Origin of the sequence: Flavobacterium sp. 316 (genome assembly GCF_000967805.1) — a bacterium.
In the GTDB taxonomy this organism is placed as follows: Bacteria; Bacteroidota; Bacteroidia; order Flavobacteriales; family Flavobacteriaceae; genus Flavobacterium; species Flavobacterium sediminilitoris.
The window spans coordinates 732,474-787,447 of sequence record NZ_JYGZ01000001.1; the positions used below are offsets into that span (position 1 = coordinate 732,474).

Here is a 54,974-nt window from a genome sequence, read left to right on the forward strand (position 1 = left end):
ATAGATGGAGAAACAGCAAATATTTGTTTTAGTAATGAATATACATATACTACTGAACCCAATATGACTAATTATCAATGGTCTGTTACAGGAGGTTTAATTACTTCTGGAGGTGACTCTTCATCAAATTTTGTTACCATAGAGTGGAATGAAGTAACAACAGGAAATATTAATGTAACATATTCAGGGGCTACTCTTTGTAGTGCTACAGCTTCTGCTTCATTAGATATTCCAATTACTGTTTGTTCAGACCTTACAATTACAAAAGTTGCAAATGTTTCGCAAATTGCAGTTGGAGAAACTATTGTCTTCACAATTACTGTTTCAAATAATGGAACATCAGACATCCAAAATATTGAAGTACTTGAAGATTTGCCATCAGGATATAACTATGTTTCTAATACGACTACTATAGGAACTTATGATTCATCAACAAATCTTTGGTTAATTAGTCAATTATTAGCAGGGCAAAGTGCCACTTTACAAATTACTGTAACGATAAATGCTTCAGGAAACTTTACAAATACAGCTACAATATTAAACTCTGATCCAGTAGATAGTAATCCTGATAATAATGTAGCTATCGCAGAAGTAATGGTTATTTGCTTAACGGTTTATAATGAATTTTCACCAAATAATGATGGAGAGAACGAATTTTTCATAATTGATTGTATTGAAAATTACCCAAATAACAAATTAGAAATATTCAATAGATATGGAAATATGGTTTATGAAACAAAATCATATCAGAACACATGGAATGGAATATCAAATGTTAATGGTGTAATAAAACAAGGCGAATCAGTACCAGTTGGAACTTATTTTTATTCATTAAAAGTTGATGAATTAAATATATCAAAATCTGGATGGATATACGTTGCTAAATAATTCAAAGTAAACTATTTTAAGTATGAAAAAAACAAACAATATATTAAGAAAATTTCTTCTCGTAATTTTAATAACATTTTGTACAAATAGTCTACTTGGTCAACAACAACCACAGTATACACAGTATATGTACAATACTATGAGTATTAATCCAGGTTATACAGGTACAAACGGAAGACTTGAAGCAATTTTACTTCATCGATCGCAATGGATTGGAATCGATGGAGCTCCAGTAACTCAATCTTTAGGCGTTCATGGTAAATTAGGTGAATACACAGGTCTAGGATTAAGTGTTATCAATGATAAAATTGGACCACAAAGTCAACAATATTTTAATGGGAATTTTGCATATCATATAAAAATGAGTGAAAAAACAATTTTATCACTTGGTATTAATGCAGGTTTCAATTTATTAAATATTGATTGGTCTAAAGGAACTTATAGAAGTCAAACAGACAATGCTTTTAATGAAAATTTAAACAATAATACAAGATTAATAATAGGCACAGGAGGATTTTTATATGGTGAAAATTGGTATCTAGGTTTATCAATTCCAAATTTTATAATCACAGAATCGTATGATGATATAAAAGAATCTATAATTAGGAGAAAAACACATTATTACTTACAAGGAGGCTATGTTTTTGATCTTTCCCCTAGTTTAAAATTTAAACCTACTTTCTTAGCAAAACTAGTTGAAGGAGCACCTGTTACCTATGATGCATCTGCAAACTTTATGATAAACGAAAAATTTGTAATAGGTGCTGGATATCGATTTACAGATGCGTTTTCTGCTCTGGCAGGATTTCAAATAACAAATTCAATATTTGTAGGATATGCGTACGATCATTCTATTACTGATTTACAAAAATATAATGATGGTTCACATGAAATCATTTTAAAATTTAATTTAAATGACAAAGCAAAACTAGCTCGTTCACCTAGATTCTTTTAATCCTTTATTACTATGAAAAAAATTATACAAACAGCAATATTTCTATTTAGTATTAGCCTATTTTCACAATCCAGTTTAGATAAAGCAACTAAATATTATAAGACAATGCAATATAAAAAAGCAGTTGAAATGTATGAAAAAGCCATTGAAGATAAAGGTGCAAATAGTCAGGAAACCGTTTTTAGAATTGCTAATAGTTACTTTTATATAAATGATTATATAAATGCGAAAAAATGGTTTGATAAAGTCTATGAAGCAGAACAAGGCAGTATGGCTGAAGTAAACTTTATTAAATACATTGAATCTTTAAAATCAAACAGAGACTATGATACTGCTAATAATTTATTAAAGGAGTACTACAAAAATAATCCTGCCAAACTAAAGATGTTGGCATATCAAAAGAAAGAATTAGATAGTTTAAATAAAAAGAAAACGTTATATACAATTACAAATCTTTCTATTAACACACCAATGTCCGATTTTGGAGCTGTAAAATATGGTCCTAATAAAATAATATTTTATTCATCAAGAGATACTTCTAAATTTAATAATAAAATATACTCTTGGAATGAACAACCTTATTTAAACACATATATAGCCGAAAAAAATATTGGTACAGGAAATGTAGATAATGTAAAACTGTTTTTAAATAATTTGAACTCTGATTATCATGATGCAACTGTTGCTTTTTCAAACGATTTAGAAAAAGTATATTTTACTTCTAATTACTTAAAAAGACGTAAAATAAAAACAAACAAAAGCGGTTTATCTAATATGGAAATTTTAAGAGGATCAATTGTAGATAACAAAATAGTTGATATTGAAACTCTAAAATTTAATGATGAAAACTATTCTTGTGCTCATCCTTCGCTATGTGATAAAGGAAAATATTTATTCTTTGTTTCAGACATGCCTGGTGGTTATGGTTGTACTGATATTTATTATGCTGAAATATTTGAAGATGGGTCTATAAACACACCTATTAATGCAGGACCTTCTGTTAATACTGCTGGAAGAGAAATGTTTCCCTATTTTGTAAATAATACATTATATTTCTCATCAGATGGACATTATGGAATTGGTGGATTAGATATTTTTGAATCAAAACTTGAAAGTAAAAACTCATTTTCAACTCCTACAAATCTAGGGTCTCCTATTAATAGTAATATGGATGATTTCTCATTTACATACTACAAAGAAACTGGCGATGGTTATTTTTCATCAAATAGAACAATGGGAAAAGGAGATGATGATATCTATTCTTTCGTAAAAACAAAAGAAGTTATCTTTCAAAATTATTCTGGAAATGTTTTAGATGAAGCAACTAAAAAACCTATTCCTTATGCTAATATTAAAGTTATAGATAATTTTGGAGATACTGTTCAAAACGTAAAATCGGATAGTTTAGGATATTATAATGTGCAATTACCCTGTAATAGTGAGCATAATTTAAATTTTTCTAAACCTAATTATAGTTCTAAAAATGTTCAGGTAAAAACAGATGACGGAGCGAAAGATATTAAAAACAATATCGTTTATTTAAATAGCTTTGAAAGTTTAGTCGTTAAAGAAGATAATGTTGAAAAAATAAAAGTAAACCCTATTTATTTTGATTTAGACAAATTTGCAATAACTCCTCAAGCAGAAAGTGAACTAGAAAAAGTATATTATGTTATGACTGAGTTCCCTAAAGTAGTTATAAAAATAGAATCACACACCGATTCTAGAGGTTCAGATTCACATAATTTAAAACTTTCTGATAATAGAGCAAAAGCTACTCAAACTTATTTAATAGCAAGAGGAATAAGTCCTGAACGTATTGAAAGTGCTATTGGTTATGGAGAAACTAGACTAAAAGAAAATTGTCCAAATGGTGTAAAATGCACAGAAGAACGACATTCAATTAATAGGCGTTCCGATTTTATTATAGTCAGTAAATAAAACATTAAAAGAGAGAGACTTAAAACCTCTCTCTTTTAGTATTAATTAAATATGTTAATCAACATTTCTTTTAATAAATCGTGTTGCGAAATATTTGCTCCTACACCTTTACTTTTAACATCAATTCCTCTTAAAGTAGAAACAATTGCACTTACTTTTTTCATTGGATAATTTCGAATAGCAACATCATAATCAGATACAAAATAAGGATTCACTTTTAAAACTTTAGCCACATTTGCTTTAGATTTATCTTTTAAACCATGATATTGAAGTAATTGAGAGAAAAAACCAAAAACAAGTCCAGTAGTTACAACAATAGGATTATCTTTTGGGTTTTGCGCAAAATAATTAATTATTTTATATGCTTTCAATTGATCCTTCTCTCCTATTGCTTTACGCAGTTCAAAATTATTATAATCTTTACTTATTCCTATATTTTCTTCAACATCTTTTGCCGAAATTGTATGTCCTTTTGGTAATATAATTTTCAATTTGTCTAATTCATTACTTATTTTAGACAAATCTGTTCCTAAAAACTCTACTAACATTGCAGCAGCTTTTGGTTCAATATTATAATTTTGACCTGATAAAACACGTCTTATCCAATCGCCAACCTGGTTTTCATATAATTTTTTACTTTCATATAAAATACCTGACTTTCCTAATAATTTAGTTACCTTTTTTCTTTTATCTAACGTTTTATATTTATATGCAAAAACAAGGATTGTTGTAGGTTGAGGATTTTCAATATAAGATTCTAATTTATCAATAGTTCTAGATAATTCTTGCGCTTCTTTTACTATAACAACTTGTCTTTCGGCCATCATAGGATATCGCTTTGCATTTGAAACAATATCTTCAATTGTAGTATCTCTACCATATAAAACAACTTGATTAAATCCTTTTTCCTCTTCGCTCAGAACATTTTTCTCAATATATTCAGTAAGTTTATCAATATAATAAGATTCCTCACCCATAAAAAAATAAATAGGTTTAAAATTTCCTGCTTTGATATCTTTAGTAATTTGAATGACTTCGTCCAAAATATGTGGATTTGTTAATTTGTATATTCGTAAAATTGATTATAGATTTGCTCTATGCAAAAATTGAATTTTCCAACGTATTCGTTTCGGTTCAAAAATAGTGAAAATAAACCCTATATTTTTGATGAAATAAGAAAAAAATTTATTGTTCTTACTCCAGAAGAATGGGTTCGTCAACACACTATTCAATATTTAATTCAAGAAAAGAAATATCCTAAATCTTATATAAACGTTGAAAAATTAGTTAAAGTAAATGATATAAATAAGCGCTATGATATTGTTGTTTTTAATTCTAGTGGCAGCATTAATCTTTTAATAGAATGCAAAGCACCAGAAGTGACCATAAAACAGCAAACATTTGATCAAATTGCACAATATAATTTAGTATTAAAAGCAGAGTATTTAATGGTTACTAACGGACTTAATCACTACTTTTGTATAATGGATTTTGAAAATGAAAAATATACTTTTTTAAAAGAATTACCCGATTTTAAAAAAACTGAAAAAAATTGAAAAAAATAGCTGTTGTCATACTAAATTGGAATGGAGTTTCATTATTAAAACAATTCCTTCCATCAGTAATTCAATATTCAGATGAAGCTTCAATATATGTTATTGATAATAATTCAACTGATGATTCAATAAATACTTTAAAAGAAGATTTTCCTTCTGTTAACATAATAGAAAATTCAGGCAATTTTGGATTTGCAAAAGGATATAATGAAGGTTTAAAGACAATAAAAGAGCCTTATCTTGCGTTAGTAAATAGTGACATTGAAGTTACTGAAAACTGGTTACAACCTATAATTGATATTTTTGATGCTGAACCGAAGACTGCTATAATTCAACCAAAAATCTTAGATTTTAAAAATAAAACCCATTTTGAATACGCTGGAGCTGCTGGTGGTTTTATTGATAAATATGGTTTTCCTTTTTGTAGAGGACGAATTTTTGAAACCTTAGAGAAAGATAATAATCAATATAATGATGTTATAAATATTTTTTGGGCTTCAGGTGCTTGTTTCTTTATTAAAAATGACATTTATAAAGAACTAAATGGTTTTGATGAAGACTTCTTTGCACATCAGGAAGAAATTGATTTATGTTGGAGAGCTTTAAATAATAATCATATTATCAAATATTGCGGTTTATCAACTGTTTATCATGTAGGTGGAGCCACATTAAGCATCCAAAATCCTAAAAAAACATATTTAAATTTTAGAAATTCATTATGTATGCTAACAAAAAATTTGCCTAAAAATAAGTTATTCATTATCTTGTTCATAAGACTAATTCTTGATGGAATTGCAGGAATACGTTTTTTATTACAAGGAAAGTTTACTCACGTTTTAGCAATAATAAAAGCACACTTCTCTTTCTATAGAATGCTTCCTAAATATATTAAAAAGAGAAGATCAATAAAGAATAAAGAATATTATATAACGAACTCAATTATATATCAATACTTTATTTTAAAGAAGCATTTCTTTAAAGAAATTTTTAATAATAATTAACTTTATTTTAGAACTAAGGTTGATTATACTATTATGATTTCAACTACATTTGTATAACTAAAAAAAATGAAAAAAAATGAAAAAAATCGTTCTGTCATTATCCGTGTTGGCTTTATTGATGACGTCTTGTGTTTCTAAAAAGAAATTCACTGAGTTGGAAGCGAAAAATAAAGAAATACAAGATTTACTAAATTCAGCAACTGTTAAATTAAATAATTGTTTAACCGAAAAATCAGCAATAACAAGTCAATTAGAATATCTTAAAAAGAATAATTCTGATTTAATAAATAGCTCAAAAGAACTAACTGTTTTAACTACTAAAGGAGCTGAGAATTTAGAAAAATCTTTAGAGAGTTTAAAAGAAAAGGATCTGAAAATTTCAAGATTACAAGATGCTTTAACTAAAAAAGATAGTGTAACACTTGCTTTAGTTACTAGCTTGAAAAAAGAAGTTGGTTTAAATGATCCAGATATTAATATAAACGTTGAAAAAGGAGTAGTATTTATTTCTATTGCTGATAATTTATTATTCAAATCGGGAAGTTATGAAGTAAGTAATGGAGCAAAAGATGTTTTAGCTAAAGTGGCTAAAGTTATCAATAGCAAACCTGATTTTGAATGTATGGTAGAAGGACATACTGATAATGTGCCAATTAAAAACAATGTACTATTAGACAATTGGGATTTATCTGTTAAAAGAGCTACTTCAATAGTAAGAGTATTACAAAACCAATTAGGAGTTGATCCAAAACAATTAATTCCAGCAGGTAGAAGTTCATATATTCCATTAGTAGAAAATGATACACCAGCAAATAGAGCAAAAAATAGAAGAACAAAAATTATCATTTTACCTAAAATTGATCAATTCTATGATATGATTGAAAAGGAAATGAAAACATTAAGTGAAAAGAAATAATCCTAATTAAATTTAGTCTTTATAGAACTTATATCCATATAAAATTGGAATTTGGCTTTAAGAAATACTGTTAGATAAAACTTTAAAGCCACGACTTTTAGGAGGATAATATTGAAACACTTTAAAAACTAAAAAAACACTTCAATTACTTGAGGTGTTTTTTTTTTATAAAATTTAACAAGAATATTAAACTGAAACACAACTTATTTTTGTTAAAAAAAGAATTATTCTTTAATAATACATCAAAATTAAGGTATTTTTTTTGTTAAATATTTTTTTTTACTACCTTTAAATCCAATTTTTAATAAAATATGAAAAAAACACTTTTACTAACTGCACTATTTATTTCTTCAATACTTTTTTCACAGTCACATGTTGAAATAGACGGAATTAAAATTGAAAAATCAATTAAAGTTAAAGACGGAAATGACAAAACAAAATTGTCATTGAATGGATACGGAATTAGAGATAAAATGTGGATTAATTTATATGTACAAGCTCTTTACTTAGAAAAAAAGACTGATAATGCAGATGAAATTTTAAACTCTAAAAATACCATTGCAACTCGTTTATACATTACTTCAACTTTAGTTACTAGACAAAAACTAATAAAAGCGATTGAAGAAGGAATGGAAAAATCATATAAAGGTGATTTAGATCCTTTAAGAGATCGATTAAACAAGTTTATGTCCTTTTTTGAAAATGAATTAAAAGCTGAAGGATATGTAGAATTTGTCTATTCTCAGAATGATGAAAAAACCTATGTTTTTCTTAACGATGATATAATAGGAGAAATTGAAGGTTTAGACTTTAGAAAAGCATTATTTGGAATTTGGCTTGAAGAAAGAGCTGTAGATAAAACTTTAAAAAGAAGACTTCTAGGAAAATAAAATAAACAACAAAAAACACTTCAATTTCTTGAAGTGTTTTTTGTTATAAACCATAATTTGATGGTAATAAATCGCCTACTTTTCTTTTAGTAATATCTCCAGAAAAATAAATTTTATCATAGTCTGTAAATAATCCAAATATATCGATAGAAAATTTAGACGTATAAAAAAATATTTTCGATTGTTCTTTTTGATCATATAAAATACTAAATTCAGCAATAAATCCTTTTTTACGCAATGATCTGTCTTGTTTTTCCACAAAAACTTCACTCATGTTTTTACTACTATCTTTTTCTATTTTAAAATGCTCTTTAGAATTTACCATAAAAGAACCTTCAAATAATAAAAATTCATCTTTTGACCATTTTTCTTGAGCTAAATTTCTAAACAAATGTAAAAAAGAACCTTTATATGCTTTCTCTCTTCTCTTTGATATTTTACTAGATAATTCTGTTTCTTTAAAAACCGAATACCCTCCAAATGAACTGCTTATTGCATCATTTATATTTATACTTGATTTATAAAATGTAGTACTAAATTCTAAAAGTGTATATTCAATTTTATATCCTAAATATGGATTATCAATAAGTAATGGTTTGTCTGAAAATGCAGTTAATACAAAATTATCATTATTATAATCAAAATAAATTTCATCTTCATTTGTAATTATAGCATTTTTACCTGCTTTTGTAGTACCTAAAAAGTTCTTTCTAAAAATATCGAGCATTTGTTTTCTCGAAAATTTATTTTGACTCAATACAACCTCTTTTAACTCAGTAACATTTTGTTTTAGAACAATATTTAATTTAAAACTATTTTTTTGAATTACTGAATAAGTTGTTTTATACCCAATATAACTGGTAATTATTTCTGTATTTAATTCACTAGGAATATGCAATATAAAATCACCTTTTGAATCGGTCATAGTTCCTATAGTTGTTCCATTTACATAAACAGAAGCACCATATATTGGCATATTATCTTCGTCTGTAACTTTTCCTTCAACAACTATTTGTGCGATAATTGGACTATTAAAAAGAATAAAAAAAAATAAAAATATCTTCATGATTCTAAAAGCCTTAAAGAATATCTAAACTTCCTTTTCCTTCTCTTATTACCTCTGGTTCATAACCTGATAAATCAATTATCGTTGATGCAATATTATCGCCATAACCACCATCAATAACTAAATCTACTTTATTTTGCCATTTTTCAAAGATTAATTCTGGATCTGTAGAATATTCTATAACTTCATCTTCATCATGAATAGATGTAGAAACAATGGGGTTTCCTAACATTTGAACTATTTGTAATGCAATATTATTATTTGGAACACGAATACCTACTGTTTTCTTTTTTCTAAATTCTTTTGGTAAATCATTATTTCCAGGTAAAATAAAAGTATAAGGTCCTGGTAAAGCGCGTTTTAATATTTTAAACGTTGACGTATCAATTTGTTTTATATAATCTGATATATTACTTAAATCACTACATATAAAAGAGAAATTAGCCTTTTCAAGCTTAATTCCTTTAATTTTTGCAATGCGTTCTAACGCCTTTGTGTTTGTAATATCGCACCCAAGACCATAAACTGTATCAGTTGGATAAATAATTAAACCCCCATTACGTAAAACATTTACTACTTTTTTAATAGCTGCTTCACTTGGTTTGTCTTCGTATATTTTTATGAATTCTGCCATTTCTATGGAATTTTCCTCAAATTACGAAAATTCCACAGAAATAAAGAAGTCTTTTACTTCTTATTTTAAATATAAAAATGGATCTATTAACTGATATTTTGGACTTCTCTTCATAAAATTATTAAAATAAGCCGTATGTGTTGCTCCCATCAATATAAAAACTCGGTCACCAGGCTTGAAATCAATCTGATTTAAATTAGAATACATTCTGATATTTCTATGATAGAATTTTGCAGCTTCATCCGCTCCTTCAAATTTATCTTTAGTAGAAACATGAGTCAAAATATCAGCATTAATGTTAATTAAAAAATCTAAATATTGTGGATTATTATCTATTTTTAACTTTTCTAATAATGAAAGATTATCATAATTCAATTTTTTTTCTTCTTTATTTATTAATTGAAAATACCTTTCGTAGGTTTGATCATTTACTTTATTCGGAATATAATTTGGAATATTATAATTATACCCCATATGATGATCAATTCCATAAATACGAGTTGCACTACTCAAACGACCTACTTCATAAGCTAAAAGTTCAATTTCAGAAGGATTTTTAAATTTCATTTTGGGATTTTTGAGATATTCAGCATATTCTTTCTGTAATGTTTCATTAAAATCGGGTGTAGTTTCTACAATGATGATAGTAGGTTTAAATTCTGCAATCATTTTTGCTATTTTATGCACTTCTTTTTGATTTTTTTTATCGTTTTCATCAAAATCTACAGAATTAGCGTCAGAAGTGAATCCCATATGAAATGTTCCGAAATTCAATACTGGAATAGCATCATCAAATTTATCTTTAAAGATATTTTGCTGTGCTTTAACATTTGAAATTACTAAAAATGTGATAAAGAAAATGACTTTGTTCATGATATTATTTTTTAATGTTTAAATCAAAGTTGAAGATTATTTAAACCCTATACTTCATTTTTTCGATGAACACCTTATTTTATTCTGTCAACACTTTTTTATTTAAAAAAAGCTCCTGTACTTTTACAAAGTAAAATGTAAAAATAAAATGAAACTCTTTTCAAAACAAAAAGAAATTATAATTCACTCCATATATTGGTTGGTTTTTCTATCTAGCTACCTTGTCAAATTAAAGCCAGAGAATGAATTTATCTTTAGTCTTAACGAAATTACCTATTTTGAATTAACTTATCTCTTTATTACTATTTCTACTTTTTATCTAAATTATCTTTTCATCTTAAAAAAATTTTTTGACATTAAGATGACAGTCAAATTTTTAGTAGGATTGATTCTAATTTTTGCTTATTTTATAATTGTTCGTTATATCATAGAAGAAATTATTTCTCCTCATGTCATTGGAACTGGAAATTATTTTGAAGGAACTCATTTTACTTATTATATTTTTGACAATTTACATTGGGCATCAAAGCCTATTATTACAAGTACTATTATTTGGCTAGTGATTAATTTCATAAGAACTTTACAGAATGAAGTACAACTGAACGAAGAAAAGAAAAAAGCGGAAATTCAGTTTTTAAAATCACAAATTAATCCACATTTTATTTTTAATACACTGAATAATATCTATTCAATGGTTTTTACAAAATCTGAGCAAGCCTTACCAGCTATAGAAAAACTGAGTGAGATTATGCGATTTACTACTTATGAAACTCAAAAAGAAAAAATTCCTATAGAAAGTGAATTGAAATATATTGAGAGCTATATTGAATTGGAAAAAATTAGAAATACTAAAACCATTTATATTAAACTAGATTTAGTAGAAGTCAAAAACAAAAATCAGATCATTCCTCCTTATTTATTACTTCCGTTTATTGAAAATTGTGTAAAACATGGTGTTTTAGATGATGTAAAAAATCCAGTTCTTTTTTCTATTAAATCTAATAGTAAAAAACTCATTATTGAAACTGAAAATCATATAAATAACAAACTTAAAGATGTACATTCTGGCATCGGGATTTCTAATCTGAAAAAACGTTTGAAATATTATTATCCCAATAAGCATATATTTAAGGTAAAAAATGATGGAATTATATTTAAAAGTTATCTTGAAATACAATTATAATCATGAAAAAAATTAAGTGCATCATCTTAGACGACGAACCATTAGCAGTGGATCTCTTAAAAAATTATGCCGATAAGCAATTACAACTGGAAGTTGTTTTAGCAACAACTGATGTTTTTGAAGTAATCGAACAACTTCAAAAACAAACTGTTGATTTAATTTTTATTGACATTCAAATGCCTGAACTATCCGGAATTCAACTAATGCAAATGTTCAATAAAGATAATTACTTTATAATTACGACTGCTTATGCAGATTATGCCTTAGAAAGTTATGATTATCGTGTAATTGATTATTTACTAAAACCTATCAGTTTTGATAAATTTCATAAATCAATACAAAAATTTACCAATTTTGTGATTTTAGAAACTATGAAAAACAATCATTTATTTGTAAAAGTAGACGGACGGCAAATAAAAATCAATCCAAAAGAGATTATTTTAATAGAAGGTTTAAGTGATTATATTCGAATACATCTGTTAAATGAGCGTTTGATAGTTTTAGATAATTTAAAAGATTTTATCCATAAACTTCCACTAAATGAGTTTATGAGGGTTCATAAATCTTATATTATTCAACTTGATAAAATAAAATCAATTGATGGAAATATGATCTATCATGATCTTGGCACTACTCCTATTGGTGAAACTTATAAGCATAAGATAAAAAAATGGATTGGCAATAAAGAATGAATTTTAAAATGTATTAAAGCTTAAATCTTCTATAAAACCAAACAATCTAAATAGTCAAAAATAAAAATTTATCTTATCTGAAAATGATAAATTACTTTTTATCCTATTACTTCCAGTTTTGCAAATTTTAATAAAAGTTTTTTCAATCCTCCTACATCAAATCTAATTTCTGCTTTTCTATCTGCTCCTACTCCTTCTATGCTTATGATTTCTCCTTTTCCAAAACGCTCATGCATTACAATATTTCCAGCAACTAATTTACTATCAAACAAATTAGGAGCACTTTGCGTTTTTATTCCAGAGACAGGTTTTAGTTTACGAATATTAAGTTTATTATTTTCTTCTGTTTTTAAATAAGCAGGTGGTTTACTCGCAATAGGTTTTGCTAATCGCAATTTAGATTTATCTATATCGCCAAAAACATCAATATCCATTAAAGGTTTATAGCGATAATTTCCGTTATCTACTGGATTTAAATATTCTAAATAATTATCATCTATTTCTTCAATAAAACGAGATGGCTCGCTATCTACTAATTTTCCCCATCGATATCTAGATTGCGCATAAGTTAAATAAGCTTGATGTTCAGCTCTTGTTAAAGCTACATAAAATAAACGTCGTTCTTCTTCTAATTCACTTCTTGTATTCATACTCATTCCACTTGGAAATAAGTCTTCTTCTAAACCTACAATAAAGACATGCTGAAACTCTAATCCTTTGGCTAAGTGAATAGTCATAAGCGCTACTCTATCATCGTCGCCTGTATCTTTATCTAAATCAGTTGCTAAAGCAACATCTTCTAAGAATTCGGCTAATGCTCCACGAGCTCCATCAATTTCTTTCTGTCCTTCAGTAAAGTCTTTTATACCATTTAATAATTCTTCAATATTTTCAATACGAGTAATACCTTCTGGTGTTCCGTCTTTTTTTAGCTCTTGAACTAAACCTGTTTTTTTTGTAACATGTTCTGTTAAGTAAAAAGCATCTTGGTTTTCATTGATAATTTGAAAACTCTTAATCATGGTTACAAAATCTTGCAATTTTGTTTTAGTTCCTGAGTTTAGTTTTAAATCAATTTTATCAATATGTTCCATTACTTCAAAAATGGAACGTTTATAATGATTAGCAGCAACAGTTAATTTTTCAATAGTTGTATTTCCTATTCCACGAGCAGGATAATTTATTACTCTTATTAATGCTTCTTCATCTTTAGGATTTATAACTAATCGAAGATATGCTAATACATCTTTTATTTCTTTACGTTGATAGAAAGATAAACCACCATAAATTCTATATGGAATATCACGTTTACGCAAAGCATCCTCTATAGAACGTGACTGAGCATTTGTACGATATAAAACAGCAAAACTTCCATTTGGTAATTGATTTTGCATTTTTTGTTCAAAAATAGTAGAGGCTACAAATCGACCTTCTTCTCCATCTGTTAAACTTCTATGTACTTTTATTTTTGGTCCATCGTCATTTGCTGTCCAAACTACTTTATCTAGTTTTGTTTTATTTTTATCAATTACATTATTTGCTGCTTCTACAATGTTTTTTGACGAACGATAATTTTGTTCCAAACGATACATTTTAACATTATCGTAATCTTTCTGGAAATTCAAAATATTATTAATGTTTGCTCCACGAAAAGCGTAAATACTTTGTGCATCATCTCCTACTACACAAATATTCTGAAATCTATCTGATAACGCACGAACAATTAAATATTGCGAGTGATTTGTATCTTGATACTCATCTACCAATATGTAACGAAAACGATCTTGATATTTTGCCAATACATCTGGAAAGCGATTTAATAATTCATTTGTTTTTAATAATAAATCATCAAAATCCATTGCTCCTGATTTAAAGCAACGTTCTACATATTGTTGATAAATTTCCCCCATTCGAGGTTTTTTACTCATAGCATCTGCTTCTTGTAAATCTTGATTATTAAAATAAGCCTTTACTGTAATCAATGAATTTTTATAAGATGATATTCTGCCTAATACTTGTTTTGGCTTATATACATCTTTATCTAATTGCATTTCTTTTATAATAGAACCTATTAATCTCACAGAATCTTGAGTGTCATAAATAGAAAAATTTGTAGGATAACCTAATTTTTCAGCTTCAATACGCAAAATTTTAGCAAATACTGAGTGAAATGTTCCCATCCAAAGATTTTTAGCTTCATTATTTCCTACAATATCTGCAATACGTTTTTTCATTTCACGTGCTGCTTTGTTTGTAAATGTTAAAGCTAGTATATTAAAAGCATCTACACCTTGACTCATAAGGTTAGCAATTCGCACAGTTAGCACTCTTGTTTTACCAGAACCTGCACCTGCAATTACAATCATAGGACCGTCTTTTTGTATTACTGGTGCTTGTTGTGCCTCGTTAAGTTGGGAAATTATATGTTGCATTTTAATTTTATGACAAATGAGTAAACTAATCTACAAAAATACACTTCTGTATTTGTTATTACAAATGAAGTTATTAACCATTTTTTTGTAATGATTTAAATCCTAAATCTAAACTGATATTTGGAAATTGTTAAAGTTTAGTTTTACTTTGCGATTATTAACATAGCCCTGATAGAGCTGATATCCTTTTTTGTAGTGATAGCGAAAAAAAGATAAAGGCGAAAGCAGGAAAAAGCTTCTAAAAACAATTATGGACGGTACAAAAATTATTGAATTAGCTTCTTATACTCTACCAGCATTGATTACAGGTGGTGTTGCTTATTTTTTATTTCATTCTTTTTTTAAAAATGAAGAAAACAGAAGACGTTTTGAACTTTTAAAAGAAAATCAAAAACAAGCATTACCTATACGATTACAAGCTTATGAGCGTATTGTTTTGTTATTGGAGAGAATAAATCCTACTCAATTGCTATTACGTGTTTCTCCCATAAGTAATGATAAAAATGACTATGCTACATTATTAATTCATACTATTCAAACGGAATTTGAACATAATTTAACGCAACAAGTGTATTTGACTAGTGCAACTTGGGATATTATTAATAAAGCAAAAAATTCTACCATTCAGTTAATTCGTCAAACATCTATTGAAGAAGATGTGCTTAATGCAGAAAAATTGCGTGAAGCTATTTTAATTAGTTTGACCGAGAATGAAGCACCTAGCGCAATTGCTATAAGCTATTTAAAAGAGGAATTAAAAACAGTTTTTTAAATAAATAAAATCCCAAGTTTACACTTGGGATTTTAAATTTTACTTCTTTTTTTTTAGAATTAATTATCTCTAATTACATGTATTACTCCTGTAATAGTATGAGTTACATTAGAATTATCCTCATATGTACCACTAAAAGTAATATCAATATAGCCTCCTATTGCACCTATTTGACTCACATTGCAAATAACATTATTTGTTACACCATTTTGAATGATTACTTCACTATTTTCAATTAAGAAATTTGCTGTTGTATAACTTCCTGTTGCAAAAATGCTACCATAGAAATAAAAACTTGAAGTTCCTGTTGCTCCTTGTAGAGAAACGTTTAAACCATTTGGAGAAGAAGATGCTGAAATATTTCCAATGAAATAATCTACAGGTTCATTATCAATTTGATAAGTGATATATTCTGTTACAGCATTACAAGTAAGTAAATTCCCTATGTTTGTTACTGGTGTTACAAATGTATAATTAATTACACCTGATGTTTGCAAGCTTGCATAATCATATCCTTCTAAAGTAAATGTTGTATTCGCATTACATACTAAGGTATTAAAGCTAAAACTTCCATTTGTTACATTAGAAACGAATCTTTGGTTTCCATAGTTTAATAAAACATAACCATCTGTAACATTTGAGTTATTACATTGTGCCAATGTTCCTGTAACAGTTGTTGAAGAAACCATTCCAGAAGTTGCAATAACATTAGGCAATACTGTATTTGAAGAAAATGGTCCTATTTGAGAAGTACTGATTACATTTCCACAATTATCTAATACATTCATTGTGATTGTCTGATTTGATGGAATTAATCCGCAAATCTCTCCATTACTATCACTTGTTCCTGTTCTAGGATATGTTTGATTATTAGGAGCTAATTCTACTTGAACATTAGAAAGAGGGGTATTATTCGAGTCAACAACTGTTAAACACAAATAAACAGTTGGAAATTGTGCATCGCAATTCCACCATGAAAAATGTGAAACCGAACCTACGTATTTATTTCCTACTTTTGTTGCACTACCTTCTTCTACCCAATACCCTTTTACATCATCAAAATGCCATAATGGAATTGTATTTGGAGATGACCCCATTTGACCTATAGCAATAGGCATTTCAATTGTTGCAGCACTTGCTAATTGTAATTTTTCACCACTAGATCCTAATAATTCAACATTTATCATACCAAAAGTTTCCAATACTTTGGCTTCTCCATTAGTATCTGAAGCCAATAACATTCCTGGCATTTTTGCTTCTACATTAGCATCTTCCGGATCTAAATGATGCATGATTACACTTACTGAACCTGAATATGAAGAACCGTCTTCTTTTTTGAAATTTCCATCAAAATCTACTTTAGTTCCATTAGGCAAAGTAACATTTCCTGAAGTTCCAGAGTTTACTGTTCCTACAACTGTAGCACTTAACATCATTATTTTAACATTATTTTCTCCTGAGGTAGGAATAACTGATCGTGAACCTTGTAAATATCCTGCTTTTGTTGCTGTGATATAAGCAAAATTTGATTTTACACTAGCATTTTTAATTATAAAAATACCATTGCTATCTGTTTGAGAAGAATTGTTTCCTATAAAAACGGTTGCATTTTGAATAGGATCATTATTTTCATCAACTATTTGCCCAATAAAGTCTCTTGAAACGGTTGAACCAAAATTGTAATTAATTGAAGAATCTTGATTTTCATCTAAATTTAAACTGTCATCATTTGTATCACAACTTGTAAAAAGAAGGGAACTGATGACTAGTGTTGCTAAAATAAATTTTAATTTTTTCATAACTGAATATATTTATGTTTCCTATATATCAACACTAAATATATTTTGTTACCCTTATTTTTAATTTTTTATTCTTCTACTGGTATTTCTTGAGTATCTATTTCTTTACTTTTTGCATAATCATACCCAATTTTCCACCATTCTTTCATTTGTCCTTTATTAAAAACTAATGAATTTGTAGTTAATAATGTAGGTGTATAATAAAAATTGATCGTTGCATTTTTAAATTTAGCTTCATACTTACCTATTTTAATATTCTGATATTCAATCCTATCCATCATGAAAGAGAATAGGTTTGTAAGTAAATTAAAAGGACTTCTTGCTGGTAATCTATTATATAATGATGTTTCAGTATGCAAAATTATGGCATCTACATGAGTGGCTCCTCTTTTTATTGCTTCTTCTATTGGAACCATAGATGCAAATCCTCCATCGGCATATTCGCAACCATTTTTCCGTACTAATGACATAAATGGAATATAATTACATGAAATCCATACCCAATCGCAAAAATCATCATAATCAAAATCGTTAATAGATTTATATTCAACAGTATTTAATGATAAATTTGAAACGGTTACAATAATTTCTTTTGGACCATTCTTTAATTCTTCAAATTCTTCAACAGTAAAAATCTGTTTGATTAATCTTTTTAAATTTTTACTTTCTCCAAATGTTTTTGATCCACTTATAAAGTTACGTAATACTTTAAAATGATTTATAGCAATAGTATCTTCTCCAAAACGTTTCCTAATTACAAAAGGACAATTACTAAAAATACTATTCTGATTTACAGATGTATATATTTCTTTTATTTTTTCAACTTTGTTTAATGCTAAATGAGAAACTAACAAACTACCTGTGGAAGTTCCCATAAACAAATCATATTCTTTATGTAAATCTTCAATTAAATATTGAGTAACTCCACCTGCAAAGGCTCCTTTACTTCCTCCTCCTGATATTACTAGTGCTCGCATTATTCTGTTTCTTTTAAAAAATATTTTATTCTATCGGATTGATTTTTAGCCAACTTTGTCTCAATATTAATGAATTGTTTTCTTATCTCTTCGCTTGATATTAATTTTCTAATATTGTCTTTTCCAAACTTTACAAATTGCCATTTATGATGTAGTGAAGCATTTATTAATTCTTCAATAACTGTATCTGTAATGATTCCTAATTCTACAAACGTTTGTAGAGCTGCTTCTCTTACAGATGCTTCAAATGGAAGCTTTGTATATTCTTCTAATTCAGTGATTGCATTTTGTCTTCTATCTAAATTATCATTCGACCCTACAATTTGAAGTGTTAAATTAGCAATTTTTAAATTATAATTAACTCCAATCCAGTTTTTCGACATTTCAATTAGCTTTTCCCTATCATCTTTAAAGTTTGTCCAAAGTCTAAATAATGCTATTTCTCTTGTAATATAAGATTTATCTTGTAATAAAGTTTCAAACTCTGGTTTAAACTCAATAGGAATTCTATTTAAAACTTCTGCAACTGCTTGGCGAATTTTTATATCATTGGTTTGTAATCCTAATCGTAATAGATCTAATTGTTCTTCTACTGATACATTTTGAGATTGATATATAACTTCTCTCTTAACCGTATAATATACATCCGATTCTAATATGGTTTTAAATCTTTCAAATAATTTATCTTGATTTAAATTATTATTCTCATTAAAACGAATAAGTTCTTTTACGGAATTATTTTTAATTAAATAAAGAAGAGCATCTTTAAAATTGAATTTTGGATTTTCTAACCAATCCTCTTTAAATTGTGCTACATTGTATTTTGAAACTTTTTTTATTTCTTTCAAAAAATCATTAGTATCGACATTCTTATATGCGTATTTTTTTAAATAGCGTTTAACTGCTTTTCTAAAGTTATCCTCTCCTATATCAGTTCTCAGTACATGCAAAGCCCAAGCTCCTTTTTTATAAAAAGTAAGAGAACTTGCCTTTTCATTTAAAATAGGAATAGTATCATATTCACTTGCTTGTTGTAATAATTGTGCCGATTCATACAATTGATTATAGAAATAATCGTCTCCAAAAACTTCTTTTTCAGCTAATAAAGCATAATAAGTAGCAAAACCTTCATGTAGCCAATGATGCTTACTTTCTTTTGCTGTTATTAAATCGCCAAACCATTGATGTGCTAATTCATGAGCATTTACATTTACATAGTTTTTATCATTAAAACCTATTGAATCTACTACAAAATCTTGCGAAAAAATAGTAGAAGTAGTGTTTTCCATTCCAGCATACAAAAAATCTCTCACAGGAATTTGTTTATAAATTACCCAAGGATACTTCACTCCTATTTCATCTTCTAAAAACTCAAACATTTGTTTAGAATAACGATAAGTTGGTTCAAATTTGTCAATATCTCTTCTATCAAGAACAAATTCTAAAATCGTTCCAGAATTAGTGCTTTCATACATTTTTTCAAATTTTCCAATAGCAATCATCACAAGATAAGAAGACATTGGTTTTTGCATTGAATAATAAATATTTCTATCTATATTTATTCCTACTCCATTCGAATAAATTGCATAATTAGAGTTAAAATCAATTGCAATATTAAAAATCACTTTTTCATTTACATCATCAAAACTTGGTAACCAATGACTTGTATATTTTCCTTGCCCTTGCGTCCAAATTTGTAAATCTTCTCCTTCTCCACTAAAGTATAAGGTTTGTTTAGGTTTTGCAGAATACTCAAACGAAACACTGTTTTTACCTTTTTTATATCCTTCAAACAACAATAATGCTTTACCTGAATTTTTAAAATTTACTTTTTTATCATTTAGATAAACATCTTTAAAATCCATATTAATAGCATCAATTTTTATAGTATCACTATCTTTTAACAACTTAAATTCATAAGTAACTCTTCCTGAAATTGATTTATCTTCAGGAATTGGCTTTATTATAGCATGACAAGTAGTAAAATCAACCTTTTTGGTTTGTTGAGAAAAAAGATGTAATGAAAATAAAAGGGTACAAATTAAAAAGTGCTTCATGTTAAAAATATATTGTTCCAAATTTACAAAGCTTAGTCAAATAATAAGCCAAATTTTGTAAGTTTACTTCAAAATTATAATCAAAATTGAAAAAGAAAGCACTTTTTAACTGGAGTAGCGGAAAAGATTCTGCCTTAGCCTTATATAAAATATTACAACAAAATGAATATGAAATTCTAACACTATTAACTAGTGTAAATAAGCAATTTCAACGTATTTCAATGCATGGTATTCGTGTTGAACTTTTAGAAAAACAAGCCGAAAGTATTGGACTACCATTAACCAAAATGATAATTCCTGAAATGCCAACTATGGAAATTTATGATGAAATAATGAAAAACACACTTTCAGAATTTCAAAAAGAAGGAATTACTCATTCTATTTTTGGTGATATTTTTCTTGAAGATTTGCGAAAATACAGAGAAGATAAACTTGCTTCTGTAAATTTTAAAGGCGTTTTTCCATTGTGGAAACAAAACACAACAACTCTTTTGCAAGAATTCTTATCTTTAGGTTTCAAAACAATAGTAGTTTGTGTTAATGAAAAATATTTAGATAAAAGTTTTGTTGGAAGAATTATAGATGAAAACTTTATTAAGGATTTACCTGAAAATGTAGATGTTTGTGGAGAAAATGGAGAATTTCATACTTTTACTTTTGATGGACCTATTTTTTCAAAACCAATTCCTTTTGAGATAGGTGAAATTGTTTATAGAAAGTATGAAAAACCAAAAACAACAGAATCAAATACAGTATGCAATAGTGATGATATAACACCTAGTTATGGCTTTTGGTATTGTGATTTAATTTAGAATTTATTTATGGAAGAAAATGCAATCATTATAAAAATCACAACCTTTTTAAAAGAAATTGGAATTTCAATTATTGAAGAAGAATTACCAAATGATACTTTTTTACCAGGATTGTCCCTTTCAAATAAAGGTATTTTAGTCGATTTTAAAAAATTACTTTATCCCGGAGATATTTTACATGAAGCAGGACACATTGCAGTAACAACTGCTAAAGAACGAAAACTTATTGGCACTGAAAAAATGCCAAAAGAATGGCCAACGCAAGGTGATGAAATTGGAGCAATGTTATGGTCTTTTGCAGCAGCACGATACTTAAAAATACCACTAGAAGTTGTGTTTCATTCAAATGGTTATAAAGGAAGTTATAATTGGTTAATCAATTCATACAATAGTGATATTTACATTGGTTTACCTTTTTTAGAATGGTGTGGTTTAACATTAAGCCAAGAAAAGGCAGAAAAACAAAATGAAAAACCTTTCCCTCACATGATAAAATGGTTAAGAGATTAATATGGAAAATCTAATTCGATTTATAAAATTCCCCATTACATTTAATATTGAACGTTTACAAAAGGATGTTCAAAAAATACTAAGTAAAAAATGGATTAATCATTATAACACAAATGATTATACTGGAAATTGGTCCTCTATTTCTTTATATTCTGAAGGAGGAAAATCGGAAAATATTAATGCATATAATAAGGGAACAGAAAAAGTAACTTATACTGAAATAATTGAATCTTGTGATTACTTTAAAGAAATAATAGATCAATTTTTATTTGAAAAAACTACCGTTAGGCTATTAAGATTGGCTGTTGGTGCTGAAATAAAACCACATGTAGACAATTGTTTAGGATATGAAGACAACTGCTTTAGAATTCACATTCCAATTATTACAAATAAAGATGTTATTTTTATTTTAGACAACCAAAGACTTATAATGAACGAAGGAGAATGTTGGTATATAAATGCCAATTTCACTCATTCTGTTGTTAATCATGGAAAAGAAGACAGAATCCATTTAGTAATTGACGGAATAAGAAATGAATGGACAGATGAGTTATTCTTTAAAGAAGCTAATGAACAACAATTTTTAAAACCTGAGAAGAAAATGAGTGATAATGAAAAAGAATTAATTATTGAAGAATTAAAGAGAATGAACTCAAATACTGCAAATGAATTAATTTCTAAGATCCAAAACAAATAGTTTCTAACTATTGTATTTGGGGAAAAATACCCATCAAAAAACCATAATTTACCTTCTATTTTTTATTCATAATTACATCACCTTTGTGTAACTATAAACAAGATATTTCAATTTTAAATATCAAAATAAAAAATTATGTTTAAAAATTTAGATGTTATAAAAATTTTAGGCTATGGTATTTCAGGGTTTAGTTTTTTATTAGTATTACTAACCTTTTTATTATTAAGAGCTGAACAAAATAAAGACCGAGAACCTAGACCACTTATTATTACTATGATTTGGAGATTCATGCTAATGACCATTTTTATGGTTATTCTTAATGGTTTTATTTCACTTCCTCTTTTTAATAGAAATGTTGAGCTTCAAGAAAGTGTTACACAATTATCAAATAAAAATAACTTTGAAATTGTAAAAGGACTTGATGAAAATAATGACAAAATAGATCAAATTATTAATGTTAATGATTCACAAACTAATAATGACTCTATAAAAATGGCAATGCAAGATATTATTGACAAGCAAAATAAGGCATTAGATAGTATAAAAGCAACGCTTACAATTGCAAATTCTAAACCTGAAAGAATAGCTGAAATTGAAAATTTAAAAAAGGAAATGGCTATTAATTATAAAATAATTTTAGATTCTAACTCCAATAAAAAATTAAGATTTTCAGCAAATGAAAAAATAAAGTCATTAAACTATGCTGTAAAAAGAGTTGCCATTACTAATAAATAATTTAGTTTATTACTAAATTCTGTTTTCTTTTCCATGATTAATAACAGAATGAGTTTATAAATATTCCTATATATACCATCTAGTTGAATGAAATGTTTTGTTTAGCACAGATATTTTTTAATTTTTAAATTATACAGTATCTTCGCTTTGCAGAAAACAAATTAATGAGTCTACTAGAAACACCTATTGAGTATCTTAAAGGAGTTGGCCCAAACAGGGGTGAATTGCTACGCAAAGAATTAAGTATTCATAAATATGGTGATTTACTTAACTTATTCCCTAATCGATATATTGACAGAACACGTTACTTTAAAATCAATCAATTACAAAATAATAACTCTGAAGTTCAAATCATTGGAAAAATAATCAATATAAAAACTATTGAACAAAAGAGAGGAAAACGATTAGTAGCTACTTTTGTTGATGACACTGGAGAAATGGAACTAGTCTGGTTTCAAGGTCATAAATGGATAAGAGAAGGCTTAAAAATAAATGAAGTATATGTAATATTTGGAAAAGTAAGCCAATTTGGTAGTACATTCAATATGGCTCATCCTGATATGGAATTATTAGCGGAACACAAAGCTAATTTTCGTTCTGCAATGCAACCTGTTTATCCAAGTACAGAAAAACTTAATACTAAAGGAATTTCAAATAGAGTTCTCAATAAATTAATGCAACAATTATTTCTAGAAACTCATACCTTATTTTCTGAAACACTGCCAAATTATTTAATTGAAGAATTAAAATTAATTACGAAAAGTGAAGCCTTATTTAATATTCACTTTCCAAAAAACCAAGATCTACTTTCCAAAGCACAATTTCGCTTAAAGTTTGAAGAATTGTTTTTTATTCAATTGCAATTAATTACCAAAAATCTCATTCGAAAGCATAAAATAAAAGGACATCCATTTGAAAAAGTAGGTGAAAACTTTAATAATTTTTATAAAAACTATTTACCATTTGACCTAACAAATGCACAAAAAAGAGTAATAAAAGAAATCCGAAATGACTTAGGAAGTAATGCACAAATGAATCGCTTACTTCAAGGAGATGTTGGCTCAGGAAAAACAATAGTAGCATTATTAGCAATGCTAATAGCAAAAGATAATGATTTCCAAAGTTGTTTAATGGCACCTACAGAAATACTAGCAACACAACACTTTAATGGAGTTACAAATTTAGCTAAAGAACTGAATATAAACATAAAAATACTAACTGGTTCAACAAAAACTTCAGATAGAAAAATAATTTATGAAGAACTAGAAAATGGTAGTTTAGACATTTTAATAGGAACACATGCATTATTAGAAGATAAAGTACAATTTAAAAATCTAGGATTAGCCATTATAGATGAACAACATAGATTTGGAGTTGAACAAAGAAGTAAACTCTGGAAAAAAAACGAGATTCCTCCACATATTCTAGTGATGACTGCTACTCCAATTCCAAGAACTTTAGCCATGAGTTTATATGGTGATTTAGATATTTCTGTGATCGATGAACTACCAGCTGGAAGAAAACCAATACAAACTGTTCATAGATACGATAGTAACCGTTTAAAAGTTTGGAAATTTTTAAAAGATGAAATTGCAAAAGGCAGACAAGTTTACATCGTTTATCCATTAATTCAGGAATCTGAAAAAATGGATTACAAAGACTTAATGGATGGTTATGAAAGTATTTCTAGAGATTTTCCACTACCACACTATTCTATTTCAATTGTTCATGGACAAATGAAACCGGCAGACAAAGATGAAGAAATGAGACGTTTTTCAGAAGGAAAAACAAACATCATGATTGCCACAACAGTAATTGAAGTAGGTGTAAATGTTCCCAATGCATCTGTAATGGTTATTGAAAGTGCTGAACGCTTTGGATTATCACAATTGCATCAATTAAGAGGTCGTGTAGGTCGTGGTGCAGAACAAAGTTATTGTATTTTAATGACCGGATTTAAGCTAAGTGAAGATAGTAAAACTCGAATGGAAACTATGGTGAGAACAAACGACGGTTTTGAAATATCAGAAGTTGATTTAAAATTAAGAGGACCTGGAGACATAATGGGAAAACAACAAAGTGGTGTGCTAAATCTACAAATCGCAGATATTATTAAAGATAAAGATATTCTTCAACTAGCAAGACATCATGCTATAAAACTATTAAAAAATGATGCTCCTATGGAAAAGCCAGAACATACAACTCTCCGAAAAGTTTTCATAGAATTAAGCAAGAAAAAAAATATATGGAATTATATTAGCTAACCTATTATAAATCTACATAATAACACTTACATCACTTACTTATTTTTAGTAGAATAGATTTACAAACAAACAGAAACAAGTAGGTCTAGTTAAAATTTATCATCCAATAATCAAATAAAACTTAAAAATACACTCCAAGTCTAAAATGAATTTAGGATGATAAATTTTTAGGCTATTTAAATAATTTACTTTTTTATATCACAAAAAAGCATTCTATAATTTTAAAACTTAATTTCAAGTGTTGCATAAAATACTCTTGGTTCTGATGGAATAATTCCTGGTCCTGGATATCCTGTAGCTCTTCTTGTAAAATACCAATTATTTAACACATTGTTTATTCCTGTTTCTAATTTAAAATTTTTATACTTATAAGAAGCTGAAAAATCTAAAACGCTATAAGATGGAATTGCTCCAAAAATACCATAAGTATTGTCATTTATATCTATAGGATTATTCTCTGCATTTGTGTATTGTGAAGACACATAGCTAAATTGAATACTTGTGAGAAAGTTTTTATAGCCTATTCCTGTTCCTAATTTCAAATTATAATTTGGTACAAATTCTACTTTATTTCCTTTTATATTTTTAGTATCTGATTTTAAATATTCTGAATCTGTTATTGCAATATTTGAGAATAAACTCCAAATAAAATCTTCATTTTCTCTAAAGAATGTTTTGTTTATATTCCAATCTATTAAAGATTCAAAACCATAAGTCAATGCTGTTCCCACATTATCTCTATATCTTACAACCGCAGCAGTGTTTGGTGCTTCTGTAAGATACTCACCTATTTTATAATTATAATATAATGCATATACACTAGTATCAAATGAAAGATTATCTAAAATTTTCCCTCTCATACCTATATCAGACGTGTATCCTTTTTCATCAGTAATATTTTCATCAATTACAGCACTTGGATTTACTGTACGAATATCATTAAAAGTTACAGAACGATAATTTTGAGATGCATTTGCATACAATTCTATTCCATTTTTCATCTTATAACTTAGTCCTAGTCCAAGAAGGAAAAAGTCTCTTTCTTTTACATTTTCTTCATTAACTGTTTCATCTGAAATGACATTTCCTGCTAAATCATTATTAATCCTTCTATAAAACCCGTTTGCTTGGGTTTTTATATTTTCATACCTAAACCCTGGCGTGATAGAGAATGCTTGCGATATTTTAAATATATTTTCTCCAAAAATTGAAATATTTAAATTTGGAAATTCATAATTAGACTGGGTTCTATAATTTGGAAATTCATCAGTTGCTAAATTAAAATTAGCATTGTTCCCTGAGCTTCCTGGTCCTTGTATTCCTGCATTTTTAGCTTGATAATATTTAGCTCCTATCAAGAAAGCATTATCTTGACCGAAGAACTTGTACTTTTTTAAATAACGTGCTTCTGCTCCCCAATTTACAAAATCACCTAAGATCAAATCTCTTTCTGTTCCTAACACATCTGGATTAGAAACTCTATTAGATCGATATCCTAAGGCTTTTCTTGAAGCATCTAAACCAAATAATTGCAATGAAAAATCGGCATTGTGTTGAAAATGATGTTTAAAGCGTAAGGCAAAAAGGTTCCAATCTACATCAAACCAATTTCGTGTACGATTACTTTGTTCTGGATTTTGATTAAACATAAAATCGGTTAATCCTCCTGGTTGTTGCGCCAAATAACTAAAGTGGGTATAATCAAAATGTAGTGATGTGTTTTCTGTAAACTGGTAATTTAAATTAGTAAAAAATGATTTTGAATCAAATTTTGAATTAGGTCTAAATCCATCACCTTGTTTGTAATTATAATACGTATAGTAACTAAATTTACCTTTTGTTCCACTTAGACTTGTAAAATTGGTAAACAAATTAAAAGATCCTAGTGTATTTCTTGTAATTAGCTCAATAGGTTTTGTACTTGGCTTTTTAATTTTAAAATTAATCATTCCTCCAAATTGTGTTCCATATTGTAATGATGCAGCTCCACGAACAATTTGTATCGATTCTAAAGCTTCTGTAGGTGTTGCGTAATAACTTTCCGGATAACCTAATACATCTGCGCTAATATCATAATCATTTTGTCTTGTATTAAAATTTGAGGTCCTATTTGGATCTAATCCTCTTCCTCCTATTGATAATTGTAATCCTCCATCATTACTTTCATTAATTGTTAATCCAACTACTTGTGCATATACTTGACGAGCATTGTTTGTGGCTTTGTTTGCTGTAATTTTATCTAATGTAATTACTTCTGTCTTTTTACCTGCATAAATTGCGGTTTCTTCAATATCTTTAAGTTTATTTAATGCAAACTGTTTTTCTTTTTCTTTCATAACAACTACTTCTGAAAGTGTTGTTGTTAATTCTTCCAAAGTAATTTTGATATTTACATTATTTTCTTGTGAATTGAAGGTTCTTTCTTCTACTTTATATCCTTCAATAAAGAAAACAATAACATTATTTCCTGTGCTCAATGATTTAATCTCAAACTGTCCGCTAGCATTTGAATTAAAAGATTGGTAATTTGTTTTATTGTAGATTTCTACGTTTTCTAGTGCCTTTCCTGCTTTGTTGATTACAATTCCTTTAACGCTATTTTGTGCGAAAAAAGTAGTAGTAATTAAAAGAAATAAAATATTAAAAGCCTTTAATTTCATCGTTAAATGGTAAAATCCAAGTTTTGTGTTGGAATGATTCATATTCTTTTGCTAAATCTATATTTGGGTCAATGTATCGTTTGCTTAATCTTCCGTTTAAAGCTACATAACTATCTACTTTTACAATTGGTTCATTTATTCCTGTTTCCTTATAATAATCATGTAGATAATGAGCATATTGCAGTATAAAATCAGGTTGAAAAGACATTTGTTTTTCTTGAAATGGTGTCAAAAAGCGACTGTTATCAATGTACGTTTTTCTTTTTGTTTTAGAATCAATAACATAAAATTGAGCATAACCTGCCTTTTCCATTAGCATTACTCTCCATGAAAATCTAAATCCTTCTTCTGTCCAAAATAATTCATCAGGATATAACATATATCGAAACGGGAAAATTAACTGAAATACCATAAATAAGGCTAAAAAAGTCAGTTTGATTTTTGTAGAAAGTCGATTTGTGTCTACTTTAAAAGATAAACCATTACTAAATTGTGTAAAATCAACTTGAATTATTTTTAAAATGAAATCCATACATTTTTTATGTAAGGAAGCATCAAAAAAGATTAAGGTACTAATTATCATTACATAAGGAAATACTCCTATTGGAAATAATATTTTAGTTAGTATATGAAAAATTACAACTAAAAAGAAGGCAAAATTTCTAGTTCGTTTATTGTATAATAGAAATGGAATACTTAAATCGTATATGGCTCCTGTCCAACTAAATGCATATTGTATCCATGTTTCATGCAAAAAACTTCCAATTAATGGAATGTTTGATTGGTTTGGTAGCCAAATTTTTAGTGGCATAGCTTCAATAAGCCAATCTGAATTTAATTTTGCTAATCCTGCATAAAAATAAACTATAGCTAGCATTAACTTTAGAATATCAATTGTCCAACTTGGCACTTCTTGAAATCTTATCTTTGTATTTTTATATGCATCTACTGAATGTGTAGCATTTGCTGGCAAGAAAATAAGGATAAAACTTATTACAGATATAAAGTAATAATGGTTTAAATAGGTAGTTTTATCCATTAATTCAATATAAGTAAAACTTAAAAAGAAAGTAATAATTGCTATTTTATATTTGTAACCAATAGCGACAAAGAAAGCCGATAATCCACAAATAATAAATAATAAATAAGTATAAATCCCTATTGGTTTTACCCATTCAAATCCATAATATGTAAAATGAAATTTCGGTTGAATGTAGAATTTGTCAACCCATCCATAACTAATGAACCTAATGATACTAAATAGCATCATTAAACCAAACGCTAGCCTAAAAAAAGCTAGCGTTATGGACTGTGATTTTTTATTTAAATAGTTTTTAAACAATTTTAATACGTATAAAATTAATCTCCATCATTATCAACATAATCAACTGTTATATTTAAAGCACTCATCATATCAATTTTAAAATAAACAACATTTCTCTGTAACTCATCATAACTTGCAAACATTACAGAATTATTTGTAGTTACTTGATTTGAAAAACTATCACTTAAAAGTGCATTTGTCGAATTGATTGTTGCAAATTGGTTGTTAATTATATCGCTTAAATTTTGACCATCTCTAACTGCATTTAAATAATCTAAATATGATTTTAAGCTTTTACCATTTGTATTACTATTGAAATATTTTCCATTAAAAAAATCTTGCGTTGCTTTTATCGATTCGTTTAAAAGAATTTTTGAAACATCATTTTTATAATATGCTTCTACTTTTTCTGGAAAGATTGAATTACCGAACTTACCTGCTGGATATCCTACTTTACCAAGTCTAATATCTTTCTCATAGTATTTTACAAAACTATTTATCGTTTTATTAACCGAACTACTAATTGCATTACCATTACTGGCAATATAAGCTGTTCTGTAAGACGTATTCCAATCTGTAACTACTGCATCAATATTTGTTTTTAATTGATTTGATAAATCGTTTAAATATTGCTTATATCCTGTAGCATTAGCATTTGACACATAGAAATCTATGATTTCAGCATCTGTAACTGCTAAACCGTTTAACATATAATCTAATGCTGGGAAACCTTGTCTGTCATATTGAGATAACAATGAAAAATTATAAGCACCACTTGCAATATTTGATTCTATACCTACTGTATTTGTTGGATAAATGTTAGTAGTACTATTCAAATTAATTTCTTCTGCTTTTCCTATATTAAATGCTCCTACATATTGGTAAGCTGTATATGCTTCTAACCATGATGCTCTTAATATATCTAAATTAGTTTGATTAGGTGTTGTTGTAAAAGTAGAAGCATCTGTTTTCAATGTTTCCACTTTCGTTTGATAATTTGTTAGTCTAGGAATAATTAAATTATCTGCCCAATCTGTCAACAACTCTGTTCTGTTGTAATCATCACCACTTGTATTGGTATTATTATCGTCTCCAGAACATGAAGCTAGAACGAATATTGGAACGATTAAAAAAAGAAATTTCTTCATCATATTTTTTTTGCAAAATTAATTTAAAATAGTTGCAATAACAATTTAGTAACTATTATTTTTTAGTTAACTGTTTCAGCTTGTGCAACAGTAAACCCAAAACGTGTTGCAATTTTTGTAGCAATAATATCTAAGTGGATATTTAGATAATCTACATCCCATAATCCATTTGTACCAGCTATTAATTCTGCTAATAAGTCATCAACTTCTTGTTTTGTGAAATATGGCGCATTTGTTTCAGGATTATTTGTATAACGTAATGACATTATGAAACCATAAGCTTCAGAAATCGCATGAAATGCTTTTGCTCCATTATCTGTAACTAAGTTTGTTTTACCATTTTTTAAATAGTATACCGCTCTTACTGCTGGTACTTTTGCCAAATTACTTTTTATAATTGCAATTTGCTCATCTCTTAAAGTGTAGTTATTTGCTACAATAGCTGCTCTTCCTTTTCTAAATGCTACTTCAATATTTTCTTTTACTGAACTAAAATCTGCATCAGCAGCCACTTGATTAATATAACTATCCCAATATTTTCCTCCACCTGCTCCATAAATGTAACCATAAGCTTCATCCCATTTATGTTCCATGTTTGTGTAGCTCTTTCCTGATACTAATACCTTATTAGTATTATCATCTCTACTTGTAGATTCGTCTAAAACAGCAAGACTTAAATAGTTATTTACAACTTGATCTATAAAACAAGCTCCCATCATTCCTTTTAATAAAACTTGTTGTGGTTCTAATCCATTTGCAGCAAAAAGACGTGTAGAAGATCCATCAACGTAAAATCCTGGAACACTTGCTGATGCAGTATTACCTTGACTTGCAGCATTTGCATCATCGAACTGTGCTTCAAAATAACTTCTGACAGAATCTTGCTCTACTGAAGAACCACCTCCTCCAAAGTTTACAAAATAATCTCTTGAAGCTGCCGTTTTGTTTCTTAATTGTTTTCCTGATTCATTTAAATCTGTTGTTGAAAACGGATTATTTGTATTAGTATACATATTATTCAATACTGTAGCATCTACAATTGCATTTGCAGCAGCTTGATCTTTAATATAGTTACCCATTTCTTGTAACATTAACAATCTGCTTGATTGACCTTCAAAATCTACTGTTGTAGTTCCATTTCTTTCAAATGTATAAGTTTGAGGAATTGAAATACCTGTTTCTTCTATGGTACTATCATCATCTGAACATGATGTAAATGTGAATAAAGCTAGCGAAAGTGATCCTAAAATGTACTTATTAAAACGCATTTTGTTGTTTATTTAGATTTATTTAAAATAATTTATATTGCAAAAATATAAAGTAAAAAGTAATTTACAAACTTTATTTAGAATAAATTAAAATTGGAAAGCATAAAAAAGACTAAATAATTTATAATCAATTATTTAAAACAAAATTTTAATAAAACAGGCTAAGGCACAAGAAAAAAAGATATACATTCCTATTAAACCTGAGACCATAGTTACACCCATACTTGTTTTATCTTTCACCGCAGCATCTAATGCCTTAAAAGAAACCAGATGAAGCGCAAAAAATACAAGGATATAAATAGCAAGTGTAATCCAAAAAAAAGATGTATAAAAAAGTAAAGCTCCTAATGCTAAAGAGCCAATAATCGGTATATAAAAAGTATAATTTACAAACATTTCATTAGGCCCTTTATATTTACAAAAGATTATAATAAAGTAAAGAGATATAAAAATGAATAAAAATAAAGGGATAAAAACAGTATATAATCCTAAGTATTTCAAATAAGGGGTGAAATCAATCATTTTAATGGTAACTATTAAAAATTTTTAGTGCTTCATTATAAGAACTTTCAAAACTAATTGCATGACAATTCGTTTCAATTTTATTTGAAGTAAAATAAGATAACATTTTTTCTGTTGGCATATTTCCTGTCAAGTCATCTTTTGCCATTGGACATCCTCCATATCCTTTTATAGCTCCATCAAACCTTATACAACCTGCTTTGTATGCGGCATCAATTTTTTCAAACCAAGAATCTGGTGTTGTGTGTAGATGTGCTCCAAATTCAATTTCTTTATATTTTGGGATTAAATTTGAAAATAAATAATCTATTACTTCTGGTGTTGAACTTCCAATGGTATCAGATAATGATAAAATTTTAACTCCCATATTGGCTAATTTCTCCGTCCATTCGCCTACAATATCAACATTCCAAGGATCTCCATAAGGATTACCAAATCCCATTGAAATATAAGTTACTACTTCTTTATTTGTACTATTTGCTATTTCTAAAATCTCTTGAAGAGTAACGATTGATTCTGCAATTGTTTTATGCGTGTTTCTCATCTGAAAATTTTCAGAAATTGAAAAAGGAAAACCTAAATATTGTATTTCATTATAAACAGAAGCTAGCTCTGCTCCTTTTGTATTAGCTACAATTGCTAATAATTTACTTTTTGTTTGTGATAAATCTAATTTAGATAAAACTTCAGCAGTGTCTTGCATTTGCGGAATTGCTTTTGGGGAAACAAAACTACCAAAATCAATTGTATCGAAGCCTACTCTCAAAAGAGATTGAATATATTGTACTTTTTTTTCAGTTGGAATAAAGTCCTTTATACCTTGCATGGCATCTCGTGGACATTCTATAATTTTTACTTTTTTCATTGGATACCAAAGATAAAAAAGAATTGCGTTTTACGAAATCGTTTTAGCACTTAAAATTGCTTTATTAATATCTTTAATTAATTTTGGTCCTTCATATATAAATCCTGTATAGAGTTGCACCAAACTTGCTCCTGCTTCTAGTTTTTCTAAAGCATCTTTTGCAGTATGAATTCCTCCTACTCCAATTATTGGAAATGCTTTATTACTTTTTTCTGAAAGAAATCGGATTACTTCTGTAGAGCGATTAGTTAAAGGCTTTCCTGACAATCCTCCTACTTCTTTTTTATTTTCTGATTGTAAACCATCTCGTGAAATTGTTGTATTTGTAGCAATTACTCCTGCAATTTTTGTATCATTGATTATATCAATAATATCTAATAATTGCTCATTTGTTAAATCTGGAGCTATTTTTAAAAGTATTGGTTTTGGCTCTGACTTTACTTCATTTTTATTTTGTAATGTTTGTAATAACTCTGTAAGTGGTTTTTTATCTTGAAGTTCTCGTAGATTTGGTGTATTTGGTGAACTTACATTAACTACAAAATAATCAACATAAGGAAATAGGGCTTCAAAGCAAATTTCATAGTCTTTTACTGCTTCATCATTTGGAGTTACTTTGTTTTTTCCTATATTTCCTCCTATAAGTACTCCATTATTTTTTTTCAACCTTTCGACTGCTTCTAACACTCCTCCATTATTAAAGCCCATTCTATTAATAATAGCACTATCTTCTTTTAAGCGAAAAAGTCTTTTTTTAGGGTTTCCTTCTTGTCCTTTTGGTGTTAAAGTACCTATTTCTATAAAACCAAAACCTAAACTTGAAAGTTCCTTATACAATTTGGCATCTTTATCGAAACCAGCAGCTAATCCTACTGGATTTTTAAATTTTAATCCGAAAACTTCTCTTTCTAAACGAGTATCTTTTACTTCATAAATACTTTTAAAAATTGTATTAAATCCTATAGAATTAAGAAATTTAATTAAAGAGAAAGTGAAATAATGTATTTTTTCAGGATCAAATAAGAAAAAAATAGGTCTAATAAATATCTTGTACATAATAGTGTGTTGTGTTGTGCAAAAATAGAAATTACTGTGCAATAAAAAAGCTCCGATATGGAGCTTTTTTATTTATTTTTCTACTCTTTGTTTTTCATACAGAATAGTTTCTACTGTTTCAAAATCTGTTGGCTCATTATCATTATAAAAATATTTTACCAAAATTTGTCCCCAAAGATTTCCATTTGAAAACTCTGCAATAATCCATCTATGGTTTAATATTTTAGCTTTATTTACAATAAAATTTTTATTATCAATAGGTTCATAAGGAATTAAAGGGTTTCCTTTTTCATTAGTATTCAAAGTAACTAAATCTTCATTTACTTTTTCCATTACTTTAACATAATCAAGATTTCTTGAATAAAAATATTCTTGAGCATCTTGATCTTTTTGAATATCAAAATAATCATTATACTGAATTGAATCAATTGATTTTTTAACAACTTCTAGTTTTTCCTTTGTAGAAACTACTTCTTTTTCTTTGGCATCTAATATTTTATTAGAATTTACATATTGAAAAATATTAACTAGTAAAGAAAAAATAAATAGGTATAAAAAAGTATTCTTCATAATATTATATTGAAATTTCTAAATTGTCATAGGCTAAAAACACATTTTTAGGTAATTTTTTTTGAACTTCCTCATGAAATCCTAAAAGATGACTTATATGTGTTAAATATGCTTTTTTTGGTTGTACCAAAGATATAAAATCTAAAGCTTCTTCTAAATTAAAATGTGTATTATGAGGTTCTTCTCTTAAACAATTAACTACTAACACTTTACATTTTTTTATTTTTTCAATTTCAGTCTGATCTACTTTTTTAACATCTGTTAAGTAAACAAAATCTCTGATTTTATATCCAAAAACCTGTAAATTACCATGCCAAACATTAATAGGTTCTATTATTTGGTTTTTAATTTTAAAGCTTTCATTTTCTTTAACTTCAATAGGAATAACAGATGGAGCACCAGGATACTTATTTTCAGATTCAAAAATATAATCAAATCGTTTTGCTAAATTTTTAAGGACTCTAGTATGTGCATAAATTGAAATATCACCTTGTTTAAAGTAAAAAGGACGAATATCATCTAATCCAGCAGTATGATCTGCATGTTCATGAGTAATTAATAATGAATCTATATACTGACATTTTGAAGTTAACATTTGTTGTCTAAAATCGGGACCGCAATCTATAACTATTGAAAAATCATCTGAATAGACCCATACAGCCACTCTTAATCGCTTGTCTTTTTTATCTTTACTTAAACACACCGAATGATTACTTCCAATAACAGGAATACCTTGAGAAGTGCCAGTTCCTAAAAAATATACTTTTATATCATTCATACTTCACAAAAATAAGAATATTTGTAGTAGTTTTTATCATTTTAATTAACTTTGCATAAAGTAAGAATCAACCACTGCAAATACCAATAAAAAAACACTTTAATGAAAAGTATAATTACAGACATAAAAGTAAGAGGAGATAAAGTTATTGAACAAATTCCTTCTATAAAAGATAAAGCCTTACGAATCAATTTAAATGAGAGCATATATGGAACCTTCGCAGAGATTGGTGCAGGCCAAGAAACGGTTCGTCATTTTTTTAGAGCAGGTGCTTCATCAGGAACTATAGCTAAGGCTATGTCTGCTTATGACAAAGACTTTAGTGATGCTATTTATGGTGTTGAAGATGATGGAAGATATGTTACTGAAAGTAGGCTAAAAAAAATGTTAGCACATGAAAATCAGTTAACAGAAGAGCGTTTAAAAAGAGACAAACATCCAAATAAAATATTTTTTAGTTATGCAAACACTGTTGCTACAATAGATTTTGCAAAACAATATAAAGGACATGGATGGGTTGGTATTAAATATCAAGTTGAACCAGATGAAGATTATAACGAAATAACACTTCACATTCGTTTTAAAGAAACAGATGCTAAACTTCAACAAGAAACATTAGGTATTTTAGGAGTTAACCTAATATATGGTGCTTTTTATAAATATAATGATCCTAAAAAATTATTACGTTATTTATACGATCATTTAGATAAAGATCAATTAGAAATTGATACTATTAATTTTTCTGGTCCTCGTTTTGCTGATGTAGACAATAGACTTATGAGTCTGCAATTAGTTAAAAATGGAATGACCGATGCCGTAATGTTTGGTCCAGATGGTCATAATATATTACCTGCTGCTGTTTTATATAAAAAAAATATATTAGCACTAAGAGGTAGTTTTAGACCTGTAACTAAAGTAAACATGAATATGTACAAAAAGTCATATAATATGTTTATTGAAGAAAAGAAAGTAGATCCTGAAAATACATTTGTAGTTTTTGAAATTACACTTTCAAATTTAAAAGCAGAAGGAGAAATTGACGAAAGAGACTTCTTAGATAGAGCAGAATTATTATGTTCATTAGGACAAACTGTTATGATTTCTAATTTCCAAGAATATTTTAAAGTAGTTGAATATTTCTCTAATTATACAAAAGCAAGAATGGGACTTGCAATGGGTGTAAACAATTTAGTAGACATATTTGATGAAAAATATTATCGCCATTTATCTGGTGGAATACTTGAAGCGTTTGGTAAACTATTCTATCGTGATTTAAAGGTTTATTTATATCCAATGAAAGAAGATGATGGAACTATTGTAAATTCTGACAACTTAAAAGTACATCCTAGAATGAAAGAATTATACAAATTCTTTAAATTCAATGGAAAAGTAGTTGATATAACCGATTTCGATGAAAAAAATTTAGATATTTTCTCAAGACAAGTACTAAAAATGATTGGAAATGGAGAGCCAGGTTGGGAAGAAATGCTTCCAGAAGGAATTCCTAATTTAATAAAAACACATCAATTATTTGGTTATCAACCAGTAAAAGATAAAATAAAGTAAAACTAAAAAGTGCCAAGTAAAAACTTGGCACTTTTTTTATTTCAATATTTGAGCTGCATGCTCTTTTGTCTTCACTTTTTCTATAACTTCATCAATAATTCCTTTTTCATCAATTATAAAAGTAGTTCTATGAATTCCATCATATTCTCTTCCCATGAATTTTTTTGGTCCCCAAACTCCAAATGCTTCAATAACTGATTTATTTTCATCTGCTAATAAAGGAAAAGGCAATTCATGCTTTTCAATAAACTTTGTTTGTGCTTTTGCACTATCTGCACTAACTCCTAATAATGCATAATTATTAGCCTTAAAACGCTCAAAATTATCTCTCAAATCACACGCCTCTGCCGTACAACCTGGTGTACTTGCTTTGGGATAAAAGAAAACGACTAACTTTTTACCTATATAATCTTCTAAAGTATGTTTTTTTCCATTTTGATCTAACCCTGAAAAACTAGGAGCTTTATCCCCTTTTTTTAATGTTGTCATTCTATTTTGTTTAAAGTGTTTAAAGTTTAACTTTGTGTAAAGTTTATTAAACTATAAAAATACAAAAATGACGAAGACTGAGAAAATAACGTTTGTTATAAATACGTTAAACGAATTATATCCTGAAATTCCTATTCCACTTGACCATAAAGATCCTTATACATTATTAATTGCGGTTTTACTTTCTGCTCAATGTACTGATGTAAGAGTAAATCAGATAACACCTTTATTATTTGAAAAAGCAGATAACCCTTATGATATGGTGAAAATGAGCATAGAAGAAATTAAAGAAATTATACGTCCTTGTGGCTTATCACCTATGAAATCAAAAGGGATACATGGTTTATCTGAAATATTAATTGAAAAATATAATGGAAAAGTTCCTCAAAGTTTTGAAGCACTAGAAAGTTTACCCGCAGTTGGTCATAAAACCGCTAGTGTAGTTATGAGTCAAGCATTTGGAGTTCCTGCTTTTCCAGTAGATACTCATATACATCGTTTAATGTATCGTTGGAATTTAACAAATGGAAAAAATGTTCAGCAAACCGAAAAAGATGCAAAACGAATTTTCCCAAAAGACCATTGGAATGATTTACACTTACAAATTATTTGGTATGGAAGAGAATATTCTCCAGCTCGTGGTTGGGATTTAGAAAAAGATATTATCACCAAAACCATTGGACGAAAATCAGTTTTAGATGAATATAAAAAGAAAAAGGCTTCATAAAAGAAGCCTTTTTCTTTAATTTGCTATAATTTCAAATGAAATTTTATTGATTTTAACAATACTTAATGATCTTGAATAATTAAGTAGAAATGAAATCGTTTCTTTTTTTGGTAACATACCTTTAGATTTTGATTTCTCTTTTGAGTAAAGTTTTGCCATAGGAAATAATAATTGTTTTCATCTATAACGCAACAAAAAATCAAATATTGTTTTAGGCAGTTAAAATAATTTGGTTCTTTTCAATAACTTTTCTCAAATTCATTATTGCATATCTCATTCTACCTAATGCAGTGTTAATGCTTACACCTGTTGAATCTGCAATTTCTTTAAAACTCAAATCTTGATAAATACGCATTATTAAAACCTCTTTTTGATCTTCAGGAAGTTCATCTATTAGTTTGTTTAAATCATTTTCAATTTGTTCGGTTATAATTCTGTTTTCTACATTTAAACTAGAATCAGACAAAAAAGAAAATACTGAGAATTCTTTCGAATCTCTTTGCATAGGCATTCTTTTAGATTTTCTAAAATAGTCAATTACTAAATTGTGAGCAATTCGCATAACCCATGGTAAAAACTTCCCTTCTTCATTATATGATTTTGTTTTTAAAGTCTTTATAACTTTAATAAAAGTATCTTGAAATATATCATCACAAATATCTCTATCTTGAATTTTGGTATAAATAAAGCCGTAGATTTTTGATTGATGACGTTCTATTAGAACTGACAAAGATGATTCATCACCTTCAATATATTTTTTAACAAGAATTGCATCAGAAAGTGCAAGATTATCCATAATAAATAACTTTTAGTTAAATTGCATTAGTATCTCTAAAAGTATTTTTTTGCTATAGGCTAATCTTTTTGGTTAAAGTGGTTATTTCGGTTCAAAAATAAAGCATTTATTCTCTACTTACCAAATTATTTTTAACTTTTATTCTAATTTATTACATAAAACTCAAAAAAAACATGATAATGAGGCTATTATGTTAATCATATTATTACTTTATTACATAAAAAACTAACTATTTCTTAATTATTTTATTCTGAATTAATGGTATATATAAAAACACACAACTACATTATAATATTGGCTAATGTTCTTAATTTATGTAAGTTTGCAAATCTTACAAAATAACAATGCAAACAACTGACTTTTCAAAACTTGAGCCTAAAAAAAATATTTTAATAAAAGGTGCACAATTGCATAACCTTAAAAATATTGATGTTGCTATTCCACGGAATAAACTTGTTGTTGTTACAGGATTATCTGGTTCAGGAAAATCGAGCTTAGCATTCGACACTTTATATGCAGAAGGACAAAGACGTTATGTGGAAAGTTTGTCTTCTTATGCAAGACAATTTTTAGGTCGTTTAGATAAACCTAAAGTTGAATATATAAAAGGAATTGCTCCTGCAATTGCAATAGAACAAAAAGTAAATACTACTAATGCTCGTTCTACCGTAGGAACTTCTACAGAAATTTATGATTATCTTAAATTATTATTTGCAAGAATTGGAAAAACATATTCTCCAGTTTCAGGAAAAGAAGTAAAAAAAGATACTGTTTCAGATGTTATCTTAGAAATAAAAAAATTCGAACAAAATAGCAAATGGTTACTCTTATCTCCTATTCATTTAGAAGAAGGTAGACTATTAGAAGATAAATTAAAAGTATTATTACAACAGGGTTTTTCTCGTATTTTGATAAATAATGAAATGGTTCGTCTTGATGAAATTGACCAACATTCATTAGATAATAAAGACATTTTATTAGTTATTGATAGAATTATTGTAAAAGAAGAAGAAGAATTTTTTAATCGTTTAGCAGATGCTATTCAGACTGCTTTTTATGAAGGTAAAGGAGAATGTTTTTTACAAGAATTAAATACAGAAGTAAGACATCATTTTAGCACTAATTTTGAACTTGATGGTATTACCTTTTTAGAGCCTAATGTCCATTTATTTAGTTTCAATAATCCTTATGGAGCTTGTCCAAAATGTGAAGGCTATGGAAATATTATTGGTATTGATGAAGAATTAGTAATTCCAAATACTGCACTTTCCGTATATGAGAATGCTATTTTTCCTTGGAGAGGAGATACATTAAGTTGGTATAAAGAGCAATTAGTTAATAATGCTTATAAGTTTGATTTTCCTATTCATAAGCCTTTTTTTGAGTTAACTAATGAACAAAAACAATTAATTTGGGACGGAAATAAATACTTTACAGGTTTACATGATTTTTTTACTGAATTAGAAGAAAAAAATTATAAAATACAAAACAGAGTTTTACTTTCTAGATATAGAGGAAAAACGAAATGTACTGTTTGTAAAGGAAAAAGACTTAGACCTGAAGCAAATTATATTAAAATTGCAAATAAAACAATTACAGAACTTGTTGATTTGCCTATTATAAAATTAATTACATTTTTTAAAGATTTAGAATTAAACGAATATGATGCAAAAGTTGCAAAAAGACTTTTAATTGAAATAAATAATCGTTTATCTTTCCTTTCTAATGTAGGATTAAGTTATTTAACTCTAAATAGAAATTCCGCAACGCTTTCAGGAGGAGAATCACAACGTATTAATTTAGCCACTTCACTAGGTAGTAGTTTAGTTGGTTCAATGTATATATTAGATGAGCCTAGTATTGGTCTGCATCCAAAAGATACTGAGCAACTAATAGAAGTATTGAAAAACCTACGTGATTTAGGAAATACTGTAATTGTAGTAGAACATGATGAAGACATCATGAAAGCAGCAGACATGATCATTGATATAGGTCCTGAAGCTGGAACAAATGGCGGATATTTAGTTGCACAAGGAACTTATGAAGAAATATTAAAAGCCGATTCGTTAACTGCTAAATATTTAAATGGACAAGAAAAAATTGAAGTTCCTAAAAACAGAAGGAAATTCAAAAATCATGTAGATGTAATTGGAGCAAGAGAAAATAATTTACAAAACCAAGATTTTACTTTTCCATTAGATTGTTTAACCGTAATTACGGGTGTTTCTGGTAGTGGAAAAAGTACATTAGTAAAAAAAATATTATTTCCAGCTATTCAAAAAAAGCTAGAAGGTGTTGGAGATAAACCAGGTCAATTTACAGAATTATCGGGTAATTTTTCAAATATAAAACACATTGAATATGTAGATCAGAATCCTATTGGAAGAAGTTCTCGTTCAAATCCTGTTACTTATATCAAAGCTTATGACGATATTCGTGATTTATTTTCTAAACAAAACATATCAAAATTAAGAGCTTATCAACCTAAACATTTTTCATTTAATGTGGATGGAGGTCGTTGCGAAACCTGCAAAGGAGACGGACAAGTAACTATTGAAATGCAATTTATGGCCGATGTACATTTAGAATGTGAAACATGTAATGGTAAACGCTTCAAAAAAGAAATTTTAGAAGTTACATTTGAAGGAAAAAACATAGATGATGTTTTAAAAATGACAATTGATGAAGCTTTAGCATTCTTCAAAGAGCATAATCAAACAAAAATTACGCAAAAATTACAGCCTTTACAAGACGTTGGGCTAGGCTATGTACAATTAGGTCAATCTTCTTCTACTCTATCAGGTGGTGAAGCACAACGTATTAAACTAGCTTCGTTTTTAGTAAAAGGAACGATAAAAGACAAAGCACTATTCGTTTTTGATGAACCTACAACTGGTTTGCATTTTCACGATATTAAAAAACTATTAAAATCATTTGATGCTTTAATTGAAAAAGGACATTCTATTATTGTTATTGAACACAATTTAGATTTAATAAAATGTGCTGATTATATTATAGATATAGGCCCAGAAGGTGGTGAATATGGTGGAAAATTAATGGCTTTTGGTACTCCAGAAGAAGTAGCAAATAATAAAAATTCAGTTACTGGGAAGTATTTAGCTGAGAAGCTATAGATTGTAGATTTGAAAATGAAAACTATTTTGAAAAAACCTTTTTTTATTTTTTGGATTTTTGTCCCAATAATTTTAATTATTGGATTTTTAAACACTAAAAAAAATATTGAAGTAAATATTCATGACACGTATTATATCACAACCTTTAAAACACTTTCGTTTATTGTTAGTCTTTATTTTTGTTTAATTGGTTTGGTATATTTTTTATTTAATCATTTTCAAATTAATTTAATTTCTTTTTTAACTAAAACACATCTATTGATTTCATTGATAACATTTCCTACAATTTATTTAGTAAGTTTGTTCTATAAAAATGAAATTAGTTATGATATTTTTACCATTTTAAAGAATGATGAATTCAATGATAAAATAACATATACAATGATTGGTGTTTTAATTTTATTCATTTTAAGCCAATTACTTTTTGTTTTCAATCTTTTTTTCTCACTTATAAAAAAATGAACATAAAACTACTCACTATAGGAAAAACAGACAATAAAAACTTGCAATCATTAATAGATGAATACACAAAACGTTTGTCTTTTTATGTCAAGTTTGATGTAGAAATTATTCCAGACATTAAAAACGTAAAGAATTTAAGTGAAGCCCAACAAAAAGAAAAAGAAGGTGAATTAATTCTTTCAAAAATTACATCTACTGATCATCTTATTCTTTTAGATGAAAATGGAAAAACATTTTCAAGCATTGGCTTTTCAGAATTTCTTCAAAAAAAAATGAATGCTGGTATTAAAACATTAGTTTTTGTAATTGGTGGTCCTTATGGGTTTAGTGAAACTGTTTATAAGAATGCAATAGGTAAAATTTCGCTTTCAGAAATGACATTTTCACATCAAATGGTACGCTTGTTTATTATTGAACAAATTTACCGTGGCTTTACTATATTAAGGAATGAGCCTTATCATCATCAATAAACTAAATTAATTTTAGTTTTTACTTTCATTTTTTTTTGTTATTCTTATTTTTTAGTATATTTTTAACAAAAATTAACACTAAAAACACTTACTAAATTTTAAATTTTATGAAAAAAATTATTTTTGCATTGTCCCTATTTGCCTCATGTGTGTCTTTTTCTCAAATTAAAGTTATTGAAACTACTCCAATTATTAGATTAGGAGCTATTAATCAAAATGATATGTTTATCCAAAATGAGGGTGATCAGTACATTTTTACATATAAAAATATTGAGAAAGAAGAAGAAACAAGTACAAGAACTTTTTCTTTTAAAGATTTAAACAATGATTACAATAATTTATATGATATAATTGTAAACGGATTTAATGCAGATCCTTTACTGGATATAAAACTAGAATTACCAAAAGAATTTGTATGGTTGCATTTTTCTAAAAATTTAGATCGTACTTATGTTCAATTCATGTGTAAAAACAAAACAAATGAAGTTACAGGTGTTTCTAAAGCATTTAGTTTAGATCAAATTACTAAACTTTTCCAAAAGAATAAAATCTAAAACAATATTGTTTAAATAGTAAAAGGCTTGATTTTATATAGAATCAAGCCTTTTTTATTTATAATTTACAACCGCATTCGGGTAATTTATCTAAATCATAAATAAACTCATAAGAAGACAATTGAATCGTATTTGACGTTAATTGCCATGCTAAAATTTTATCTTGAATATAATGGTCAAAACTTAAACGCTTATCAAAATTTAAATGAATAATTGTTATTTTTCCATCACTCATAAAATCAGAAAAGTCTTTAATAAAATCAACTAATTCTTCTCTTGAAATATCATTTCCATCAACAGTAATTTTATTTTCATGATTAAAATTAATAGTCAAATTATTATAAGCTGAATATAAATCGGCATGTTCTTTAATATAAAACTTAGAAAAATTATTATCATATTTATATTGCACTTCTGTAAATGGTAAAAAAGCTAAATTTTGCTTTGTACTATCAGCATAAGAAAAAACATTTATAGCGGCTTCGTTTTTGTGTGATGCTTGCTTTTTTTTCTTTTGTAAATATTTAACTTCAGGAATAACTAAATCTAATGGTAATCGTTTATCAATATTAAAAATCCAATTTGTTGTACTAATACTATTTTTTGCATTAACTTCTGCTATAGTATCATTATCCTCTACTCTAAAGAACATATAAATAGGTGAATGATCTAAAATTTCAGTCATCACTGAAGCATTCGTTTTGGGTAATTGAACATCTTCTTTTTTACAAGAAATAAAAAGTAGAACTAAAATTACTAGACTCAATTTTCTCATTATAATAATATTTATTTTCATTTTTATGGTTGCTTCAATTTAATTAGCATTTAATACACTATTTATTTTAATACATTCTACTGCTTCTTTCACATCATGAACTCTTAAAATATTAGCTCCCTTTTGTAAAGCAATTGTGTTTAAAATAGTGGTTCCGTTTAATGCTTCTTCAGGAGTGTTTTCTAATACTTTATAAATCATTGATTTTCTAGATATTCCTACTAAAACTGGCAACTCTAAAATAGAGAAAAAATCCAATTTTTGCATTATTTCATAATTATGTTCTATTGTTTTTGCAAAGCCAAAGCCCGGATCAATAATAATATCATTCAAACCAAAACTTCTTGCTTTATTTATTCGTTCTGAAAAATAAAACATCATTTCTTTTACAACATCTTCATAATTTGCTAAGGATTGCATCGTTTCAGGATTTCCTTTCATGTGCATCATAATATAAGGAACTTGTAATTTCGAGATTGTTTCTATCATTTTTTCGTCTAACAAACCTGCCGAAATATCATTAATAATTGCTGCTCCATTTTCAATACACTTCTTGGCTACTTCACTTCTAAAAGTATCAATAGAAAGTAAAATTTCAGGAAACTTTAATAGAATTAATTCTAAAACAGGAAGCAATCTGGCTAATTCTTCCTCTTCTGAAACAAACTCTGCTCCTGGTTTTGAAGAATAAGCACCAATATCAATGAAAGAAGCACCATCATTAAGCATTTTTTCAACTCGATTCAAAATTGTCGACTCATCTTTATATTTTCCTCCATCAAAAAAAGAATTTGGTGTAATATTTAAGATTCCCATTACTTTAGGAGTAGATAAATCGATTAAATTTCCTTTACAATTTATTGTCATATCAATTTCATTTTTTTCTCTTTTCCGTTTCGTCTTTGTTCTTTCTTCTTATTTAATTACTTTTGAAAAAATTTACTACAAAGATATCTAAATAATGAAGAATACTTCACAACAATATGATGCTATTATAGCAATTTGTCGCGATTTGTTTGCTAAAAAAACAAAAGACTATGGCACAGCTTGGAGAATACTACGTTTGCCATCATTAACAGATCAAATTTTTATAAAAGCGCAACGCATTCGCAGTCTTCAAGAAAATGAAGTTCGAAAAGTAGATGAAGATGAAACTTCCGAATTTATTGGAATTATTAACTACTGCATTATGGCTCTTGTACAAATTGATAAAGGAATTGCTACACAACCAGATTTAGAATATGACGAAGCAATACAACTGTATGATGAAAAAGTAGCTTTAACCAAAGAATTAATGGAAAACAAAAATCATGATTATGGTGAAGCATGGCGCGATATGAGAGTGAGTAGCTTAACGGATTTAATTTTGCAAAAATTACTTCGTGTGAAACAAATTGAAGATAATAAAGGAAAAACTTTAGTTTCAGAAGGAATTGATGCCAATTATCAAGATATGATTAACTATTCCATTTTCGCTCTAATTTTAATGGAAAATAATCATTAACATCAAATTAACAAATCATTTACAATTAGTAGCATTATAAAAAAGTATTTTTGAGAAAATAGAATTTATGAGAAATATTATTACACAATTTTCACGCGTATTTGTTGGTCTTTTATTTATTTTTTCGGGTTTAATAAAACTAAATGATCCTGTAGGATTTTCATATAAACTTGAAGAATATTTCAATGCTAATGTTTTAAATATGGAATTTCTAATTCCATTTGCTTTAGTAATTGCTTGTTTTGTAGTTATATTTGAAGTTGTACTTGGCGTGATGTTATTAATAGGTTTTAAACCCAAATTTACTGTTTGGAGTTTATTAGCTATGATTGTGTTTTTTACTTTCTTAACTTTTTACTCCGCTTATTTTAATAAAGTCACAGATTGTGGATGTTTTGGAGATGCTTTAAAACTAACACCTTGGGAATCATTTTATAAAGATATAACACTTCTTTTCTTTATTTTAATCTTATTCTTTAATCAAAAATTCATTAATCCATTATTAGGAAAAACACCTATGAATTTAACCGTTTTTGCTGTGTATTCACTTTGTCTGTTTATGGCATATTATGTATTACAACATTTACCTATTAAAGACTTTAGAGCATATAAAGTAGGAACTAATATTAGAAAAGGAATGGAAATACCAGAAGGAGCTCAAAAAAGTGAGTATGAGATGGTATTTATTTATAAAGTAAATGGTGTTGACACTGAAATTAGTTACAAAGATGTTATGGATAATAAAGTTCCTGAAGGAGCTGAATTTATCGATAGAAAAGATAAATTATTAAAACAAGGATACGTTCCTCCTATTCATGATTTCTCAATAGAAAAAGATGGATCTGACTATATCGATAGTGTTTTAGATGAACCAAAAGTAATTATGTTCATTTCTTATGATTTAAATAAATCTAAACAAAAAGGAATGAAAAAATTAGAAGAGTTTCATTTAAAAGCAGCAGAAAAAGGATATTTAGTAATTGGAATGACAGCATCAGACGTTGAAACAATAGAAAAATATAAAAAGGAATACGGACACACTTTTGATTATTATTTTTGCGATGCTACAACTCTAAAAACAATTGAAAGAGCAAATCCTAGTATTGTAGTTTTAGAAAAAGGAACTATTATTCAAAAAGCGCATTTTAATGATATAGACAACGTTAAACTGAAATAATGCGTTTGATTAAATGTTTCATAATTACAATAGTTCTTTTATTTATAAGTTGTAATGATATAACAGATTGTCTCTTTGATATTAAACCAAATATAGTAGATAATGGTTTTGTTGATGGAATTGTTTCCCAAAATTATGAAGATTACATTACTGTAGACATACAAAATGCTAACTCTTCAAATTATGAAATTGATAATGTTGAAATTGAAGGGAATTTACCTAGTGGTATTACATCTTTCTTTAATGGCAGAAAGGTATATTTTGAAGGAATTCCAACTGCAATAGGGACCTATGATTTTAATATAAAAATTACAGTTTTATATGTAAATGATTATGACAATGAAAACAATGATGATCATTTATGTGGAAATACTACTAGTAAATCATATAGCATTAAAATATACTAACGTTGGTATTTAAGTCAGAATTCTAACGAAATTTTGTATTTTACATTTAATTAAGAAATTTAAAATTTAGAAAACGTAAATTTGATTACACAAAAAAAACATAAAATGAAAAAAATAATAACATTATTAGCATTTACATTTTCAATATTATCTTGTACAAATGCTCAACAAACAGAATTTAAGAAAGAAGCTTTAGAGAATGTAATGACTACTACAGATAATACGTCTATTACTTTTCAAGACATTCTAAATAAATATAAAGGAAAAACAATTGTAATTGATGTTTGGGCTTCATGGTGTTCAGATTGTATAAAAGGAATGCCAAAAGTAAAAACCTTACAAGAGCAATATCCTGATGTAACATACTTATTCATTTCAATGGATAAAAATTATGATGCATGGATAAAAGGAATTACAAAATATGATGTAAAAGGAGAGCATTATTTAACTTCTGATGGAATGAAGGGTGTTTTTGGAAAATCTATAAACTTAGATTGGATTCCTAGATATATGGTTGTTGATAAAGAAGGGAAAATAGCCTTATTCAAAGTTATTGAAGCAGATGATAACAAATTAATAGAAACCTTAAACAAACTAAAATAATGAGAAAGCATATTGTTGCAGGAAACTGGAAAATGCACAAAACGCATACTGAAACTTTAGCATTATTAGACGAGATCCTCTCTAAGAAACAAAATTCTGATACAGAAATTATTGTAGCACCTACATTTATTAATCTTAAAGCTGCAAATGATGAAGTAGCTGGAAAAGGAATTACAGTAGCCGCTCAAAACATGCATCAAGCTGAAGGTGGAGCGTTTACTGGTGAAATAGCTGCAAATATGCTAACTGATATTAACGTAAACACCGTTATCCTAGGACACAGTGAAAGACGTGCTTATTTCCATGAATCTGATGGATTACTTGCAAATAAAGTAGATACTGCTTTAAAACACAATATGAGAGTTATTTTTTGTTTTGGTGAAGAGTTAAAAGATCGTCAAAAAAACAATCACTTTAATATTGTAGAATATCAATTAAGAGATGCTTTATTTCACTTAGAAAAAAAAGACTGGAAAAATATTGTATTAGCTTATGAACCTGTTTGGGCTATTGGAACTGGAGAAACAGCTTCACCAGAACAAGCACAAGAAATGCATAAATTTATAAGAAGTATTATTGAAAAAGTGTACGGTTCTGATATTGCTAACGATGTAAGTATTTTATATGGTGGAAGTGTAAAACCAAGCAATGCAAAAGAAATTTTTTCAAAACCTGATGTAGATGGTGGATTAATTGGAGGTGCAGCATTACACGCTGATGATTTCTTAGCTATTGTTAATGCATTTTAATTAAAACGTCAATACCTAATAAAAAACACATTTTATAATCCTAAAGAAATAGAGTTATAAAATGTGTTTTCTTTTAACGCACTCTTATTTTCTTACATCATATTTTTCCGTAATACATTGCTTTCACTATTCCATCTGAAAGACCTATTTTAGGAACATAAATTTGCCTTGCTCCACTCCATTTCATTGCATTTAAATAAATACGAGTTGCAGGAATAATAACATCAGCCCGATCTGGATTAAGTCCTAATTCTGCAATACGTTGTTCGTATGTCATATTATTCAACTTTTGATATTGCGAACTTAAATACACATAAGACAATGGTTTATCTTGATGTTTTTCAGATAGTTTAAATAATTTATTTATATTTCCACCAGAACCTATCAAAGTAATTTCTTCATAAGGAGCAGTATTCGTTTTAATCCATTTTTCAATTTCTGTCCAAACAATATCGTTTACCATATTATTCAATAATCGAACAGTTCCATTTTTAAATGATTTAGATATAATCATTTTACCTTGCGAGAAAATAGAAAATTCAGTACTTCCACCACCTACATCAACATATAAGAACGTTTTATCTGAATTAATAAAATGCTTTAAATCTGAACCAGCAATTATTGAAGCTTCTTTTTTTCCATCAATAATATCAATTCTAATATCTGCCTTTTTCTTAATTAAATCTGATATTTCTTTTCCATTATAAGCTTCTCGCATTGCAGATGTTGCACAAGCTTTATACTTTTCAACTTTATGAACTTTCATCAAAAGACTAAATGCTTTCATCGCATCTAACATTCGTTGTATATTTTCATCTGAAATTTCTCCTACAGTAAAGGCATCTTGTCCTAAACGAATAGGCACACGTACTAGTGAACTCTTATTAAATTGTGTTGGTTTCCCTTTTTGTTCCACAATATTAGTAATCAAAAGTCTCATAGCATTTGATCCCACATCTATTGCAGCATATTTTTTTAATGTAATCATGTATATTCTTTTTAAGAAAAGTGTATAATTAAAGTTTGGAAGTAGTAACTTCTAGCATATTTCTGTAATAATTATACATTTCTAATTGAGCTCTATATGGTTTTTCATCCCCTCTTTTTCTATATTTATTTTTCAAATCTTCCGAATGTAATCGGGCTTTTACATTTGCTCTCCAGCCTATTTCGAAAGTTTCAATTAATTCTTCTTTAATATTTTTATCATAAATAGGACAAGTTACTTCCACTCTAGCATCAATATTTCTTGTCATAAAATCTGCAGAAGAAATATAAACTTCTGGATTTCCTTGATTACCAAAAATATAAAGTCTTGAATGTTCTAAATAATTATCTACAATACTTATAGCTTCAATATTTTCACTCATTCCTTTAACTCCAGGAATTAAACAACAAATTCCTCTAATAATTAATTTTATTTTTACTCCTGCATTACTAGCTTCATATAATTTATCAATCATTTTAAAATCTGAAAGACTGTTCATTTTCAGTTTAATAAAAGCTTTTTTTCCTAATTGAGCACTTACAATTTCTCTATCAATAAGCTTTACAAACTTAGAACGGGTATAATGAGGTGATACAAACAAATGCTTGTAACGATGAATTTTATAATTTATTTCAAAGAAATCAAATACTTTTGAAACATCCTTTAAAATAGACGTATTTGCAGTAAATAAGGTTATATCAGTATATATTCTGGCAGAATTTTCATTAAAATTTCCTGTTGAAATAAATCCATAACGTTTTACTTTCTTCTCTTCTACTCGTTCAATCACACAAATTTTACTGTGTACTTTTAATCCTTTCATACCAAAAATGAGATCAATACCTTCTGTTTGCATTTGCTCTGCATAAGATATATTGCTAGCTTCATCAAAACGGGCTTGCAATTCTATTTGAACGGTTACTTTTTTACCATTTTTAGCTGCATTTATTAATGAGCTTACAATTTGAGAATTTTTAGCTAAACGATATAGTGTAATTTTTATTGAAACTACTTTTGGGTCTAAAGCTGCTTCACGCAAGAATTTAATAATATATGAAAAAGATTGATAAGGAGCATTTAATAAATAATCCTTTTGTTTTATTTTCTCTAAGATACTTCCTTCAAGATCTAATCCTGGAATAGATAATGGTGGATTTTGTTTATACAATAAATCATACCTTCCTAAATTAGGAAAACTCATATAATCTCTTCGATTATGATATCTTCCACCTGGAATAATACTATCCGAGCTATCAATTTCCATTCGATTTAGAAAAAAAGCTAACGTATCATCTTCAATGGCTTGGTCATAAACGAAACGAACAGGCTCTCCTACTCTACGTTCTTTAACACTATCAGATACTTTTTCTATAAAACTTTTGCTTAAATCACTATCGAAATCTAACTGTGCATCACGAGTAATTTTTATCATGTGAGCCGACATGCTCTTGTAATCAAAAATATTGAAAATATAATTAAGATTTAGCCTAATTACATCATCAAGTAAAATAATATATTGTTTTTCTGAATTTGAAGGTAATACAACGAAACGGTTAATAGTACTCGGTATTTCTACAACAGCATAACGGATTTTATCTTCTTCATTTACATTATTATTTAATGCTTCACTTGAAGTATTCATAACTAATTTTACTGCCAAATAACCCGATGTGTCCTTTAATAAAGGAAAACTATCCAAATTATTTAACATAATTGTTACAACTGCTGGACTGACTTTTTGAATAAAAAAATCACGTATAAAATTTCCTTGCTCTCTTGAAATTTGTTTTTCATTTAGAATATAAATATTCTCTTTCTCGAGTTTTTGTTCTATTTCACTTAGAATACGTAAACTTTCTGATTGATGTTCAATTACTATCTCTGTAATTTCTTTCAATAACTTATCAGCAGTAATTCCTCCTAAAATTTTTTCATCATCTATATTTTCAAACCTCATTCTACGAATTGCCGCATAACGAACTCTAAAAAATTCATCCAAATTATTTGAAAATATACCTAAGAAACGTAATCTATCTAATAATGGAACTGATTCATCTGCTGCTTCTTGTAATACTCTAGCATTAAATGTCAACCAACTCTTCTCTCTATCAATGTATTTTGTTTGTGATATGTTGTTCATTTTTATAATGACTTGGAAAAAGCGTTTTAATTGTTTGTCCTTTTTCTAGACTTTTCCATTCATCAATATTAAATTGTAAAGAAACAACTCCAGATGTTGGGACATTATCTATTAAAAGGTTTCCAAATTTATTAACAAAATTTGTAATAGCTTCATTATGTCCGAAAAGAATTAGACTATCATACCTATTTTCACATTTTTTTATGATTTCTTCTAATCTATATTCATCAAAAGTATACAACTCTTCCTTAATCATAATATTATCAAACGGAAAATTTAAATTTTCCGAATAAATAATAGCAGATTCTTTAGCTCTTCTTGCTATACTACACCACACTATGAACGATTTTGGTAAAATAGCATTAATTTGAGATGAAATTAAATGTGCATCATTAACTCCTCTCTTTGATAATGGTCTATCAATATCTTTCAAGGGAGTTTCCCAACTAGATTTTGAGTGACGAATGAGAATCAAATTTTTCATAAGTTCATATTTTTAAGTGTTCCATTATAAAGTACGTGAAAAAAAATTAAAAAATCTAAGAATATATTATAAAAAAGAAGATAATTCATAGATTATTTTAAACCGTTTATCGAAAATAGTTATGTTTATATGCAATCTTTAAATTTAATTTCTAAATTAGTATATGATTTAGTGACGGGATACTCTTTTATGAGTTCAATTTTACTCTAACCAAGTAAATTATTTTTTACAATATGCTATTAATTGTTTAACCAAAAATTATTATTTTTTATTCCTGATTTTAAACAACTACTAATTTCTTTCAGATATTTTAATTTGCTATATTAAAATTTTCTGTTTTTGATTTCTTATTCTATCAAAATAAGTAGAGTTTTTTGTTATAATATGCTATTAACCAAACAAGTGAAGTTTTTCTACACTCCCTCCATATTATATCAAACAATTGAATGTTAAGCCTTTATTGTTTTATAAATCAATAAAATGCTTTGTGTTGCAAGTTTATTTTACTTCTAAACTAGTAAAAATGAATTGTATATAATATTTACTAAATTAATTATATCAGGTAAAACCCTATTTCCGAACTTTATTTTACTCTAACCAGGTAAAAGATTTATGTTATACTGCCTATTAACTGTTTAACTTTCTTTTAAAATTAAATTTCAAAAATTACCTCTTAACTAGATGTCATTAGAAATTATGTAAAGTAATTCCTAATAAATGCCGGCTATTATTCTAAATACAATTTAGAATAAATTATTATTTATTTTTTAATAAAAAAATGTAGAAGTTATGAGAGCAAAAATTACGCTATTAATACTTTATGCTTTTATTGGGATAAACTCAGTTTATTCTCAATTTACTGCTGATAAACCCGATTTAAGATTATGTGGTTCTCCTCCAAATTATTATACAGATTATTTTAACTGTACATCAAACAATTACACATTAAATAATGTTTTTTTAAGTCTAACTAACATAAACGGTGTACCTTTAGATAATACAACTTGTATTCCTGGAACAACACAAACTATGTATATTATGTTGAATTATACATCTAATTCAAATAGTGATATATATCATGCAAGAATATTTGCAGACCTTATTATAGATGGAATAACAACTCCTCTAAATGTTAATTTTGGTACTGTTGCTCCTGGTTCAGGTCAAAGATTATTATATGGCCCTTTTAATTGGACTTGTGGTCAAGAATTATTACTTGACAAAATATTAATAGTTTGGAAAACTAGTGGAAACGGAAACGAATTAGTACCTTATAATTGTAATTCATATACAAAATCACAATGTGAATTACCTGGCGGAACTAAAATTTCAGCTCCTTTAGCTGTTCAGTTTACGTATACAGGATGTACTTCTGGAACATCTTCATCTATTAATTTTCAATCTACAACTAATGGTGGAACACCACCATATACTTACGAATGGGATTTTGATTCCAATGGTACAGTTGATTCAACAATTGAAAACCCTAGTCATACATATGATAATTCAATTCCTTATTCAGCTGAACTAAAAGTTACAGATTCGAATGGATTAACGAATGTATACATTGTACCTATCAATTATCCATCTGAAATCATTATCAATGCAAATATTGAAGAGTTAGATTGTAATATAGGATCTACTGCTTCAATAGATTTATCCATTTCTGGAGGAAGTCCACCATATTCTTTTCTTTGGAATACTGGTGCAACTACTGAAGATTTAACCAATTTAGGAGTAGGAACTTATAGTGTAACTGTAACTGATAATCTTGGCTGTACTAAAAATTATAGTACTACAATATCTCCTATTGTCTGTTGCTCTTTCAATGTTATATGTCCAACTTTTTCAATGACAAGTTTACAATGTTATGATGAACTCCCTACACAAGTTAATTATACAATACAAGAATTTGAAGCATTAGGAAATGGTGATGGAGATATTGGAGATACACCTTGTGGTATTATTCAAATTACAGCTTCAAATAGTGCATATTTAGGATGTAATACAAATGTTACTAGGACATATAATATTACAGAATATGAAGATTCAAACAATAATGGAATTCGAGATTTAGGAGAAAATACAATTCTAAACACTACGAATTG

51 protein-coding genes are annotated in these 54,974 nt (G+C 27.6%); 26 read left to right on the top strand and 25 right to left on the bottom strand.

Going from position 1 to position 54,974, the window contains the following annotated elements:
• The 3 genes from SY27_RS18080 to SY27_RS03405 form a co-directional block, all read left to right on the top strand.
• On the top strand, positions 1 to 888 hold an 888-nt coding region (locus tag SY27_RS18080; RefSeq protein WP_161794112.1), incomplete at its 5' end, for a gliding motility-associated C-terminal domain-containing protein.
• A gap of 22 nt (positions 889 to 910) precedes the next feature.
• Positions 911 to 1,843, top strand: coding sequence for a type IX secretion system membrane protein PorP/SprF (locus SY27_RS03400; protein WP_045967363.1), 933 nt, complete (start codon positions 911 to 913; stop codon positions 1,841 to 1,843).
• A 12-nt stretch (positions 1,844 to 1,855) separates the two neighbouring features.
• Entirely contained in the window at positions 1,856 to 3,784 is a 1,929-nt protein-coding gene (locus SY27_RS03405) for an OmpA family protein (RefSeq protein ID WP_045967364.1), read from the top strand.
• 41 nt (positions 3,785 to 3,825) lie between these two features.
• Here SY27_RS03405 and holA read toward each other — a convergent pair whose 3' ends face one another.
• The gene (holA, locus tag SY27_RS03410; protein WP_045967365.1) at positions 3,826 to 4,827 is read right to left on the bottom strand and encodes a DNA polymerase III subunit delta; all 1,002 of its coding nucleotides are present in this window, start codon (positions 4,825 to 4,827) and stop codon (positions 3,826 to 3,828) included.
• 54 nt (positions 4,828 to 4,881) lie between these two features.
• On the opposite strand from holA, the gene SY27_RS03415 reads away from it, so the two are divergent.
• The 4 genes from SY27_RS03415 (at position 4,882) to SY27_RS03430 (ending at position 8,147) form a co-directional block, all read left to right on the top strand.
• Positions 4,882 to 5,340 (top strand): type I restriction enzyme HsdR N-terminal domain-containing protein, encoded by a 459-nt coding sequence (locus SY27_RS03415; RefSeq protein WP_045967366.1) that lies wholly within the window; start codon positions 4,882 to 4,884, stop codon positions 5,338 to 5,340.
• Positions 5,337 to 6,341 carry a glycosyltransferase family 2 protein gene (locus tag SY27_RS03420; RefSeq protein ID WP_045967367.1) on the top strand — a complete coding sequence of 335 codons (1,005 nt, stop codon included), beginning with the start codon at positions 5,337 to 5,339 and terminating at the stop codon, positions 6,339 to 6,341. The genes SY27_RS03415 and SY27_RS03420 overlap by 4 nt, the downstream gene beginning before the upstream one ends.
• Before the next feature lie 76 nt (positions 6,342 to 6,417).
• Positions 6,418 to 7,257 (top strand): OmpA family protein, encoded by an 840-nt coding sequence (locus SY27_RS03425; RefSeq protein WP_045967368.1) that lies wholly within the window; start codon positions 6,418 to 6,420, stop codon positions 7,255 to 7,257.
• A gap of 311 nt (positions 7,258 to 7,568) precedes the next feature.
• On the top strand, positions 7,569 to 8,147 hold the full coding sequence (locus SY27_RS03430) for a chalcone isomerase family protein (protein WP_045967369.1): 579 nt from the start codon (positions 7,569 to 7,571) through the stop codon (positions 8,145 to 8,147).
• Positions 8,148 to 8,190: 43 nt separating this feature from the next.
• Here the strand turns inward: SY27_RS03430 and SY27_RS03435 are convergent, their stop codons facing one another.
• Genes SY27_RS03435 through SY27_RS03445 form a run of 3 tightly spaced genes read right to left on the bottom strand, consistent with a single transcriptional unit; the run spans position 8,191 to position 10,720 of the window.
• Positions 8,191 to 9,213 carry a carboxypeptidase-like regulatory domain-containing protein gene (locus SY27_RS03435; protein ID WP_045967370.1) on the bottom strand — a complete coding sequence of 341 codons (1,023 nt, stop codon included), beginning with the start codon at positions 9,211 to 9,213 and terminating at the stop codon, positions 8,191 to 8,193.
• 13 nt (positions 9,214 to 9,226) lie between these two features.
• Positions 9,227 to 9,847 (bottom strand): L-threonylcarbamoyladenylate synthase, encoded by a 621-nt coding sequence (locus SY27_RS03440; RefSeq protein ID WP_045967371.1) that lies wholly within the window; start codon positions 9,845 to 9,847, stop codon positions 9,227 to 9,229.
• A gap of 60 nt (positions 9,848 to 9,907) precedes the next feature.
• Positions 9,908 to 10,720 (bottom strand): DUF5694 domain-containing protein, encoded by an 813-nt coding sequence (locus tag SY27_RS03445; protein ID WP_045967372.1) that lies wholly within the window; start codon positions 10,718 to 10,720, stop codon positions 9,908 to 9,910.
• 361 nt (positions 10,721 to 11,081) lie between these two features.
• Here SY27_RS03445 and SY27_RS03450 point away from each other — a divergent pair, with 361 nt between their 5' ends.
• Together SY27_RS03450 and SY27_RS03455 are read left to right on the top strand one after the other, a co-directional pair.
• The gene (locus SY27_RS03450; protein WP_063124237.1) at positions 11,082 to 11,903 is read left to right on the top strand and encodes a sensor histidine kinase; all 822 of its coding nucleotides are present in this window, start codon (positions 11,082 to 11,084) and stop codon (positions 11,901 to 11,903) included.
• A 2-nt stretch (positions 11,904 to 11,905) separates the two neighbouring features.
• Complete coding sequence (locus tag SY27_RS03455) at positions 11,906 to 12,595, top strand: LytTR family DNA-binding domain-containing protein (RefSeq protein ID WP_045967374.1); 690 nt, start codon at positions 11,906 to 11,908, stop codon at positions 12,593 to 12,595.
• A 98-nt stretch (positions 12,596 to 12,693) separates the two neighbouring features.
• Here SY27_RS03455 and SY27_RS03460 read toward each other — a convergent pair whose 3' ends face one another.
• On the bottom strand, positions 12,694 to 15,027 hold the full coding sequence (locus SY27_RS03460) for an ATP-dependent helicase (protein WP_045967375.1): 2,334 nt from the start codon (positions 15,025 to 15,027) through the stop codon (positions 12,694 to 12,696).
• A gap of 250 nt (positions 15,028 to 15,277) precedes the next feature.
• Here SY27_RS03460 and SY27_RS03465 point away from each other — a divergent pair, with 250 nt between their 5' ends.
• Positions 15,278 to 15,799 carry a hypothetical protein gene (locus SY27_RS03465; RefSeq protein ID WP_045967376.1) on the top strand — a complete coding sequence of 174 codons (522 nt, stop codon included), beginning with the start codon at positions 15,278 to 15,280 and terminating at the stop codon, positions 15,797 to 15,799.
• Between the two features lie 59 nt (positions 15,800 to 15,858).
• Here the strand turns inward: SY27_RS03465 and SY27_RS03470 are convergent, their stop codons facing one another.
• The 3 genes from SY27_RS03470 to SY27_RS03480 all read right to left on the bottom strand — a co-directional run bounded on the left by SY27_RS03470 (position 15,859) and on the right by SY27_RS03480 (position 20,632).
• Positions 15,859 to 17,598, bottom strand: coding sequence for a carboxypeptidase regulatory-like domain-containing protein (locus SY27_RS03470; RefSeq protein ID WP_045967377.1), 1,740 nt, complete (start codon positions 17,596 to 17,598; stop codon positions 15,859 to 15,861).
• Between the two features lie 68 nt (positions 17,599 to 17,666).
• Complete coding sequence (locus tag SY27_RS03475) at positions 17,667 to 18,575, bottom strand: patatin family protein (RefSeq protein WP_045967378.1); 909 nt, start codon at positions 18,573 to 18,575, stop codon at positions 17,667 to 17,669.
• The gene (locus SY27_RS03480) at positions 18,575 to 20,632 is read right to left on the bottom strand and encodes a M1 family metallopeptidase (protein ID WP_045967379.1); all 2,058 of its coding nucleotides are present in this window, start codon (positions 20,630 to 20,632) and stop codon (positions 18,575 to 18,577) included. The genes SY27_RS03475 and SY27_RS03480 overlap by 1 nt, the downstream gene beginning before the upstream one ends.
• An 86-nt stretch (positions 20,633 to 20,718) precedes the next feature.
• Between SY27_RS03480 and SY27_RS03485 the strand changes: the two genes are divergently transcribed.
• The 5 genes from SY27_RS03485 (at position 20,719) to recG (ending at position 25,650) form a co-directional block, all read left to right on the top strand.
• The gene (locus tag SY27_RS03485) at positions 20,719 to 21,444 is read left to right on the top strand and encodes a diphthine--ammonia ligase (RefSeq protein ID WP_045967380.1); all 726 of its coding nucleotides are present in this window, start codon (positions 20,719 to 20,721) and stop codon (positions 21,442 to 21,444) included.
• 9 nt (positions 21,445 to 21,453) lie between these two features.
• Positions 21,454 to 21,954 carry a hypothetical protein gene (locus tag SY27_RS03490; RefSeq protein ID WP_045967381.1) on the top strand — a complete coding sequence of 167 codons (501 nt, stop codon included), beginning with the start codon at positions 21,454 to 21,456 and terminating at the stop codon, positions 21,952 to 21,954.
• A gap of 1 nt (position 21,955) precedes the next feature.
• Positions 21,956 to 22,651, top strand: a complete 696-nt coding sequence (locus SY27_RS03495; protein ID WP_045967382.1) for an aspartyl/asparaginyl beta-hydroxylase domain-containing protein — start codon at positions 21,956 to 21,958, stop codon at positions 22,649 to 22,651.
• A 135-nt stretch (positions 22,652 to 22,786) separates the two neighbouring features.
• Entirely contained in the window at positions 22,787 to 23,386 is a 600-nt protein-coding gene (locus tag SY27_RS03500) for a hypothetical protein (RefSeq protein WP_045967383.1), read from the top strand.
• 164 nt (positions 23,387 to 23,550) lie between these two features.
• The gene (recG, locus tag SY27_RS03505; protein WP_045967384.1) at positions 23,551 to 25,650 is read left to right on the top strand and encodes an ATP-dependent DNA helicase RecG; all 2,100 of its coding nucleotides are present in this window, start codon (positions 23,551 to 23,553) and stop codon (positions 25,648 to 25,650) included.
• Positions 25,651 to 25,871: 221 nt separating this feature from the next.
• Here recG and SY27_RS03510 read toward each other — a convergent pair whose 3' ends face one another.
• From SY27_RS03510 to SY27_RS03550, 9 genes are all read right to left on the bottom strand, one after another.
• Positions 25,872 to 28,310, bottom strand: coding sequence for a TonB-dependent receptor domain-containing protein (locus SY27_RS03510; RefSeq protein WP_045967385.1), 2,439 nt, complete (start codon positions 28,308 to 28,310; stop codon positions 25,872 to 25,874).
• Entirely contained in the window at positions 28,291 to 29,580 is a 1,290-nt protein-coding gene (locus SY27_RS03515; protein ID WP_082084293.1) for an HTTM domain-containing protein, read from the bottom strand. The genes SY27_RS03510 and SY27_RS03515 overlap by 20 nt, the downstream gene beginning before the upstream one ends.
• Before the next feature lie 89 nt (positions 29,581 to 29,669).
• Positions 29,670 to 30,785, bottom strand: coding sequence for an imelysin family protein (locus SY27_RS03520; RefSeq protein ID WP_235270881.1), 1,116 nt, complete (start codon positions 30,783 to 30,785; stop codon positions 29,670 to 29,672).
• Positions 30,786 to 30,844: 59 nt separating this feature from the next.
• The gene (locus SY27_RS03525) at positions 30,845 to 32,050 is read right to left on the bottom strand and encodes a DUF4856 domain-containing protein (protein WP_045967388.1); all 1,206 of its coding nucleotides are present in this window, start codon (positions 32,048 to 32,050) and stop codon (positions 30,845 to 30,847) included.
• 135 nt (positions 32,051 to 32,185) lie between these two features.
• On the bottom strand, positions 32,186 to 32,572 hold the full coding sequence (locus SY27_RS03530) for a hypothetical protein (protein ID WP_045967389.1): 387 nt from the start codon (positions 32,570 to 32,572) through the stop codon (positions 32,186 to 32,188).
• A gap of 1 nt (position 32,573) precedes the next feature.
• Entirely contained in the window at positions 32,574 to 33,437 is an 864-nt protein-coding gene (locus SY27_RS03535) for a hydroxymethylglutaryl-CoA lyase (RefSeq protein ID WP_045967390.1), read from the bottom strand.
• A 30-nt stretch (positions 33,438 to 33,467) separates the two neighbouring features.
• On the bottom strand, positions 33,468 to 34,493 hold the full coding sequence (locus SY27_RS03540) for a quinone-dependent dihydroorotate dehydrogenase (protein WP_045967391.1): 1,026 nt from the start codon (positions 34,491 to 34,493) through the stop codon (positions 33,468 to 33,470).
• A gap of 72 nt (positions 34,494 to 34,565) precedes the next feature.
• Positions 34,566 to 35,063, bottom strand: a complete 498-nt coding sequence (locus tag SY27_RS03545) for a hypothetical protein (protein WP_052705112.1) — start codon at positions 35,061 to 35,063, stop codon at positions 34,566 to 34,568.
• A gap of 4 nt (positions 35,064 to 35,067) precedes the next feature.
• Complete coding sequence (locus tag SY27_RS03550) at positions 35,068 to 35,832, bottom strand: MBL fold metallo-hydrolase (RefSeq protein WP_045967478.1); 765 nt, start codon at positions 35,830 to 35,832, stop codon at positions 35,068 to 35,070.
• A 120-nt stretch (positions 35,833 to 35,952) separates the two neighbouring features.
• Between SY27_RS03550 and SY27_RS03555 the strand changes: the two genes are divergently transcribed.
• Positions 35,953 to 37,407 carry a hypothetical protein gene (locus SY27_RS03555; RefSeq protein WP_045967479.1) on the top strand — a complete coding sequence of 485 codons (1,455 nt, stop codon included), beginning with the start codon at positions 35,953 to 35,955 and terminating at the stop codon, positions 37,405 to 37,407.
• A gap of 36 nt (positions 37,408 to 37,443) precedes the next feature.
• On the opposite strand, the gene bcp is transcribed toward SY27_RS03555, so the two are convergent.
• On the bottom strand, positions 37,444 to 37,896 hold the full coding sequence (gene bcp / locus SY27_RS03560; RefSeq protein WP_045967392.1) for a thioredoxin-dependent thiol peroxidase: 453 nt from the start codon (positions 37,894 to 37,896) through the stop codon (positions 37,444 to 37,446).
• A 67-nt stretch (positions 37,897 to 37,963) separates the two neighbouring features.
• Here bcp and nth point away from each other — a divergent pair, with 67 nt between their 5' ends.
• Entirely contained in the window at positions 37,964 to 38,623 is a 660-nt protein-coding gene (nth, locus tag SY27_RS03565) for an endonuclease III (RefSeq protein ID WP_045967393.1), read from the top strand.
• A 15-nt stretch (positions 38,624 to 38,638) separates the two neighbouring features.
• Here the strand turns inward: nth and SY27_RS18975 are convergent, their stop codons facing one another.
• Complete coding sequence (locus SY27_RS18975; RefSeq protein ID WP_200894124.1) at positions 38,639 to 38,782, bottom strand: hypothetical protein; 144 nt, start codon at positions 38,780 to 38,782, stop codon at positions 38,639 to 38,641.
• A 52-nt stretch (positions 38,783 to 38,834) separates the two neighbouring features.
• The gene (locus SY27_RS03570; protein WP_045967394.1) at positions 38,835 to 39,419 is read right to left on the bottom strand and encodes an RNA polymerase sigma factor; all 585 of its coding nucleotides are present in this window, start codon (positions 39,417 to 39,419) and stop codon (positions 38,835 to 38,837) included.
• Positions 39,420 to 39,763: 344 nt separating this feature from the next.
• On the opposite strand from SY27_RS03570, the gene uvrA reads away from it, so the two are divergent.
• From uvrA to SY27_RS03590, 3 genes are all read left to right on the top strand, one after another.
• Positions 39,764 to 42,553: an excinuclease ABC subunit UvrA gene (gene uvrA / locus SY27_RS03575; RefSeq protein WP_045967395.1), complete on the top strand. Its 2,790-nt coding sequence runs from the start codon at positions 39,764 to 39,766 to the stop codon at positions 42,551 to 42,553.
• Positions 42,554 to 43,011: 458 nt separating this feature from the next.
• Positions 43,012 to 43,485, top strand: a complete 474-nt coding sequence (gene rlmH, locus SY27_RS03585) for a 23S rRNA (pseudouridine(1915)-N(3))-methyltransferase RlmH (RefSeq protein WP_045967397.1) — start codon at positions 43,012 to 43,014, stop codon at positions 43,483 to 43,485.
• Between the two features lie 107 nt (positions 43,486 to 43,592).
• Entirely contained in the window at positions 43,593 to 44,039 is a 447-nt protein-coding gene (locus SY27_RS03590) for a hypothetical protein (protein ID WP_045967398.1), read from the top strand.
• Positions 44,040 to 44,097: 58 nt separating this feature from the next.
• On the opposite strand, the gene SY27_RS03595 is transcribed toward SY27_RS03590, so the two are convergent.
• Together SY27_RS03595 and folP are read right to left on the bottom strand one after the other, a co-directional pair.
• Positions 44,098 to 44,835 (bottom strand): hypothetical protein, encoded by a 738-nt coding sequence (locus tag SY27_RS03595; RefSeq protein ID WP_200894125.1) that lies wholly within the window; start codon positions 44,833 to 44,835, stop codon positions 44,098 to 44,100.
• Between the two features lie 18 nt (positions 44,836 to 44,853).
• Complete coding sequence (gene folP / locus SY27_RS03600; RefSeq protein WP_045967400.1) at positions 44,854 to 45,681, bottom strand: dihydropteroate synthase; 828 nt, start codon at positions 45,679 to 45,681, stop codon at positions 44,854 to 44,856.
• 94 nt (positions 45,682 to 45,775) lie between these two features.
• Here folP and SY27_RS03605 point away from each other — a divergent pair, with 94 nt between their 5' ends.
• The 5 genes from SY27_RS03605 to tpiA all read left to right on the top strand — a co-directional run bounded on the left by SY27_RS03605 (position 45,776) and on the right by tpiA (position 49,254).
• Positions 45,776 to 46,318, top strand: coding sequence for a DUF1599 domain-containing protein (locus tag SY27_RS03605; RefSeq protein WP_045967401.1), 543 nt, complete (start codon positions 45,776 to 45,778; stop codon positions 46,316 to 46,318).
• Positions 46,319 to 46,385: 67 nt separating this feature from the next.
• Positions 46,386 to 47,495, top strand: a complete 1,110-nt coding sequence (locus tag SY27_RS03610) for a BT_3928 family protein (RefSeq protein ID WP_045967402.1) — start codon at positions 46,386 to 46,388, stop codon at positions 47,493 to 47,495.
• Positions 47,495 to 47,902 (top strand): hypothetical protein, encoded by a 408-nt coding sequence (locus SY27_RS03615; protein WP_045967403.1) that lies wholly within the window; start codon positions 47,495 to 47,497, stop codon positions 47,900 to 47,902. The genes SY27_RS03610 and SY27_RS03615 overlap by 1 nt, the downstream gene beginning before the upstream one ends.
• A gap of 105 nt (positions 47,903 to 48,007) precedes the next feature.
• On the top strand, positions 48,008 to 48,505 hold the full coding sequence (locus SY27_RS03620; protein ID WP_045967404.1) for a TlpA disulfide reductase family protein: 498 nt from the start codon (positions 48,008 to 48,010) through the stop codon (positions 48,503 to 48,505).
• The gene (gene tpiA / locus SY27_RS03625) at positions 48,505 to 49,254 is read left to right on the top strand and encodes a triose-phosphate isomerase (RefSeq protein WP_045967405.1); all 750 of its coding nucleotides are present in this window, start codon (positions 48,505 to 48,507) and stop codon (positions 49,252 to 49,254) included. The genes SY27_RS03620 and tpiA overlap by 1 nt, the downstream gene beginning before the upstream one ends.
• 97 nt (positions 49,255 to 49,351) lie before the next feature.
• Here tpiA and SY27_RS03630 read toward each other — a convergent pair whose 3' ends face one another.
• The 3 genes from SY27_RS03630 to SY27_RS03640 are packed head-to-tail and all read right to left on the bottom strand — an operon-like array spanning position 49,352 to position 52,866.
• Positions 49,352 to 50,242, bottom strand: coding sequence for a Ppx/GppA phosphatase family protein (locus SY27_RS03630; protein WP_045967406.1), 891 nt, complete (start codon positions 50,240 to 50,242; stop codon positions 49,352 to 49,354).
• Between the two features lie 28 nt (positions 50,243 to 50,270).
• Complete coding sequence (ppk1, locus tag SY27_RS03635; protein ID WP_152640693.1) at positions 50,271 to 52,382, bottom strand: polyphosphate kinase 1; 2,112 nt, start codon at positions 52,380 to 52,382, stop codon at positions 50,271 to 50,273.
• Entirely contained in the window at positions 52,351 to 52,866 is a 516-nt protein-coding gene (locus tag SY27_RS03640; RefSeq protein WP_045967407.1) for a histidine phosphatase family protein, read from the bottom strand. Before SY27_RS03640 ends, ppk1 begins: the two co-directional genes overlap by 32 nt.
• Positions 52,867 to 53,655: 789 nt before the next feature.
• Here SY27_RS03640 and SY27_RS03645 point away from each other — a divergent pair.
• Positions 53,656 to 54,974, top strand: a 1,319-nt coding sequence (locus SY27_RS03645) for a PKD domain-containing protein (RefSeq protein ID WP_045967408.1), incomplete at its 3' end; no start/stop codon positions are given.

Bases quoted from the DNA above. Each gene is read 5' to 3' on its own strand.
- SY27_RS03400 (WP_045967363.1), top strand. From the start codon at position 911: ATGAAAAAAACAAACAATATATTAAGAAAATTTCTTCTCGTAATTTTA.
- SY27_RS03405 (WP_045967364.1), top strand. From the start codon at position 1,856: ATGAAAAAAATTATACAAACAGCAATATTTCTATTTAGTATTAGCCTA.
- SY27_RS03415 (WP_045967366.1), top strand. From the start codon at position 4,882: ATGCAAAAATTGAATTTTCCAACGTATTCGTTTCGGTTCAAAAATAGT.
- SY27_RS03425 (WP_045967368.1), top strand. From the start codon at position 6,418: ATGAAAAAAATCGTTCTGTCATTATCCGTGTTGGCTTTATTGATGACG.
- SY27_RS03430 (WP_045967369.1), top strand. From the start codon at position 7,569: ATGAAAAAAACACTTTTACTAACTGCACTATTTATTTCTTCAATACTT.
- SY27_RS03435 (WP_045967370.1), bottom strand. From the start codon at position 9,213: ATGAAGATATTTTTATTTTTTTTTATTCTTTTTAATAGTCCAATTATC.
- SY27_RS03440 (WP_045967371.1), bottom strand. From the start codon at position 9,847: ATGGCAGAATTCATAAAAATATACGAAGACAAACCAAGTGAAGCAGCT.
- SY27_RS03445 (WP_045967372.1), bottom strand. From the start codon at position 10,720: ATGAACAAAGTCATTTTCTTTATCACATTTTTAGTAATTTCAAATGTT.
- SY27_RS03450 (WP_063124237.1), top strand. From the start codon at position 11,082: ATGACAGTCAAATTTTTAGTAGGATTGATTCTAATTTTTGCTTATTTT.
- SY27_RS03455 (WP_045967374.1), top strand. From the start codon at position 11,906: ATGAAAAAAATTAAGTGCATCATCTTAGACGACGAACCATTAGCAGTG.
- SY27_RS03460 (WP_045967375.1), bottom strand. From the start codon at position 15,027: ATGCAACATATAATTTCCCAACTTAACGAGGCACAACAAGCACCAGTA.
- SY27_RS03465 (WP_045967376.1), top strand. From the start codon at position 15,278: ATGGACGGTACAAAAATTATTGAATTAGCTTCTTATACTCTACCAGCA.
- SY27_RS03470 (WP_045967377.1), bottom strand. From the start codon at position 17,598: ATGAAAAAATTAAAATTTATTTTAGCAACACTAGTCATCAGTTCCCTT.
- SY27_RS03475 (WP_045967378.1), bottom strand. From the start codon at position 18,575: ATGCGAGCACTAGTAATATCAGGAGGAGGAAGTAAAGGAGCCTTTGCA.
- SY27_RS03480 (WP_045967379.1), bottom strand. From the start codon at position 20,632: ATGAAGCACTTTTTAATTTGTACCCTTTTATTTTCATTACATCTTTTT.
- SY27_RS03490 (WP_045967381.1), top strand. From the start codon at position 21,454: ATGGAAGAAAATGCAATCATTATAAAAATCACAACCTTTTTAAAAGAA.
- SY27_RS03495 (WP_045967382.1), top strand. From the start codon at position 21,956: ATGGAAAATCTAATTCGATTTATAAAATTCCCCATTACATTTAATATT.
- SY27_RS03500 (WP_045967383.1), top strand. From the start codon at position 22,787: ATGTTTAAAAATTTAGATGTTATAAAAATTTTAGGCTATGGTATTTCA.
- recG (WP_045967384.1), top strand. From the start codon at position 23,551: ATGAGTCTACTAGAAACACCTATTGAGTATCTTAAAGGAGTTGGCCCA.
- SY27_RS03510 (WP_045967385.1), bottom strand. From the start codon at position 28,310: ATGAAATTAAAGGCTTTTAATATTTTATTTCTTTTAATTACTACTACT.
- SY27_RS03515 (WP_082084293.1), bottom strand. From the start codon at position 29,580: ATGATGCTATTTAGTATCATTAGGTTCATTAGTTATGGATGGGTTGAC.
- SY27_RS03520 (WP_235270881.1), bottom strand. From the start codon at position 30,785: ATGATGAAGAAATTTCTTTTTTTAATCGTTCCAATATTCGTTCTAGCT.
- SY27_RS03525 (WP_045967388.1), bottom strand. From the start codon at position 32,050: ATGCGTTTTAATAAGTACATTTTAGGATCACTTTCGCTAGCTTTATTC.
- SY27_RS03530 (WP_045967389.1), bottom strand. From the start codon at position 32,572: ATGATTGATTTCACCCCTTATTTGAAATACTTAGGATTATATACTGTT.
- SY27_RS03535 (WP_045967390.1), bottom strand. From the start codon at position 33,437: ATGAAAAAAGTAAAAATTATAGAATGTCCACGAGATGCCATGCAAGGT.
- SY27_RS03540 (WP_045967391.1), bottom strand. From the start codon at position 34,493: ATGTACAAGATATTTATTAGACCTATTTTTTTCTTATTTGATCCTGAA.
- SY27_RS03545 (WP_052705112.1), bottom strand. From the start codon at position 35,063: ATGAAGAATACTTTTTTATACCTATTTATTTTTTCTTTACTAGTTAAT.
- bcp (WP_045967392.1), bottom strand. From the start codon at position 37,896: ATGACAACATTAAAAAAAGGGGATAAAGCTCCTAGTTTTTCAGGGTTA.
- nth (WP_045967393.1), top strand. From the start codon at position 37,964: ATGACGAAGACTGAGAAAATAACGTTTGTTATAAATACGTTAAACGAA.
- SY27_RS18975 (WP_200894124.1), bottom strand. From the start codon at position 38,782: ATGGCAAAACTTTACTCAAAAGAGAAATCAAAATCTAAAGGTATGTTA.
- SY27_RS03570 (WP_045967394.1), bottom strand. From the start codon at position 39,419: ATGGATAATCTTGCACTTTCTGATGCAATTCTTGTTAAAAAATATATT.
- uvrA (WP_045967395.1), top strand. From the start codon at position 39,764: ATGCAAACAACTGACTTTTCAAAACTTGAGCCTAAAAAAAATATTTTA.
- rlmH (WP_045967397.1), top strand. From the start codon at position 43,012: ATGAACATAAAACTACTCACTATAGGAAAAACAGACAATAAAAACTTG.
- SY27_RS03590 (WP_045967398.1), top strand. From the start codon at position 43,593: ATGAAAAAAATTATTTTTGCATTGTCCCTATTTGCCTCATGTGTGTCT.
- SY27_RS03595 (WP_200894125.1), bottom strand. From the start codon at position 44,835: ATGAAAATAAATATTATTATAATGAGAAAATTGAGTCTAGTAATTTTA.
- folP (WP_045967400.1), bottom strand. From the start codon at position 45,681: ATGACAATAAATTGTAAAGGAAATTTAATCGATTTATCTACTCCTAAA.
- SY27_RS03605 (WP_045967401.1), top strand. From the start codon at position 45,776: ATGAAGAATACTTCACAACAATATGATGCTATTATAGCAATTTGTCGC.
- SY27_RS03610 (WP_045967402.1), top strand. From the start codon at position 46,386: ATGAGAAATATTATTACACAATTTTCACGCGTATTTGTTGGTCTTTTA.
- SY27_RS03615 (WP_045967403.1), top strand. From the start codon at position 47,495: ATGCGTTTGATTAAATGTTTCATAATTACAATAGTTCTTTTATTTATA.
- SY27_RS03620 (WP_045967404.1), top strand. From the start codon at position 48,008: ATGAAAAAAATAATAACATTATTAGCATTTACATTTTCAATATTATCT.
- tpiA (WP_045967405.1), top strand. From the start codon at position 48,505: ATGAGAAAGCATATTGTTGCAGGAAACTGGAAAATGCACAAAACGCAT.
- SY27_RS03630 (WP_045967406.1), bottom strand. From the start codon at position 50,242: ATGATTACATTAAAAAAATATGCTGCAATAGATGTGGGATCAAATGCT.
- ppk1 (WP_152640693.1), bottom strand. From the start codon at position 52,382: ATGAACAACATATCACAAACAAAATACATTGATAGAGAGAAGAGTTGG.
- SY27_RS03640 (WP_045967407.1), bottom strand. From the start codon at position 52,866: ATGAAAAATTTGATTCTCATTCGTCACTCAAAATCTAGTTGGGAAACT.